Annotated in this window: 49 protein-coding genes and 1 pseudogene; 25 read left to right on the top strand and 25 right to left on the bottom strand. The window is 66.3% G+C overall.

Annotated elements, in window-relative coordinates:
* Positions 1–1461: pseudogene (locus tag VL752_RS12780) on the bottom strand (glycosyltransferase family 39 protein); the annotation flags it as partial.
* Between the two features lie 119 nt (positions 1462–1580).
* Here VL752_RS12780 and VL752_RS12785 point away from each other — a divergent pair.
* Genes VL752_RS12785 through cbiB form a run of 6 tightly spaced genes read left to right on the top strand, consistent with a single transcriptional unit; the run spans position 1581 to position 7834 of the window.
* Entirely contained in the window at positions 1581–2366 is a 786-nt protein-coding gene (locus VL752_RS12785) for a lysophospholipid acyltransferase family protein (RefSeq protein ID WP_325355794.1), read from the top strand.
* Positions 2363–3631: a 3-deoxy-D-manno-octulosonic acid transferase gene (locus tag VL752_RS12790; RefSeq protein WP_325355796.1), complete on the top strand. Its 1269-nt coding sequence runs from the start codon at positions 2363–2365 to the stop codon at positions 3629–3631. The genes VL752_RS12785 and VL752_RS12790 overlap by 4 nt, the downstream gene beginning before the upstream one ends.
* Before the next feature lie 4 nt (positions 3632–3635).
* A complete protein-coding gene (lpxK, locus tag VL752_RS12795) occupies positions 3636–4607 on the top strand; it encodes a tetraacyldisaccharide 4'-kinase (protein ID WP_325355798.1) in 972 nt (323 codons plus the stop codon).
* 43 nt (positions 4608–4650) lie between these two features.
* Positions 4651–5682: an HlyD family secretion protein gene (locus VL752_RS12800; RefSeq protein ID WP_325355801.1), complete on the top strand. Its 1032-nt coding sequence runs from the start codon at positions 4651–4653 to the stop codon at positions 5680–5682.
* 5 nt (positions 5683–5687) lie between these two features.
* Positions 5688–6827, top strand: a complete 1140-nt coding sequence (locus VL752_RS12805) for an FUSC family protein (RefSeq protein WP_325355803.1) — start codon at positions 5688–5690, stop codon at positions 6825–6827.
* An 11-nt stretch (positions 6828–6838) separates the two neighbouring features.
* A complete protein-coding gene (cbiB, locus tag VL752_RS12810; RefSeq protein ID WP_325355805.1) occupies positions 6839–7834 on the top strand; it encodes an adenosylcobinamide-phosphate synthase CbiB in 996 nt (331 codons plus the stop codon).
* Here cbiB and mbfA read toward each other — a convergent pair.
* Complete coding sequence (mbfA, locus tag VL752_RS12815) at positions 7818–8774, bottom strand: iron exporter MbfA (protein WP_325355807.1); 957 nt, start codon at positions 8772–8774, stop codon at positions 7818–7820. The genes cbiB and mbfA overlap by 17 nt on opposite strands.
* A gap of 229 nt (positions 8775–9003) precedes the next feature.
* Here mbfA and VL752_RS12820 point away from each other — a divergent pair, with 229 nt between their 5' ends.
* Complete coding sequence (locus VL752_RS12820; RefSeq protein WP_325355809.1) at positions 9004–9726, top strand: MgtC/SapB family protein; 723 nt, start codon at positions 9004–9006, stop codon at positions 9724–9726.
* 33 nt (positions 9727–9759) lie between these two features.
* Here the strand turns inward: VL752_RS12820 and purH are convergent, their stop codons facing one another.
* From purH to thpR, 4 genes are all read right to left on the bottom strand, one after another.
* Entirely contained in the window at positions 9760–11337 is a 1578-nt protein-coding gene (purH, locus tag VL752_RS12825) for a bifunctional phosphoribosylaminoimidazolecarboxamide formyltransferase/IMP cyclohydrolase (protein WP_325355811.1), read from the bottom strand.
* A 170-nt stretch (positions 11338–11507) separates the two neighbouring features.
* Positions 11508–12620, bottom strand: coding sequence for a glycosyltransferase family 4 protein (locus tag VL752_RS12830; RefSeq protein ID WP_325355891.1), 1113 nt, complete (start codon positions 12618–12620; stop codon positions 11508–11510).
* A gap of 65 nt (positions 12621–12685) precedes the next feature.
* The gene (locus tag VL752_RS12835; RefSeq protein WP_325355813.1) at positions 12686–14293 is read right to left on the bottom strand and encodes a heparinase II/III family protein; all 1608 of its coding nucleotides are present in this window, start codon (positions 14291–14293) and stop codon (positions 12686–12688) included.
* Between the two features lie 151 nt (positions 14294–14444).
* A complete protein-coding gene (thpR, locus tag VL752_RS12840; protein ID WP_325355815.1) occupies positions 14445–14978 on the bottom strand; it encodes an RNA 2',3'-cyclic phosphodiesterase in 534 nt (177 codons plus the stop codon).
* A gap of 183 nt (positions 14979–15161) precedes the next feature.
* Between thpR and VL752_RS12845 the strand changes: the two genes are divergently transcribed.
* On the top strand, positions 15162–15482 hold the full coding sequence (locus VL752_RS12845) for a hypothetical protein (RefSeq protein WP_325355817.1): 321 nt from the start codon (positions 15162–15164) through the stop codon (positions 15480–15482).
* 12 nt (positions 15483–15494) lie between these two features.
* On the opposite strand, the gene VL752_RS12850 is transcribed toward VL752_RS12845, so the two are convergent.
* The 8 genes from VL752_RS12850 to VL752_RS12885 form a co-directional block, all read right to left on the bottom strand.
* The gene (locus tag VL752_RS12850) at positions 15495–16412 is read right to left on the bottom strand and encodes a formate/nitrite transporter family protein (RefSeq protein ID WP_325355819.1); all 918 of its coding nucleotides are present in this window, start codon (positions 16410–16412) and stop codon (positions 15495–15497) included.
* An 89-nt stretch (positions 16413–16501) separates the two neighbouring features.
* Positions 16502–17491 (bottom strand): endolytic transglycosylase MltG, encoded by a 990-nt coding sequence (gene mltG, locus VL752_RS12855; protein WP_325355821.1) that lies wholly within the window; start codon positions 17489–17491, stop codon positions 16502–16504.
* Positions 17492–17501: 10 nt separating this feature from the next.
* Positions 17502–18788 carry a beta-ketoacyl-ACP synthase II gene (gene fabF, locus VL752_RS12860; protein ID WP_325355823.1) on the bottom strand — a complete coding sequence of 429 codons (1287 nt, stop codon included), beginning with the start codon at positions 18786–18788 and terminating at the stop codon, positions 17502–17504.
* 12 nt (positions 18789–18800) lie between these two features.
* Positions 18801–19040, bottom strand: coding sequence for an acyl carrier protein (locus tag VL752_RS12865; RefSeq protein WP_158804395.1), 240 nt, complete (start codon positions 19038–19040; stop codon positions 18801–18803).
* 232 nt (positions 19041–19272) lie between these two features.
* Positions 19273–20010 carry a 3-oxoacyl-[acyl-carrier-protein] reductase gene (fabG, locus tag VL752_RS12870; RefSeq protein ID WP_325355827.1) on the bottom strand — a complete coding sequence of 246 codons (738 nt, stop codon included), beginning with the start codon at positions 20008–20010 and terminating at the stop codon, positions 19273–19275.
* Positions 20011–20035: 25 nt separating this feature from the next.
* Positions 20036–20998, bottom strand: coding sequence for an ACP S-malonyltransferase (fabD, locus tag VL752_RS12875; protein ID WP_325355829.1), 963 nt, complete (start codon positions 20996–20998; stop codon positions 20036–20038).
* A 171-nt stretch (positions 20999–21169) separates the two neighbouring features.
* Positions 21170–21586 carry an EVE domain-containing protein gene (locus tag VL752_RS12880; RefSeq protein ID WP_325355831.1) on the bottom strand — a complete coding sequence of 139 codons (417 nt, stop codon included), beginning with the start codon at positions 21584–21586 and terminating at the stop codon, positions 21170–21172.
* 9 nt (positions 21587–21595) lie between these two features.
* Positions 21596–21889 carry a YciI family protein gene (locus VL752_RS12885; RefSeq protein ID WP_325355833.1) on the bottom strand — a complete coding sequence of 98 codons (294 nt, stop codon included), beginning with the start codon at positions 21887–21889 and terminating at the stop codon, positions 21596–21598.
* Between the two features lie 96 nt (positions 21890–21985).
* On the opposite strand from VL752_RS12885, the gene ccmC reads away from it, so the two are divergent.
* The 4 genes from ccmC to VL752_RS12905 are packed head-to-tail and all read left to right on the top strand — an operon-like array spanning position 21986 to position 23699.
* The gene (gene ccmC / locus VL752_RS12890) at positions 21986–22744 is read left to right on the top strand and encodes a heme ABC transporter permease CcmC (RefSeq protein WP_325355835.1); all 759 of its coding nucleotides are present in this window, start codon (positions 21986–21988) and stop codon (positions 22742–22744) included.
* Entirely contained in the window at positions 22741–22884 is a 144-nt protein-coding gene (ccmD, locus tag VL752_RS12895) for a heme exporter protein CcmD (RefSeq protein ID WP_325355837.1), read from the top strand. The genes ccmC and ccmD overlap by 4 nt, the downstream gene beginning before the upstream one ends.
* The gene (locus tag VL752_RS12900; protein ID WP_325355839.1) at positions 22881–23426 is read left to right on the top strand and encodes a DsbE family thiol:disulfide interchange protein; all 546 of its coding nucleotides are present in this window, start codon (positions 22881–22883) and stop codon (positions 23424–23426) included. The genes ccmD and VL752_RS12900 overlap by 4 nt, the downstream gene beginning before the upstream one ends.
* 51 nt (positions 23427–23477) lie before the next feature.
* A complete protein-coding gene (locus VL752_RS12905; RefSeq protein WP_325355841.1) occupies positions 23478–23699 on the top strand; it encodes a hypothetical protein in 222 nt (73 codons plus the stop codon).
* Positions 23700–23816: 117 nt separating this feature from the next.
* Here the strand turns inward: VL752_RS12905 and VL752_RS12910 are convergent, their stop codons facing one another.
* The 5 genes from VL752_RS12910 to dapF all read right to left on the bottom strand — a co-directional run bounded on the left by VL752_RS12910 (position 23817) and on the right by dapF (position 28344).
* Positions 23817–24332 (bottom strand): MarR family winged helix-turn-helix transcriptional regulator, encoded by a 516-nt coding sequence (locus tag VL752_RS12910; protein ID WP_325355843.1) that lies wholly within the window; start codon positions 24330–24332, stop codon positions 23817–23819.
* A 373-nt stretch (positions 24333–24705) separates the two neighbouring features.
* On the bottom strand, positions 24706–25260 hold the full coding sequence (locus VL752_RS12915; protein ID WP_325355845.1) for a septation protein A: 555 nt from the start codon (positions 25258–25260) through the stop codon (positions 24706–24708).
* Positions 25257–26273, bottom strand: coding sequence for a signal recognition particle-docking protein FtsY (gene ftsY, locus VL752_RS12920; protein WP_325355847.1), 1017 nt, complete (start codon positions 26271–26273; stop codon positions 25257–25259). The genes VL752_RS12915 and ftsY overlap by 4 nt, the downstream gene beginning before the upstream one ends.
* The gene (mtaB, locus tag VL752_RS12925; RefSeq protein ID WP_325355849.1) at positions 26270–27517 is read right to left on the bottom strand and encodes a tRNA (N(6)-L-threonylcarbamoyladenosine(37)-C(2))-methylthiotransferase MtaB; all 1248 of its coding nucleotides are present in this window, start codon (positions 27515–27517) and stop codon (positions 26270–26272) included. The genes ftsY and mtaB overlap by 4 nt, the downstream gene beginning before the upstream one ends.
* A complete protein-coding gene (gene dapF, locus VL752_RS12930; protein ID WP_325355851.1) occupies positions 27514–28344 on the bottom strand; it encodes a diaminopimelate epimerase in 831 nt (276 codons plus the stop codon). Before dapF ends, mtaB begins: the two co-directional genes overlap by 4 nt.
* 90 nt (positions 28345–28434) lie before the next feature.
* Here dapF and VL752_RS12935 point away from each other — a divergent pair, with 90 nt between their 5' ends.
* Positions 28435–30483 (top strand): prolyl oligopeptidase family serine peptidase, encoded by a 2049-nt coding sequence (locus VL752_RS12935; RefSeq protein ID WP_325355853.1) that lies wholly within the window; start codon positions 28435–28437, stop codon positions 30481–30483.
* A 112-nt stretch (positions 30484–30595) separates the two neighbouring features.
* Here the strand turns inward: VL752_RS12935 and VL752_RS12940 are convergent, their stop codons facing one another.
* From VL752_RS12940 to VL752_RS12950, 3 genes are all read right to left on the bottom strand, one after another.
* Entirely contained in the window at positions 30596–31258 is a 663-nt protein-coding gene (locus tag VL752_RS12940) for an MgtC/SapB family protein (RefSeq protein WP_325355855.1), read from the bottom strand.
* A 164-nt stretch (positions 31259–31422) separates the two neighbouring features.
* Complete coding sequence (locus VL752_RS12945; protein WP_325355856.1) at positions 31423–32163, bottom strand: GAF domain-containing protein; 741 nt, start codon at positions 32161–32163, stop codon at positions 31423–31425.
* Positions 32164–32363: 200 nt separating this feature from the next.
* Entirely contained in the window at positions 32364–33512 is a 1149-nt protein-coding gene (locus VL752_RS12950; RefSeq protein ID WP_325355858.1) for an SMP-30/gluconolactonase/LRE family protein, read from the bottom strand.
* A 449-nt stretch (positions 33513–33961) separates the two neighbouring features.
* On the opposite strand from VL752_RS12950, the gene ffh reads away from it, so the two are divergent.
* The 11 genes from ffh to VL752_RS13005 all read left to right on the top strand — a co-directional run bounded on the left by ffh (position 33962) and on the right by VL752_RS13005 (position 42865).
* Positions 33962–35335 (top strand): signal recognition particle protein, encoded by a 1374-nt coding sequence (ffh, locus tag VL752_RS12955; RefSeq protein WP_325355860.1) that lies wholly within the window; start codon positions 33962–33964, stop codon positions 35333–35335.
* 60 nt (positions 35336–35395) lie between these two features.
* Positions 35396–35752, top strand: coding sequence for a 30S ribosomal protein S16 (gene rpsP / locus VL752_RS12960; RefSeq protein ID WP_325355862.1), 357 nt, complete (start codon positions 35396–35398; stop codon positions 35750–35752).
* Between the two features lie 110 nt (positions 35753–35862).
* Positions 35863–36390: a ribosome maturation factor RimM gene (gene rimM, locus VL752_RS12965; RefSeq protein ID WP_325355864.1), complete on the top strand. Its 528-nt coding sequence runs from the start codon at positions 35863–35865 to the stop codon at positions 36388–36390.
* A complete protein-coding gene (gene trmD, locus VL752_RS12970; protein WP_325355866.1) occupies positions 36380–37084 on the top strand; it encodes a tRNA (guanosine(37)-N1)-methyltransferase TrmD in 705 nt (234 codons plus the stop codon). The genes rimM and trmD overlap by 11 nt, the downstream gene beginning before the upstream one ends.
* An 89-nt stretch (positions 37085–37173) precedes the next feature.
* The gene (gene rplS / locus VL752_RS12975; RefSeq protein WP_325355868.1) at positions 37174–37590 is read left to right on the top strand and encodes a 50S ribosomal protein L19; all 417 of its coding nucleotides are present in this window, start codon (positions 37174–37176) and stop codon (positions 37588–37590) included.
* A 190-nt stretch (positions 37591–37780) separates the two neighbouring features.
* Positions 37781–38083, top strand: coding sequence for an HU family DNA-binding protein (locus tag VL752_RS12980; RefSeq protein WP_325355870.1), 303 nt, complete (start codon positions 37781–37783; stop codon positions 38081–38083).
* 290 nt (positions 38084–38373) lie between these two features.
* Positions 38374–38643 carry a metal-sensitive transcriptional regulator gene (locus VL752_RS12985; protein WP_325355872.1) on the top strand — a complete coding sequence of 90 codons (270 nt, stop codon included), beginning with the start codon at positions 38374–38376 and terminating at the stop codon, positions 38641–38643.
* 8 nt (positions 38644–38651) lie between these two features.
* Positions 38652–39947 carry a hypothetical protein gene (locus tag VL752_RS12990; protein ID WP_325355874.1) on the top strand — a complete coding sequence of 432 codons (1296 nt, stop codon included), beginning with the start codon at positions 38652–38654 and terminating at the stop codon, positions 39945–39947.
* Positions 39948–40032: 85 nt separating this feature from the next.
* A complete protein-coding gene (gene mdh / locus VL752_RS12995) occupies positions 40033–40995 on the top strand; it encodes a malate dehydrogenase (protein WP_325355876.1) in 963 nt (320 codons plus the stop codon).
* Positions 40996–41036: 41 nt separating this feature from the next.
* A complete protein-coding gene (locus VL752_RS13000; protein ID WP_325355878.1) occupies positions 41037–41480 on the top strand; it encodes a DUF2141 domain-containing protein in 444 nt (147 codons plus the stop codon).
* A gap of 158 nt (positions 41481–41638) precedes the next feature.
* On the top strand, positions 41639–42865 hold the full coding sequence (locus VL752_RS13005) for an MFS transporter (protein ID WP_325355880.1): 1227 nt from the start codon (positions 41639–41641) through the stop codon (positions 42863–42865).
* 6 nt (positions 42866–42871) lie between these two features.
* On the opposite strand, the gene VL752_RS13010 is transcribed toward VL752_RS13005, so the two are convergent.
* The 3 genes from VL752_RS13010 to VL752_RS13020 all read right to left on the bottom strand — a co-directional run bounded on the left by VL752_RS13010 (position 42872) and on the right by VL752_RS13020 (position 45427).
* Positions 42872–43405 (bottom strand): hypothetical protein, encoded by a 534-nt coding sequence (locus tag VL752_RS13010; protein ID WP_325355882.1) that lies wholly within the window; start codon positions 43403–43405, stop codon positions 42872–42874.
* Between the two features lie 79 nt (positions 43406–43484).
* Positions 43485–44366, bottom strand: coding sequence for an OmpA family protein (locus VL752_RS13015; RefSeq protein WP_325355885.1), 882 nt, complete (start codon positions 44364–44366; stop codon positions 43485–43487).
* Between the two features lie 110 nt (positions 44367–44476).
* Positions 44477–45427, bottom strand: a complete 951-nt coding sequence (locus VL752_RS13020; protein ID WP_325355887.1) for a chromate resistance protein ChrB domain-containing protein — start codon at positions 45425–45427, stop codon at positions 44477–44479.
* Between the two features lie 81 nt (positions 45428–45508).
* Between VL752_RS13020 and VL752_RS13025 the strand changes: the two genes are divergently transcribed.
* Positions 45509–46804: a cytochrome c3 family protein gene (locus tag VL752_RS13025; RefSeq protein ID WP_325355889.1), complete on the top strand. Its 1296-nt coding sequence runs from the start codon at positions 45509–45511 to the stop codon at positions 46802–46804.
* Positions 46805–46880 lie beyond the last annotated feature (76 nt).

Genomic DNA, 46880 nt, shown 5'->3' on the forward strand with positions numbered 1-46880 from the left:
GCCTAGAAGCCGGGCAGAGCAGGCGTCAACGCATTTGCCCATGGCGGGCGCGAGCCTATCCAAAAGCGCTATCGTTGCGCGGCTGGCGCCGTCGACCGCGATGCGTGCGGCCGTGACGCAGGGCCAATGGCCAATCTCCGCCCGCAGAAGATCGGGCCGGGAGCCGGGCTCCACGAGCAGGATATGCAGGCCGGAAGGGGCAGCGGTGAGGAAGGCAGTCACGATGCCGACACCATCATTCCCGCGCGGCAGGAGCACGAGTCCGCGCTCTCCCACGGCGCGGAAGGCGGCGCGGGCGGCAGCCCGCTCGGGCTGCATGGTCTCGGGCCGGGTCAGGAGGCCGGTAATGGCCGCCGCCTGCACGAGGAGCAGCAGGGCAAGGAGCGGAGCAGGGCGTGGAAGGCTGCCGATGGCACCGGCCAACAGCAGGGCAAAGGGCGGCAGGGCGAAGGTGAGGTAGCGGATCTCAACCGGCAGGGAATGGGCGGCGAGCCCCATGAGGCAGAGGCCGAGCGGCGTGCTCAGCGCTGCCAGAACGAGAAGTGCCCGGGGGGAGCGGCGCCCGATCCGTCGCCAGCGCAGCAGCGGCAGAAGAAGAAGGACCGCGAGCAGCAGGCCCAAGCCGGCGCTCAGCGCCATCCGCCGCCATCCGCTGAAATACAGCGGAAGCCCGCCGAGGATGGCACCACCGGCGGCATGGCCGAGCGCGGCCAGGAAGCCGCCCCAGGTGAAGGGCGCAAACTGGCCGATGCGGCTCGCCCGTTGCGCCCAAAAAAACGAAAAATCGCCGAGAAGAAACGGCGCGAGTCCAAGGAGAAGCCGGGCCGCCTGTCGAGGAGCCCGCCCGCCGAGCCAAAGCAGGGCGGCGGCAGCCGGAAATCCCGCGAGATAGTTCGTGACGCTCGCGGCCCCGAGCAGAACTCCGGCGCCGATGGCGCTTCGGGGGGTGCCCGCGGCCGCGCGCAGGGTGACACAGAGACCCCAGAGGGACAGGCACTGCGCCAGTGCGAAGCCGCGGGCGACGATGCCAGTCTCCACGAAGCCGAAGCACCCCAGCGTGATGAGCAGCGCCGGGATTGCGGGGAGCGCGGCTGCGCGGGCAAGAGCCACGACCGCCGCAAGAGCGCCCAGGCTGAAACCGACCGAGAGCAGGCGGGTCACGAAGAGATCGGAGCCCCACAGGCGCCGCCACGCCCAGACGAACCAGAAATACAGCGGCGGGTGGACATCCGTGCGCCGGAGATTGCCGGCGATCGCCCAAGGCCCCGGTGCGGGCGCGAAGGCCGCCCGCATGTCGCCGGCGCGAAACGGCGCTGCCGGCCAGGCGGGCCGGGGCGCCGCGCCGGTCACGAACGCCGTGTAGCCCTCATCATATTCCGGGCCGCGCAGCCATGCCGCGAGCCCCAGCAGCACCGAGCCGAGAAGCAGGATCGCCAGGAGACGCGAGGGAAAGAAGCGCATGCCAGTCTTATCGACGAGCCCGTATCGTCAGTTCAATATCGAAATGAATAAGCCCTGGGCGCGGGCCGCACATCGGTGGTTTGATTGCCGAGCGGCGGGGGCCGTGCTACCGCGCGGCGATGGCAGACAGCCTCGCCCCCGATCCGACCAAGCCGAAGCGCCCGAAGCCGGAAAGGACGCGGACTTTCCGCACGCCGAAATGGTTCAAATGGCTGGTGCGGCATCCGCGACTGAAAGACGGATTCGCACGGCTGGTCGGTATCTATCTCGCCCTGGTTTATCGCACGACGCGCTGGGATTTCGTCGGTCTCGAGAACCTGGCGCCGACGACACACGAAAAGACGGCCGGACTCGTCTGCTTCTGGCACGAGCGCCTGCCGATGATGTCGATGCTGGCCATCGAGGCGCAAAGGCTCGGCGCCTCCATGCGGACCTATGTCCTCGTCAGCGGCCATAATGACGGGCGCTTCATCGGCCATGCCGTCGGCCGCTTCAATCTCGGCACGGTCATCGGCTCCTCCTCCAAGGGCGGGGCGGCCAGTCTGCGCAATATGCTGCTGCTGCTGCGGGAAGGCAGCAATATCGCGATCACGCCCGATGGCCCGCGCGGCCCGGCCAAGGTGGCGGCGGCCGGGGTCGTGCAACTGGCGGCGGCAACTGGCGCACCGATCTATGCGGCCTCCGCCCAATGCCGCTTCCATATGCGCATGCCGAGCTGGGACAGCATGATTCTGCCCTTTCCCATCCCCTTCAGCCGCGGCGTGATCGTGGTGGAACCGGCCTTCACCGTGCCGCGCGCCGATTGGGCCGCCCATATGCCCCGTGTGGTCGCAGCCCTGAACACGGCCAGTGAGAAGGCGGACCGGCTCTGCGGCATCACGCCGTCTCCCTCCGAGCCATCATGACCTTGCCGCTCGCCCTCTGGGCCGGTGCGACCCGTCTATCAGCCCCCATGCTGCGCCGCATGCTCCGCAAGCGGGTGGGGCGCGGCAAGGAGATCCCGACGCGCCTGGCCGAGCGCGAGGGTATCGAGACCCTGGCCCGGCCATCCGGCCGGCTCATTTGGCTGCATGCGGCGAGCCTGGGCGAGAGCATCTCCATCCTGCCGCTGCTGCCGGTGCTGGCGGCCGATGGGCATGTCCTGCTCACGACCGGGACCGTGACGTCGCAAAAACTCCTCGCATCCCGACTGCCGGAGATGGGGCTCGCCGACCGGGTGATCCACCGCTTTGTGCCGCTTGATGTGCCGGCCTGGGTGGCCCGTTTCCTCGACCATTGGCGGCCGGATGCGGCGGGTTTCGTGGAGAGCGAGATCTGGCCGAACCTCCTCGCCGCCGCGGCGCGCCGGCAGATTCCGCTCATGCTGCTCAATGCCCGGCTGTCGGCGCGCAGTCTCGCACGGTGGCAAAAAGCACCCCGGACGGCGCAGGAGGTGCTGGGCTGGTTCGACCTCATCCATCCGCAAAGCGAGGCTGATGGCGCGCGTTTCGCGCGGCTGACGAAAACGAGGGTGCTGCCCCCCGGCAATCTGAAGCTGGCGGCGCCGCCGCTGCCCGTCGATTCCCAGACGCTCTCCCATCTCTCGACGCTGATCGGCGGACCGGTCTGGGTCGCCGCCAGTCTGCATCGCGGCGAGGACGAGGTGATCATCGAGACCCATGCGCGTCTCTCGGCGGTCCATCCCGGCCTGCTCACCATCATCGCGCCGCGCCACCCGGAGCGGGGAGAAACGCTCGCCGCCCTGGCCGGGGGGGCGCCGCGTCGCGCGCTCGGCCAGCTGCCGCCCGACCGTGGCGGTATCTGGATCGCCGACACGGTAGGCGAACTCGGCCTCCTGTACCGTCTCGCGCCGCTCGCCTTCGTCGGCGGCAGCCTGGTGCCTCATGGCGGGCAGAATCCGGCAGAGCCCGCGCGCCTCGGCCGCGCCGTCGCCATCGGTCCGCATACCGCGAATTTCGCCGATACCGTGGCCCTGCTGGAAGCAGGCGGCGCGCTTGCCGTGGTCTCCAATGCTCAGGGCCTGGGAGATTGGCTGGACGCCCGATTGAAGGACCCTTGGGGCACCATGGCAATCGGGGCGAAGGGGGTGAAGCTATTGGAAGGCTATCGCGGTCTGCCAGCCGAGGTGGCTGGGCTGCTCGCCGCTTTGGCCCGGCCGGTTGAGAGCTGACTGCATGCGCGTGCCGCGCTTCTGGACGGAGGACGGTCTCGCGGCCGGGCTGCTCTCGCCGCTCGGCAGCATCACGGCGGCACTCACGGCGCGGCGGGTCTCCCGCCCAGGCTGGCAGGCGCCGGTGCCCGTCTTCTGCTGCGGCAATGCGACCGTGGGCGGTTCGGGTAAGACGACCCTGGCGCTCGATCTTCTTGCGCGTCTCCGAACTCTGGGCGCCGTGCCGCATGCGCTGCTGCGCGGCTATGGGGGGACGGAGCGGGGGCCGTTGCGTGTCGAACCTGGTCAGCATGATGCCGCGCGCGTGGGCGACGAGGCGTTGCTGCTTGCTGCTGCCGCGCCAACCTGGGTCGCGCGTGACCGGAGCGCGGGCGCGCGAGAGGCGATTGCGGCCGGTGCCACCGCCATCGTGATGGATGACGGGCTGCAGAATCCGGGTCTTCTCAAGGATTGCAGCCTGCTGGTGATCGATGGCGGTTTCGGCTTCGGCAATGGCCGCCTGCTGCCGGCGGGGCCGCTGCGCGAGCCGGTAGCCGCCGCCGCCGCGCGTGCCGCCGCGGCGGTGCTGATCGGGGAGGACCTCCATGGGGCGATCTCCGCCTTGCCGCCGGAGTTGCCCGTGCTGCGGGCCGATCTGGTGCAGGATTTGCGCGGCCTGGACCTCACATCCCGCTACTTCGCCTTTGCCGGCATCGGCCGGCCTGACAAGTTTTTCGATGGGCTGTATCGCGCTGGGGTGACGCTCGCCGGCACTCGCGCCTTCGCCGATCACCACCCCTATACGGACGCGGAGCGGGCCGCGCTGCACGCGGCGGCGGCCGCGCTGGGGGCCGGTCTTCTCACGACGCCTAAGGATCTGGCCCGACTGCCGGTGGCCGCGCGTGCCGGGATCGCCGCGGCGGGCGTGGCTCTCGCCTGGGCCGACGAAGCGGCGCTCGAGCGTCTTCTGCGAAGCACGTTGCAAGATCGCACCTAGCCCGGATATCCCCTGGTAAGACAAGAAACGAGATCGACCAGGGATGGATCAGACCAGCGAGGCGCCCAAGCTCGAGGTGATAGGTCCGCCCCCGGCGCGCGCGCCCTACCGGCGGCGGACTTTCACCTTCCTGGGCGTGATCGCGGTGCTCCTCGTGCTCTGGGAGGCGAGCGGTCTGGTCTTTGCCTACACGGATGATGCGATACTGACCTCGGACCTCGTCGCCATCGCACCGCAGGTCACGGGGCCGATCCAGACCGTCACTGTCTCCGACAATCAGACCGTCCAGCCCGGGGATCTGATTTTCACCATAGACCCGACGCCCTTTCGCCTCCTCCTTGACCAGGCGAACGATGCGCTGTCCGCCGCCCAGTCTCGCATCGCCGTCGACCAGACATCCTCGCAAAGCGCGCTCGCCCTGCAGCGCTCGGCCCAGGCGCGCGCCATCCAGGCCGAGGCGGATCTCGCCCGTGCTCGGAACCTCGCCGGCGCCGGTTTCGAGGCTCCGCAGGCCGAACAGGACGCGACAACGGCGGCCCAGCAGGCGGCCGATGCACTGTCTGCCGCGCAGGACGCAGTGCTGCGCGCCTCGCGCGTTCTGCGACTGGATCAGTTCGAGATCGCGGCAGCGACCTCCGCCCAGGCTTTGGCGCAGTGGCGACTCCACCGTACTCGGGTCTTGGCTCCCGTCGCCGGGCGGGTCGTGCATTTCACGCTGCTGCCGGGCGACAGCGCAAGCGCGGGGAAGCCCGTCGTCGCTCTGGTCGCGTCCGACGCCTGGTACGTGAACGCCAACTACAAGGAGAGCGTGATCCGCCATCTGAAGCCAGGGCGGATTGGCTGGGTATGGCTCGATACCCATCCCTTCCACCTCTATCGCGCGCGCATCGAAGGCATCGCCGGCGGCATTGACCGCAGCAAGACGCGCCTCGGCGGGCTGCTGCCCTATAGCGACCCGACGATCGACTGGATCCGACTGGAGGCGCGCTTCCCGGTGCGCTTTCAACTGCTCGACCTGCCGCCGGAGGCCGAGCGTTTCATGGGTTCGGACGCACGCACGATCGTGTTCTACTGACGGCAATGGCCCGGACGCTTGCCCGCATCCTGCGCTCCATCCACGACGGTCTTTGGATCGAGCTCGAGGATTTGGCGCGGAACCGCGAGGGAGGGCGCGAGCCGCTCAAGGCCGTGCTGTCGGTCCTGCTTGCGGTTGGCGTGGCAAGCGCGATGCATCTGCCGGACATCGTTTGGGCCGCGCTCAGCGGTTTCCTGGTCATGCGCAGCACGCTGGCGGAGGCCCTGCCGCGTGCGCTTCAACGCACGGCGGGCACCATCGCCGGGGCGCTGACGGGGCTTATCCTTGCGCGTTGGACAGCTCAGGATATCGGGCTGCTGATGGCTGCGCTCTTCGTCCTCATCTGGATCGCGGTCTATCAGGGCAGCGTGACCGCCACCCCTTATGCCTGGACCTTGTTCGGCGTGACGGCCGCGATCGTGCTCATCGCCGGCCTGGCCACGCCCGAGGGGACAGCGGAATTCGCCGCTGTCCGGGCCGGGGAGATTGCGATCGGCTCCGCCTCTGCCCTCGTCATTGCTGCCGTCTTCGAGGTGTTCGGCGCGCCGCCGGGAAAGGCGGCACCGGGCGGCGGCGCGGTGCCGGGCGCGGCACTCACCCTCCGCCGGTTCGGTGAGGAGGACTGGCTCGCCCAGCACTGGCCCCTGATCATCCATGCGGCGCAAACGGCGGTGGCCGTCAGTCTTCTGCCGCTCGTCTGGCGCTTTTTCGAGATCACGAACTATCTGCAGACCGCGATCACCGCCTTCATCGTCATGATCGTGCCACTGAACGTGATCGAATCCGGGAGCCGCTACGCCGTCTACGAGCGTATGGCGCATCGGCTGATTGGTTGCCTGCTGGGCGGCGCGCTGGCGCTGCTGGCCCTGCGACTCGCCGCCGATGATGGCCTGCTCTGGGCCCTTTGCCTCGCTGCCGGGGTGTGGACCGGCTTCCATGTCCAGTCCGGCCGCACCGGCCTCTCCTATCTGGGCACCCAATTCGCCTTCGCCTTTCTGGTCTCCTTCGTGCAGGGGCCGGGCCCGGCGACAAGCCTCGATCCCCCGCTGACACGCCTTCTCGGCGTCATGATCGGTGCGGCAATGGCAAGTCTTGTCATCCTCGCCTGGCCATCTGCTCCGCGCGACGCCGACGCCCGGGCCTGATAGAAGCCCGCATGATCGTGACCCCTGCCGCGGCCCTGCTGCTGACCCTCATCGCGCTTCTGGCGGAAGCCGCCTTCGGCTATCCGCCTTCTATCTACAGGGCGATCAGCCATCCTGTGGTCTGGATCGGCGGGTTGATCGGCTGGCTGGACCGCAGGCTCAATAAACCCGAGCTCTCCGACTTCCATCGCCGGCTGCGGGGCACGCTGGCGCTGCTCTTCCTCCTTGGCGTCGTCTTCCTGGCCGCCCTCTGCGCGGATTTCATCCTGCTCGTCGCCTGCGGGCGGTGGGTCGGGCTCGTCGTGCTCGCCATCGCGGCCTCTAGCCTCTTCGCGCAGCGCAGTCTGCATGCCCATGTCGTGGCGGTGGCCGATGGACTGGACCGAGACGGACTCAAAGGTGGCCGGGAAGCGGTTTCGCAAATCGTCGGGCGCAATCCGGCGCATCTCGACGAAGCGGGGGTGTGCCGCGCGGCGATCGAGAGCCTGGCGGAGAATTTCTCGGACGGGGTGGTGGCGCCGGCCTTCTGGGGCTGTCTTCTCGGCCTTGCCGGCATCGCGGGCTACAAGGCGGTGAACACGGCGGACAGCATGATCGGCCACCGAACGCCAAAACATGCAGCCTTTGGCTGGGCGGCGGCGCGATTCGACGATGTCATCAACCTGCCCGCATCACGCCTCGCCGCTTTCTTCGTCTTGGTGGCGGCGGCGCTGACGGGCGGGGACTGGCGGGCGGGCGGGCGCGCCGTGTGGCGGGATGCGGGCCACCACCGCTCTCCCAATGCCGGTTGGCCGGAGGCGGCGATGGCGGGTGCGCTCGGCCTGCGTCTCGCCGGACCGCGTGTTTATGGCGAGACCCTAGTCGCCGACGGTTGGATGGGAGACGGCCGCGCGGCGGTGACGGCGGGTGATCTCCGCCGTGCGCTGCGCCTCTACCGCGCTGCCTGTGCGGTGCAGATCGGGGTTGTCGCCATTCTCGCCGCAATCGGCATCAGCTGCTTCCGATGAGCACGCCGGTTGCGAAGACAAGCGCGCCGCCGAAAGCCACCTGAAGCGTTGCCGCCACCGGTGGCGTATCCATGTATTTCCATCGCACCCAGCTGATGACGGCGAGTTCGACGATCACGACACCGACTGCGATGGCGAGCGCCAGATGGAAATTCGGGATCAGGAAGGGCAGGGAATGGCCGAGCCCGCCCAGCGTCGTCATCACGCCGCACACGAGGCCGCGGATGATTGGGGAGCCACGGCCGGTGAGGCTGCCATTGTCTGACAGCGCCTCAGCGAAGGCCATGGAGATGCCGGCGCCGAGGGACGCCGAGATGCCGACGATGAAGGCCTGCCAGCTCGATCCGGTCGCAAAGGCCGAGGCGAAGAGTGGCGCGAGGGTGGAGACTGATCCGTCCATGAGGCCGGCAAGGCCCGGTTGGATGTAGCGCAGAACGAGGTTGCGCCGCGCCGCATCCGCTTCCGCCCCGCGCTCCTCGTCGGTGATCCTGGCGTCGATCAGCCGGTCGAGCTTGTGCTCGTGCCCCTTCTCAGCCATCGCGAGATCGCCGAGCAGTTTGCGGATCGAGGCGTCCTGGCTGCGGCTGGCGGCGCGGTTGTAGAAACTCTCGGTCTCCAGCTCCATGGATTGCATGAGCGCGCGCGCGGCTTCGACGCGCAGCGGCCGCAACTGCCAGATCGGCTTGCGGGTGAGGAAGCCACGGATGTCCTGCCGCCGGATGAGCGGAATATGGTCGCCGAATTTCTCCTGATAGAGCGACAAGAGTTCGCGACGATGCTCGTTCTCTTCTTCGGCCATCTCATTCAGGATGCCGGCGGTAGCGGGATAATCGTCGCGAAGCCCGTCCGCAAGGTCGAGATAGATGCGGCCGTCCTCCTCCTCATTGCCAATCGCAAGGGCGAGGATTTCGCGTTCATTCAGGTCTGAAAAATTTCGCATGATTCTATTTTGGCGGCTGGCATCGTAACGATCAAGTCGGCTTCGCAATGGCGCAAATCGCTCGCAATCGCATTATCGAGGAAATGACTGCAAGTTTTGCGACTAGTTCGCAAGGACGACGTGGTATGTGCCTTCGCGGTGCCGAGGCAGGCTCACCGCGAGGAACTGTCTTCATATCTTCTCGCATCCCCTCCTTGGTTTGCCCTGAGCTTTCCGGCTAGGGGCGAGGATGCTCATCTTTCAAACCTTCCATGGCGGCGACTTCCTCAACACCGTGATCGGGCTTGTCGTGGCCTTCGTGCTCGGCACGGCCATCGGCGCCGAGCGGCAGTGGAAACAGCGCAGTGCTGGTCTGCGCACCAATGTGCTGGTGGCGCTCGGGGCCTGCGAATTCGTCGATCTCGCCATGAATCTCGATGGCGGCCATGGCGGGGTGAAGGTGGTCTCCTACGTCGTCTCCGGCATCGGCTTTTTGGGCGCTGGCGTCATCATGAAGGATGGGCTCAACGTCCGCGGGCTGAACACCGCGGCGACGCTCTGGTGCTCGGCGGCGGTGGGTGCCTGCGCGGGGGCCAATCTCGCGGCCCAGGCGGCATTGCTGACGATCTTTGTCGTGGGCGCCAATACCTTGCTGCAGCCGCTGGTGAATCGCATCAATCGCGCGCCGCTGCTGGGCAGCGCGGTCGAGGCGATCTGCGAGGTGAGCGTGATGACGACGGTGGAAGCCGCGGGTGCGGCCCGGAAGGCGACCATGCATCTGCTGCAGGCCGCGCATTATCCGGTCAGCGACATCGAACTTGTCGACCGTGGCGATGGGCACACCGAGGTCGTGGCGACGCTGGTCATGACGGCGGTGGAGGGAGCGGACCTCGATGCCGTGGTGAAAAAGCTTGAGGCCATGCCCGGCGTTTCGAGCGCGAGTTGGAGCAGCAGTACGGAAGACTCGGATTGAGGGGTGGGAGCCTGGGTCCCCGCCCTCCTCGGCTCAATGCCGGAAGTGACGCATCCCGGTCATTACCATCGCGATGCCGGCCGCATCCGCCGCCGCGATCACCTCATTGTCCCGCATCGAGCCGCCGGGCTGGATGACGGCGGTAGCCCCCGCTGCCACGATGGTTTCAAGCCCATCCGCGAAGGGGAAGAATGCGTCGGACGCCGCGACGGAGCCCCGCGTCAACGGCTCGGCGAGACCGGCGGCCTTCGCAGCCTCACCCGATTTCCAGGCGGCGATGCGGGCGCTGTCCACCCGGCTCATCTGCCCGGCGCCGATGCCGACCGTCGCCCCCCCTTTGGCATAGATGATGGCGTTGGACTTCACGTGCTTGGCGACCCGGAAGGCAAAGAGGAGGTCCGTCAGTTCCTGGGCCGTCGGGGCGCGCTTGGTCACAACCTTCAGGTCAGAGGGCAACACGCGGCCGGAATCGCGATCCTGCACCAGGAAGCCTCCGGCAAGCGAGCGGAAGGCCGGCAGCTGGGCGGAGGCATCCGGCAGGCCTCCGGTCAGCAGAAGCCGGAGGTTCTTCTTCTCCGCCAGCACTTCCTCCGCCTCCGCCGTCGCCTCAGGAGCCACGATGACTTCGGTGAAGATGGCAGCGATGCGCTTCGCCGTATCCTCGTCCAGCACGCGATTGACGGCGACGATGCCGCCGAAGGCGCTCACCGGATCACAGGCAAGCGCCCGGTCCCAGGCCTCGGTCAGGCTGCCCGCCGTCGCGACGCCGCAAGGATTGGCGTGCTTGACGATAACGACCGTCGGTTCCTCGAACTCGGCGACGCATTCGAAGGCGGCGTCGGTATCGTTCAGATTGTTATAGGACAGTTCCTTGCCCTGGACCTGACGGGCGGTGGCGACCCCAGGGCGATCGTCCGTGACATAGAAGGCGGCGCGCTGATGTGGGTTCTCACCGTAGCGGAGAAGCTGGCGACGTTTTCCGCTGATCGCGAATCGCTCCGGGAAGGCTTCGCCGCGTTCTTCCGCGAACCAAGCGGCGATCGCTGCGTCATAGGCGGCAGTGCGCGCATAGGCGGCACCCGCAAGGCGCCGACGCTGAGCGATGTCCGTGCCGCCTTCGGCAAGCGCCGTCTCGACCTCGGCATATTGCGCGGGGTCGGTCAGGACCGCCACGAAGTCGTGGTTCTTGGCCGCGGCGCGGATCATGGCGGGGCCGCCGATGTCGATATTCTCGATCGTCGTCTCGGCATCCGCGCCACGGGCGACGGTTTCTTCGAAGGGATAGAGGTTGACGGCGACGAGGTCGATTGGCGCGATCTTGTGGTCTTCCATCGCCTGGAGATGCGCGGGCAGGTCGCGGCGGCCCAGGATGCCGCCATGGATCTGCGGCACCAGGGTCTTCACGCGTCCGTCCATAATCTCGGGGAAGCCGGTATAGTCGGAGACGTCCTTCACCGGGATGCCGGCCTCGCGCAGCGCGCGGGCTGTGCCGCCGGTCGAGAGGATTTCGGCACCGGTCTTCGCTAGCGCCTGGGCGAAGGGGATGAGCCCCGTCTTGTCAGACACGGAGATGAGGGCGCGGCGGACGGGGATGCGGGCGTCTGAGGTCATGGCTGGCTCTCCGGCCTTATCAATAGCTTAGAATGTGGTTCACGTGTCGTATAGAGGCGGAATAGCGTCTATATGACACGATCACACTCTGACGTGGGAGATAGGGCGGGGTCGCCCCCTGCGTCCAGACCAAGCGGGGCGTGGCTGGGCTCATTCTTGGAGATGGCTCGTTACGCTGCTGTCTTTTCCAGCAGATCGAGCGTCCGTCCGATGATTTTCCGCTCGTCGAATCGTTCGCGGGCGCGGGTCAGGGCTGTCGCTCCCATGCGGGCGCGCAGCGCCGGATCAACGACCAGCTTGCCCAAGGCTTCGGTCAGCGGCTCCATGCGCCGGGGTGGGACAAGAAAGCCCGTCTCCCCGTCGACGACCTGCTCGCGCGGGCCGCGGATATCGGTCGCAACCACCGGCAGGCCCGTCAGCATCGCTTCGATCACCGACATGGGGAGCCCTTCGAAATGGCTCGGCAGGGCGAAGACGTCGGCCGCGGCCAGGATATCGGCCGTGTCCTCCCGGTAGCCCAGGCGCCGGAGCCGGGGGCCGAGCACGGATCCGCGGAAGTAGCTTTCGAGATCCTCGCCATGATCGGAGGCGAGGCGCTCGCCCACGACCCACAGCTCGGCGTCGGCTATGCTTTCCATTGCCGCGAGCAGTTCCGGATGCCCCTTGTGGCGGACGAGGCGCGAGATGGTGACGACGACGACGCGATCTTCCGGCACGCCGAGGGCCGCCCGGATACGGGCACGCGCCGCAGGGTCTGGATGAAAGATCGTCGGGTCCCGGCCATTGCCGATGGCAATCGCCCGGCGGGAGACGAGCAGGCGGCGGGCATCGGCTGCTTCTTCGGCGGAGACCGTCAGATAGAGATCGGTGATCTTCCCTGCCGTCCACTCCATGGCGAAGGAGGCGGCGCGGCGGGGCCATGGGCTCGGCTGGTTGAACAGGAACCCGTGGCAGGTATAGGCGATGTGCGGCACGCCGGCCGCCTTCGCCGCCCAACGGCCCCAAAAGCCGGAAAGCGGCATATGGGCATGGACGAGGTCCGGCTTCTCCATCCGGATGAGGGAGACGAGGGCGGCAAAGCCCTGCAGCTGAGCGACGGGGGAAGCGCTGCGCTTCAGGGGCAGCGGCATGATGCGGAAGCCTTCGGCCCGGAGCGGCGCGAGAAGGGGGCCGTCCGGACAGGCGCCGACCATCTCATGACCTCTTGCCCGCCCCTCGCGGAGCAGGGGGGCGAGGAAATGGCGCATCGCGAAATCGGTATTCGTCAGTTCGAGGATCTTCAGGGGCCGATCGTGCCCCACCCGATCACGGGCCGGCCGATCGTGGCCCCGCTGATCGTAGCCCGAAGTCAGCCGACCTTGGTGATCGCCCATTTCACCTGCTGCGCGGAGGTTTCATCGCCGTTCAGCACGATCTGGTCGGTCCGCTTCGGCTCTGTGCCGCCCATGTAGATGCTCTCCTCGAGCGCCATGGCAGCTCCCTCCGCCCGGAAACGCCAACTTTGGCCGCTGGGCAGGCGCAGCAGCACCGCCTCACCGTCACTTTGCAGGCTGGCCTGCACGGAGGGATGGAGGTGGAAGCGTATCGCGAAGTGTTGCGGCGTCTCGGCCTCGACCGCATCCTCGCCGCGCATATCCTCGCCGCTCTCGGCCATGTAGAGCCGGCGCCGATGCAGTGCGCCCGCGCTCCGCAGCCAGCCATCATGGCTCGCCTCCAGCCAATGGGCACCGTTTGCCTCCTGGCGCTGCACCTCGACCTTCTCTACCCGGCGGGCGCCGAAACCTTCGGACTTCACTTCCGAGGAACTGGTATCGGCGACGACGAGCGTGGAGTGGGCGGCGGTGGCGCGTAGCGCATCGCGCCATTCGCTCATCGCCTCCGGTGCGGCACCACAATTGACGATCATGCGATCGCGGCCGACGGAAAACTCGAAGGACAGGGTGCCGGCATGGGCGAAGGCGTCGAGCCCCGCGGGCGGTGGCGCCCCCGTGTCCATCACCAGCACGCTGCGCCCGGCCTGGAGCCGGTGAAAACCGCCGTCGACGAGCTGGCTCGGCGCGCGGACCGGCCGGCCCGCCTGTGTCAGCACGAGATCGACAAGACTTGAGGTCTCTTCCTTGGTGCCGTTGAAGAGGGCGAGCCCGCCATCCCCGTGCCGCAGCATGCGCAAGCTGGTGGCAAGCTTCTCGATCGAGGGGCCGAGGGCGGGCGGCGGCGGCGCCTGGGCCGCCTGCAGCAGCGAGCGCACCTCGGTGAGGTCCTGGAGGGCGGCAAGGTGGTTCGCCGGACTGCGCTCGACATGGCTGCCGTCAGGCAGCACCTGGCGCGAGAGTTCGGCCGGCAGGAAGCGGAGCGCGCGGGCGAGAAAAGACCCCTGATCGGGCAAGGCGACCGCCGCGGCCACCAGACCCTTGAGCGCGGTAAGGGCGCGCGCCTGCCCCTCCTCGGCCGGGAGGGCCGCCGAGAGCGCCCGCGCATCGGCCACGAGACGGCCCATCAACTTTTGGCGAAATGCATCGTCTGCGCTCGCCGCGAAGAAATCGTAGTGGCCGAGCCAGGCTGCGATTCGCGCCCCCGCGACGTCGGGACGCGAGGCGATGCTATCCGCATGTGCGGTGGCGATCCATTCGGAGACGAGCGTGCGTGCGCGCTGGCGCGCGGCGTCGGTGCCGAGCGCGCGGAGATCGCGCAGCCAGGTGAAGGTATGCGCCGCAGCCCTGAGGGCGACCGGGCCGCGCGTATCGCCCCAGCTGCCCGGTTGCAGAGTCCGCACGGAGTTTCCAACCGTTAGCTCGCCTTTCAGCAAGCGGGCCCCGAGCGTGGGATCGCCGGGCCAGAGGTCGCGCACCGGCAAAGTGGGCGCGTCGGGGACCCGCGCGAGGCGTAGGCTGGGTAGCTTGGCGAGGCTCAACCGCGCACCGCGCAGCCAGCCCCCGCGTGGAGACTTACCGCTCATCAATCCATCCGGCGAAAGGCATGTTGCGTCCGGCCGGGAAGGGCGGAAGGCAATGATGCGTCGATGCTGAAGTCTCTGATAGACATGAAACCTTCTAGACAGCGCAGTGCCCGTTGCACAAGCGGGAGGAGACGCCACAGCGCCCGACCCGTCAGGAAAGGCTGTAGTCATTTTCGGGGGTATAGACGGATCCTTCTTTGCCCAGCTGCGAGCTGAAGAGGGTGAACCACTCGACCTCAAAGGGTTCGGCGCGGAAAAGGCTATGGCCCTGCAGAAAACGCGTGACCTTCTCATTGGCCGGTTGGTCGAGCCGCGCGAGCGTCACATGCGGGGTGAAGCGCCGCCGTTCGGGTTCGAGTCCTGCGCGCTGCAGCGCCGTCTCAACCTTGGACTGCAGGTGATCGAGCTGCGGGCAGCGTTCGATTCCTGCCCAGAGGCTGGTCACGCGCCCGCCCTTTTCGAAAAGCCCGACCCCCGAAAGGGTCAGCGGAAAGTTGCGCGCCTTGATGGCATGCAGCGCGAGGTCGATCTCCTCCGCCCGCCAGTTCGGCACCTCCCCAATGAAGCGGAGGGTGAGATGAAGATTCTCTGCCGGCATCCACCGGCAGCCCGGAATGCCGGTGGAGAGTTGCATCAACCGCTCGCGGAGCGGCCAGGGCAGATCGAGAGCGACAAATAGCCTCATCCGCTCGGGTGCCTCCAGCCTCGGTCAGTCACGACCGCCTGCAGCATTCTCCGTGGCCCGGCTCCGGTCAATATGCGGAGCGCGGGGAGGGCGCCCCGGTCCGGCCATCGTGATGCCCCACCGGCTGACAGAGCGGGGGCGCGACACCATCTGCGGGATAAAGCCCAGGTGGAGGACAGAACCATGAATGGCCTGCGAGCACGGATGGGATGGGGAGCCTGCGCTCTTTTGCTGACGGCCATGCCGATTGCCGCGGCCCGGGCCGAGGCCGGGGTGCTGACAACGCCGGAGTCGACCACGCCAGGTCCGCCCGGCCCAGCCGGCCCGAGTGACACCCAGCCGCCCGAAATCCAAGCCAAGCCTGCCGTCAATGGGGTCATCAAGCCCCCCGGCAATATCAGCCGCATGCCGGTGATCAAGCCGACGGTGCCATCCCGTATGCCGGTGATCCCACCGACAGGGGAGGCCTCTCCTTCAAACGGCACCAAGGTCTTGCCCAAATAGATAACGCCGGCTTTACGGCAAAGGCTTCCGCACCAGCCTGAGATGCTCGGCGACCGGTGCATGGTTCAGAAGTGCCGCGAGCAACGTGCCGCCGAGCGTGTTGCCGAGCAGGGTCGGGGCCAGGAACCGTCCGAAATAGTCGGCCACGCTCGCCTGCCCGGTGAAGACGGCGAAGGAGGACTCGACTGAGCCCGCGATGATGTGCGGGAAGCCGCAAAGCGAGATCGTGTAGGTCAGGATGATGATGATGAAGGGCTGGGCGGCGCCGGCGGCCGGCAGGAGCCAGACCATCAGACCGATGATCCAGCCCGCGGCGCCGGCCATGATCACAGTGTGCCAGAAGGGGCCGACGAAGGCATGGGCGGCGAGGAGATGCATGGCCTCTATTGTCGGCTTCGGCATCATGTCCGGGCGGGACAGGATGAAGCCAAAAATCCAGGTCGCCGCGAGATTGAAAAACAGGACGATCAGCCAGACCCGCATGGTACGAAGGTAGATCGCTCGCGTCCGCTGGGTCAGCGCGGGGATCAGCGCCGTCAGCGTGGTCTCCGTGAAGAGTTGCTGACGGCCGAGAATGACGATGAGGAAGCCGAGCGCATACCCGAAGGAGGTAACCATCGGGCGCCAAGGCGTATCCGGCAGCATCGCGGTCAGCGTCGACTGCGCGACGAAGGAGAAGCCGATCGAGAGGCCGGCGGCGAGACCCGACCAGGCGAGAGAACCACCCGAGCGCGCGAGTTCGTCCAGCCCCTGCTCGCGGACGATTTCGTGGATGACGATGGCGCCCGGTGGCGCGCGCTCGCCTGCCTGGCGTTGCTGCTCCTCGTCCAGATGAGGGGAACTGGATCCGGCTTCGGTATCGATCTCGTCGTCAAGCGCGCGATCACGCTCACTTTGAGCGGTGGGGCCGGTGGATTTCTGGTCTGTCACGCAGTCTGCCTCTCAGGAGGCCGGATAAGGCCCCAAACCTGGCCACTGCAAGGGTACGCCAGCCTCACGGATGCGGGAGCGCCGGCTCGTCACTTCACCCGGGCAGCGTCCAGTTTGCGGAGCTTTGCGACGTTCTTCATCTGCCCGGCATAGTCGTGGCTGAAGACGTGCCCGCCCTGGCCATCGGCGACGAAATATAGCGCGTCTGAATCGGCGGGATGCAGAACGGCGCGGATCGAGGCGATGCCGGGGGCGGCGATCGGACCCGGTGGCAAACCGGTGTTCAGATAGGTGTTGTAAGCCGAAGGTGTCAGCAGATCGGCATGATCGAGCGGGCGGTCCATCACGCCGCTGCCGTCCGACAGGCCGTAGATGACCGTGGGATCGGCCTGCAGCTTCATCCCCGCCGCAAGACGGTTCAGATAAACCGCAGCGACCATCGGCCGCTCCTCCGGCTTCGCGGTCTCCCGCTCCACGATGCTGGCCAGCGTGATGGCTTCTTCGGGCGAGGTGAGGGGCAGGTTCGGCGCGCGATCGGGCCAGAGCTTGCCCATGGCGGCGGCGAGCGCGTGCTCGGCCCGGGCAAGGAGCACGGGCCGCGGCGTGCCGTAGAGGTAGTCGTAGGTATTCGGCAGGATCGCCCCTTCGCGGGCAAGGGAGACGCGGCCCGTCATCGCGGGCGCGGCGTTGATCAAGGCCGCGATATCCTTGCCGGTGAGACCTTCGGGGATCGTCAGGTGATGCTCGACTTGCCGGCCGTGACGGAGTGTCTGGAAGACTTCGGTGAGGCTGATGCGCGCCGGGAAGGCAAATTCGCCCGCATGCAGGGGGCCCTGGCCGTCCGTCACATACTCGGCGATCCGGAAGGCGAGCACGCTGTCCACGATGCCGGCCTTGTGCAGGGCCTCGCCCACGTCATTCGTGGTGCCGTGCGGCACCACGAAGTCGGCGTTCTGGGAAAGGGGACCGGGTCCGCGCCAGACCTGATCGACATAGATCCGGCCCGCCCGGACCGCGGTCAGAAGCAGCACGAGGACGAAAAGCCATGCTGCGGAACGACCGAGAAGGCGACGCGACATCACGCGGCGGTCAGTCCACCGCGCGGAAGATCACGCTCGCATTGGTGCCGCCGAAGCCGAAGCTGTTGGACAGAGCGACCGTGATCGGCCGGTCCTGCGCGGTTTTGGCAACCCGGTCGATGACGCTCGGCCGGCTCGGCTCGTCCAGGTTGAGCGTCGGCGGTGCCACCCCGTCCCGCACCGCGAGGAGGGAGAAGACCGCTTCGATGGCGCCGGCGGCGCCGAGCAGATGCCCTGTCGCCGACTTGGTGGAGGACATGGCGAGCGTCTTCGCGTGGTCACCGAAGAAGCGTTCCACCGCTTGGAGTTCCAGATCATCGCCGAGTGGCGTGGAGGTGCCGTGCGCGTTGACATACTGGATTTCGGACGGATCGACCCCGCCATTGCGGAGGGCGGCCTTCATGGCGCGGTAGGCGCCGTCATGGCCTTCGGCCGGCGCGGTGATGTGATGTGCATCGCCCGAAAGGCCGTAACCGCCAACCTCGCCGTAGATCTTCGCACCGCGCTTCTTCGCATGCTCGTATTCCTCGAGCACGAGAACGCCCGCACCCTCGCCCATGACAAATCCGTCGCGGTCGCGGTCCCAGGGACGTGAGGCTTTGGCCGGTTCGTCGTTGAAGGCGGTGGAGAGGGCACGCGAGGCACAGAAACCGCCGATGCCGAGCGTGCAGACGGCCGCCTCGGCACCACCGGCGATCATTACGTCGGCATCGCCGAGCGAGATCAGCCGCGCCGCGTCGCCGATCGCATGCACGCCTGTCGCGCAGGCTGTAACGGCCGAATGGTTGGGTCCCTTAAAGCCATAACGGATCGAGACATGGCCCGAGACAAGGTTGATCAGGGCGGATGGAATGAAGAAGGGCGAAAGCCGCCGCACCTTCCCCTCATGCACCTGGACCGAAGCCTCGTAGATCGACTGGAGACCGCCGATGCCGGAACCGATCATGACGCCGGTCGAGCAGCGCTCCTCCTCGGTCTGGGGAACCCAGCCCGAATCCTCGACCGCCTCGATCGCCGCGACCATCCCGAGCTGGATGAAGCGATCCATCTTCTTGACGTCCTTGACCGGAATCCATTCGGAAAGGTCAAGCCCGCCATCGGCCTTCAGCCCAGCCGGCACCTCGCCCGCGACCTTCGCCGGCAACTCGCCGGTGTCGAAGGACTGGATGGCGCGGATGCCGGACTGACCCTCAATGAGTCGCTTCCAGACATTGTCGACACCGATCCCCAACGGGGAGACGATGCCCATGCCGGTAACGACGACCCGCCGCAGCTCTATGGTTCGTGAACGCGTCATTGACAGTCGGCCTCAGGCGGCCTTCTGCTTCTCAATGTAATCGATCGCATCCTTCACGGTGCTGATCTTTTCGGCGGCGTCTTCCGGGATTTCAACGCTGAAGGCTTCCTCGAAAGCCATCACCAGCTCGACCGTGTCGAGGCTGTCGGCGCCGAGATCGTCGATGAAGGACGCTTCCGGAGTCACCTTCGACTCCTCGACGCCCAAATGCTCCACCACGATCTTCTTCACCTTGTCGGCGACTTCGCTCATGGACCTCGATACTCCTGCGTGACGGCTAGTGGTTTTGATCTGAATAACGCCCAGACGACTGTTCCGCCAGGGCGCCCTAGTCCGCGCCGCCCCGAGGGTTATAGCCCGGATTGCGGCGCGCTTAGCATGGTTTTGCCTGACCCGCCAACTGCATCGCGCAGTTAAGTGACGACGGCAGCAGGTTGACAATGCGTTACGGGATGCGTCTCCCGCAATTCAAGGGGCGATGAGACTAAATCATCGCCATTCCGCCGTTAACGTGCAACGTGGCGCCAGTGACCCAGCCCGCTTCTTCGGAAGCGAGATAGACGACGGCGGCCGCGATATCCTCAGGCTTGCCTATGCGGCCGAGCGGAATGGAGCCGAGAAGCGCCGCCTTCTGCTCGTCTTTCAGCACATCCGTCATCGCTGTCTGGATGAAGCCCGGGGCGATGACATTGACGGTGACCCCACGACTGCCGACCTCCTGGGCCAGCGATTTCGACATGCCGATCATGCCCGCCTTGGCCGCCGAATAATTCGCCTGGCCGGCATTGCCGGTGACGCCGACGATGCTCGCTATGTTGATGATGCGTCCGGCACGCCGCTTCAGCATGCCGCGCAGCGTCGCGCGGATGAGGCGGAAGGGGGCGGAGAGGTCGACATCCAACACGCTCTGCCAGTCGGCGTCCTGCATGCGCAGCGCCAGCATATCGCGTGTGAAGCCGGCATTGTTCACGAGAATGGACAGCGGCCCAAGCGCCTCCTCCGCCGCCGTGACAAGCGCCTCGGCCGCGCCCGTTTCCCGCAAGTCGGCCGGGCAGACCGCCGCGCGCTCACCGAGTTCGGCCGCCAGTGCCTCCAGCGCCTCGCGCCTTGTGCCGGAGAGGGCGACCGCTGCGCCACGCGCATGCAGCGCGCGGGCAATGCCGCCGCCGATGCCGCCCGAGGCACCGGTGACGAGGGCGGTCTTGCCGGTTAGATCAAACACAGTCCCGTTCCTCCGGTCTCGTCGCTCAGAGCGACTTCAGAAAGGCTTCGATATCGGTCGGCGTGCCGATCGATATCGTGGTCGCATCCGGCAGGATGCGGCGGACGAGCCCCGAGAGCACCTTGCCCGCGCCGAGCTCGACGAACTGGTTGACGCCCATCTCGGCCATCGCGAGGACGCTTTCACGCCAGCGCACCATGCCCGTCACCTGTTCGACCAGCAGCTTGCGGAGTTCAGTGGGGTCCGAGGCTTTGGCGGCGGAAATGTTGGCCACCAGCGGCACGGTCGGTGCTTTGATGGTCGCGGTTGCCAAGGCTTCCGCCATGGCGTCGGCGGCGGGCGCCATCAGCGCGCAGTGGAAAGGGGCGGAGACCGGCAGCAGCATCGCGCGCTTGATGCCCCGCGCCTTGGCGATTTCGATCGCGCGCTCGACCGCGTCCCGGTGGCCGGAGATCACGACCTGGCCGCCGCCATTGTCATTGGCGGGCTGCACGATCCGCCTCAGTTCGGTTTCCGGGTCGATCGCGGCTTCGGCGCAGATCGACTGGGCCTGTTCGAGGTCGGTGCCGAGGAGGGCGGCCATGGCGCCTTCGCCCGGTGCCACCGCGCGCTGCATGGCGCTGCCGCGCAGACGCAGGAGTTGCGCTGTTTCGGCGATGGAAAGGCCGCCAGCGGCGGCCAGAGCGCTGTATTCGCCGAGCGAATGCCCTGCGACGAGTGCGGCCGCCTGCGGCAGGGCCAGGTTGCCGTCCTGCTCCAGCACGCGCAGTACGGCGAGCGAAACGGCCATCAGCGCGGGCTGCGTGTTCTCGGTCAGCGTCAGCTCTTCCGCCGGACCTTCGAACATCAACTTGGAGAGGCGCTGGCCCAGCGTATCGTCGACCTCTGCCAGCACGTCCCGGGCGGAGGTGAAGGCAGCTGCCAGATCCTGGGCCATGCCGACGAACTGGCTACCCTGGCCGGGAAAGATGAAGGCACGAACGACCATTGACTGTCCTTGAGGAAGCGGCCCGGGGGCCCGCGGAGATCAGCTTACGCCAGGATGATCAGCCTATTTGCGGCGCTGCAATGCGGCGGGGGGTTAGCCCCAGTGTAACCTGGAGTCAATCTTCGTGAGGTGGCAGCCTTGCCCGTGCGGCAGAAACCCGCCTCCGTTTTCTCACTTTTTCCAGCCGCCCAGGTGACAGATATGCGCCCAATGGTCGGCGCTGACGGGCACGACCGAAAGCCGGGACAGGCGAATCAGGCCGAAGCCCTCCAGCGCCGGATCCGCCTTCATCTGCGCAAGGGTCACGGGGGTCGGCATCGGGCCCACGGCCTCCATGTCGACCGCTGCCCAGTCCCCGCTCTCGGCGGTAGGGTCCGGGTAATGTTCCCGCGCGACCCGGACGACGCCCACGATCTCCCGCCCGATGTTGGAATGATAAAAGAAGACGAGATCGCCCTTCTTCATCGCTTTCAGGTTGTTGCGGGCGCCATAGTTGCGCACGCCCGTCCAGGGTTCCACGCGGTTAGCGACCTGCTGCTCCCAGCTGAAGGCGTCAGGTTCGCTCTTGACGAGCCAATAGGCGGTCATCGGTCCGCCTCAGCCCAGCCGTGCGCCGTCTTTGTAGACCGTCCGATAGGGGCGGATCGCCACGCTGTCGAAAAGCCCGGCTCGAGCATAGGGGTCGGCCGCGGCCAAGGCCTCGGCAGCGGCCTGATTCTCGGCCTCGATAATGAGAAGGCTGCCGATTGCCTGGCCAGCGTCGTTCAACATCGGGCCCGCGAGGTGCAGTTGGGAGACGAACCCATCGAGATAGGCAAGATGGGTGGGACGCGTCGCGGCGCGGAGGTCGGCGCTGCCGGACTTGTCCAGGGCATAGATCGCGAAGAGCATGGGTTTGCCGGATCCTGTCGTTTTGTAATGAGCTTGTCAGTCTAGACGAGGTGTATGCGCCTTCAAACTCGGCTTGCGCTTCGCTATGGAGACCAGGTGGAAGCACTCAGCACATCGCTGCCCGGCGCATCGCGGCCTGCCGGCCGCAATCTGCATCGCTTTGCCAATCCGGGGAGGTTCCTGCGACTATCGGGTCGGGTTCTGCCTTGGGTGGCGGCGGCTGGTTTCCTCATTACCCTCGCGGGACTCGCCTGGGGGTTGTGGTTCTCGCCGCCCGACTGGCAGCAGGGCAATGCCGTGCGGATCATGTATGTGCATGTGCCGGCAGCCTGGCTCGCGACGATGGGCTATGCGGCGCTCGGGGCCTGCGGCCTGTTGTCGATCGTCTGGCGGCATCCGCTGGCCGATCTGGCGGCTTTGGAGATCGGTCCCGTGGGCGCCGCCTTCACCGCGGTCTGCCTGATCTCGGGATCGCTCTGGGGCAAGCCGATGTGGGGCGCCTGGTGGGAATGGGACGGGCGCATGACCTCCACCCTGGTGCAGTTCTTCCTCTATCTCGGCTATTCGGCGCTGTGGGGCGCCATCGAGGACGAAACCAAGGCGGCGCGCATCTGCGCCGTGCTGGCGCTGGTGGGAGCGGTGAACATTCCCATCATCAAATTCTCGGTGGACTGGTGGGCGACGCTGCATCAGGGCGAAAGCATCATCTCGGGCAATCTGGCGGGCGTTTTCCTGACGCCGTTCCTGCTGATGATGCTGTTCTATATGCTGTTGTTCGTCTGCCTGTGGCTGGTGCGCATCCGCACCCTGATCGTGGAGCGGCGGGTACGCTCGCTGATGCAGGAGGCATCATGAATTTCGACATGAGCCCTTACGGCGAATTCATCTGGCCGGCCTATGGCCTGACTATTCTGGCGTTGGGCGGCCTGACGCTCTGGACCGTCCTGCAGTGGCGCGCCGCCAAGGCCCGGCTGGCTTCGCTGGAGAAGAAATGAAACGCCTGATCTACATCCTGCCGGCGGTCGGCTTCATCGTGCTGGCGGTGGTGCTCTATCGCAGCCTCTTCATGGCCCCCACCATCCTGCCCTCGGCGCTCATCAACAAGCCGGCGCCGCGCCTGACGCTGCCGGCGCTGGATGCTCAGACCCAGGGCTTCGGGCCCAAGGAACTGGCGGGCGGGCATGTCAGCGTCGTCAATGTTTTCGCGTCCTGGTGCATCCCATGCCATGTCGAGGCCCCGGTGCTGATGCAGCTTGCCGCGATGCGCGACAAGGACAGGTTCGAGATCTATGGCTTTGTGCAGCGCGACACGCCGGACAAGATTCGCGCCTTCCTGGCCCAGGCCGGCAATCCCTTCAGCCGCATCGGCAATGACGTCGATGGCCGGGCGGGGATCGAATGGGGCGTCTATGGCGCGCCGGAGACGTTCGTGGTCGATGGCAAGGGTGTCATCCGCTACAAATATACCGGCCCCCTGACGCCGGACGTGCTGAAGAACGAACTGCTGCCCGCGATCCACGCCGCTGCGGGCTCCTGAGCCGCCACCCCGTTTAAGCTTTCGCTAACCCTGTTTTGACAGTGTGCGGGGATGCAAATTTCTGCCGCCAATCTTCTTGCCGCGCAGCAGGCCGCCCAGGCGGCGCTGGCCGCCAAGCAGGCCACGCGCACGGCCCAGGCGGCCCCGGCATTTTCCCTGCCCGATTTCGAGGCCGCGCCGGTCAAGACGGCGGAGCCCGCCAGGCCAGCCACGGCGGCGGCGCAGCCCCAGCCGGGCGCGAAGTTGGGCCAGCACATCAATATCGTGGTGTGAGGTGCTTCTCTGCGCCTTTTTTGTCATGGCCCACTTCACGTGGGCCATCCAGGGCAACCAGCGATGCTCGATGATCCTTGGATGGCCCGGGCAAGCCGGGCCATGACATGATCGGAATTAAGATAACCGCCGCCTGCGGGTGGGCCGCGCCGCCGGCCGCTCATGCCCGTTGGCGGCCAGGGTTTCCGCCGCCTGGGCGATTTCACGCAGCGCCTTGACGAATTTCTGCCGGTCGGGCGCCGGCAAGGCTTCCAGCAACTGGCGCTCGGCCCGGTCGGCGGCGTTGCGGGCGCTGCGCAGCGCCTTGCGGCCGCTGGCGCTGATCGCCACGGCGTTGGCGCGCTGGTCTTCCTCGGTGCGCTCGCGGGTGAGCAGGCCCTTTTCCAACATGCGGCGCACCATCTCCGCCAGGGTGGAACGGTCGATGCCGGTGATCTCCACCAGCGCGGTCTGGCTGGCGCCGTCATTCTGCTCCAGCGCCGCCAGCAGCATGAATTGCTGCTTGGTGAGTTCGCGCGCGCCCGCCTCGCGCGCATAGAGGTCGCCGTAATATTGCTGGCAGCGGCGGATCAGGTGCGATGGCGCGTCCGACAGGTCGAACCCGCCTTGCGCCTTCCGCGATCCCTTGATCATGCAACCCCTGCCTGCTGCCGCGCGAAGCTGCGTCTCTTCCGGACGGCTTCTCAGGCGCCAATTCATTGTGAATACCCGCGCATGTTAAACTTGTTTTGCGCGCGCTTGTCCATGCGCAAATTCCATGGCGGAACACGATGCGTGTGCGGAGCAATGCGGGCGTGGCACAAGCGCATCGGAGGACGGCGTCTGTTCCGTGGCGGCACACCATGAATGGTAGGTTGCCTGCCGCGCCGCATAGCTGTTGCGGCGATGAGGGGAGAATGGGTTTTCTGTCTCAGAGCGCAAGCCGAAAAGTGCGAAGCGGTTTTCGGAGAAATTGCGCGACAAAACAAAAGACTAGAGCTGATCGCGCGGTCAGGCGCGATCAGCTCTAGTTTTTCTTTTCTTCGTCCTGGCCATGGCGCAACACCAGTGGCGTTTGCGCCAGCGCGAAGAGCAGGATCAGCGGCAGAATGACCCAGACCTTGAAGTCCACCCAGAGAGCGGTGGAAAGATTGCGCCACACCGCTTCGTTGAGCGCCGCCAGCGCGAGAAAGAAAACCGCCCAGCGCAGGGTCAGCTTGCGCCAGCCTATCTCATCCAGTTCAAAGGCTTGGGCGAAAACATATTTGAGGAACAGGCGGCCGCTGGCCAGCCCCCCCACCAGGATCACGGCGAAGAAGACATACAGCACCGTGACCTTCATTTTCAGGAAGGTCTCGTTCTGCAGATAAAGCGTCAGGCCGCCAAAGACCATCACCAACAGGGCGGTGAAGAGCGGCATGGGCGATAACTTGCGCTCGATCCACCAGCCCGCGACCAGCGCCACGGCGATGGCGGCCATGAAGGCGCCGGTGGCGGCGAAGAAGCCGCCCCATTTGAAGGCTGCAAAAAAAATGAGCAGCGGACCAAGGTCCAGCAACAGACGACGCAATTGGGGGTTCATGCCTCTTCTCCTGCAACATCTGGCCCGGGGGCATCCCCGGGCGCGCTTGGTCGCGCGCCCGTCCTCGGCTGCGCCTCGGACCCCGTAAGCGCGCGGGCGAATGCCCTGGGGTCAAAGGCCTGCAGGTCGTCTTCGCCTTCGCCCACGCCCAGATAGTGCACTGGCAGGCCAAAGCGCGCCGCCAGCGCCACCAGGATGCCGCCCCGGGCGGTGCCGTCCAGCTTGGTCATCACCAGGCCGGTGAGGGGAACCGACTGGCCGAAGACGTCCACCTGCGAAATGGCGTTCTGGCCGGTGGTGGCGTCCAGTACCAGCAGCACGGCATGGGGCGCGGCGGGATCGAGCTTCTTGACGACGCGGGCGATCTTCTCCAGTTCGGCCATCAGCCCGGCCTTGTTCTGCAGGCGGCCCGCCGTGTCGATCAAGAGCACGTCGCTGCCGTTCGCCCGCGCTTTCTCCAGCGCCTCGAAGGCCAGGCCGGCGGCGTCGCCGCCCTGTTTGCCGGAAACGAAGGCGGCGCCGGTGCGCCGGGCCCAGACGCCCAACTGTTCGATGGCGGCGGCGCGGAAGGTATCGCCTGCCGCCAGCGTCACTTTCGCCCCGCCCGAGATCAGCCGCTTGGCCATCTTGCCGATGGTGGTGGTCTTGCCCGCGCCGTTGACGCCGGCCACCAGCACCACGAAGGGCCGCTTGCTGTCGTCGGCCACCAGGGGTTTGGCCACCGGCGCCAGGATGCGGGCGATTTCTTCCGCCAGCAGGGTACGCAGTTCGTCGCCGGAAATATCGGTCTCGTAGCGGCCCTTGGCGATGGCGGTGGTGATCGCCCTGGCCTGGGCGCCGCCCAGATCGGCGCGGATCAACGCCTCTTCCAGCTCGGCCAGGGTGGCGGCGTCCAGCTTCTTGCGGGTGAAAAGCCCGACTAGGCTGTCGGAGAGGCCGCCTTTCTTGGCCAAGCCCAGCTTGAGGCGCTCGAAGAATGTGGGCGGGGGCGGCGGCTCGCCGAAGGTCCTCATGCCGCCTCCGCGGTCAGCGTGTCGCCGGCGACGCCGGTGAGGCGGACGCGCACGAACGTGCCGTGCGGCACGCCATCGAGCTTCGCGGGGGTGAAACAGGGCATGCGGCCGATGCCGCCGCGTTCCATCAGCAACTGCGTCTGGTGGCCCACCAGCGATTGCAGGTGGCGCGCCTTCGCGGCGGCCCCGGCGGCGCGCAGGCGGCTCGCCCGTTCCTTGATGACCGCGCCGGACACGGGCGGCATTTTCGCCGCCGGTGTGCCGGGGCGGGGGCTGAAGGGAAAGACATGCAGGAAGCTGAAGCCCGCCTCATCGACCAGGCGCAGCGTGTTCTCGAACATGGCGTCGCTCTCGGTGGGAAAGCCGGCGATCAGGTCGGCGCCGAAGACGGCATCGGGACGAAGGCTGCGCACCCGTGCGACGAAGGCCAGCGTGTCGGCGCGTGTGTGGCGGCGCTTCATGCGCTTGAGGATCAGATCGTCGCCCGACTGCGCCGATAGATGGAAATGCGGCATCAGCCTTTCTTCCTCGGCGATCAGGCGCAGCAAGGTCTCATCCGCCTCGATGGAATCGATCGACGATAGCCGCAGGCGTTTCAGCCCCGGCACCAGCGTCAGCAGCTTTTGCGCCAGCGTCCCCAGGGTCGGGTTCCCGGGCAGGTCGCCGCCATAAGAGGTGAGATCGACGCCGGTGAGCACGATCTCGGCGAAGCCCAGATCGGTCAGGCGGCGCGCTTCGCCGACCACCGCGCCCAGCCCGACGCTGCGCGAAGGGCCGCGGCCATACGGAATGACACAGAACGTGCAGCGATGGTCGCAGCCGGTCTGCACCGCCAGGAAAGCGCGGGTATGGCCTTCGAAGTGGTCGACGAATTGGGGCGCGGTTTCACGTACGGCCATGATGTCGTTGACGGCCAGGCGCGGCAGCGCACCCTGGCCGAAGACGGCATAGGTATCGGCTTGCAGCTTTTCGGCATTGCCGATCACGGCATCGACTTCCGCCATGGCGGCGTAGGTTTCCGGCTGAATCTGCGCTGCGCAGCCGGTGACCAGGATACGGGCGTCGGGCCGTTCGCGCCGGATGCGGCGGATGGCCTGGCGCGACTGGCGCACCGCTTCCGCCGTGACGGCGCAGGTATTGACCACCACGGCACCCTGCAACTGCACCTCGGCGGCGCGGGCCTTGATGGCCTCGCTCTCATAGGCGTTGAGGCGGCAGCCGAATGTCAGGACCTCAATGCTCATCCGAACTTCGTCAAATCCACCTGGCCGCGATAAACCAGGGTGCTGGGCCCGGTCATGATCACATGGCCGTCATTTTCCCGCCACGCGATCTGAAGCGAGCCGCCGTCCAGCACGATTTCGGCCTTGCGGCCGCTCTTGCCCAGGCGTGCCGCCGCCACCAATGCGGCGCAAGCGCCGGTGCCGCAAGCCAGCGTGATGCCGATGCCGCGCTCCCATACCCGCATGCGCAGCCGGTTTTCGCTTATCACGCTGACGAATTCGACATTGGTGCGGGCGGGAAACAGCGTGTGGGTCTCGATCTTCGGCCCCAGCACCGCCACCGGGGCCTTTTCGGCGTCGGGCACGAAGAGGATGCAATGGGGATTGCCCATGGAGGCAGCGCTGACCGCCAGCGCCTGGCCGTCCAGCGGCAGCATGAAGCTGCGTGTGTCCTGCGCCTCGGCCAGGGGAATCTCGTTCCATTCCAGCCGGGCCGGGCCCATGTCGGCTTCCACCAGGCCCTTGCCGGCGTCGCGGCAGGCGAGCAGACCGGCGCGGCTGGCAAGGCGCACACTGGTGAGGCCGCGTTCGTCCATCAGCAGCCGCGCGACGCAGCGTGTGGCGTTGCCGCAGGATTCGATCTCGCCGCCATCGGCGTTGATGAAACGCAGAGACGCGTCGGCCTCGGCGCTGCCGGGGCCGATAATCACCACCGTGTCGCAGCCGATGCCGAAGCGGCGGTCGGCCAGACCACGGGCCTGTGCCGGCGTCAGCGCGAGGGCAGCGTCGCGGGCATCGAAAACGACGAAATCGTTGCCCAGGCCGTGCATTTTCAGGAAGGCGGTCATGGGCGGGTATATAGCCTCGCGGGCGACCCTTTGCCATGGACTTTCGGACGGAAAATTCCCAGCATATCCGGCATCTGAAGGGGAACAGTCATGCGCGTCATCATGTGCTTTGCCCTGATGCTGCTGGGAATTGCGGGAGCTGCTGCCGTGCCGTCCGAAAACAATGCGAAAGACCCCTATGCCTGGCTGGAAGACGTGCATGGCGCCAAACCGCTGGCCTGGGTGGCGGCGCAGAACAAGTTGTCGCTGGGCAAGCTGAAGGCCGATCCGCGTTACGACGCCAATTACAGAAGCGTGCTTGCGGTGCTGGATGCGCCCGACCGCATTGCCTATGCCGCTTTGGATCACGGCTTCGCCTACAATTTCTGGCAGGATGCGCGGAACCCGAAAGGCGTGTGGCGGCGTACCAGCATCGCCGATTATCGGAACAAATCCCCGAAATGGGATGTGCTGCTGGACCTGGACGCCCTGGCCAAGAGGGAAAAGGAGAACTGGGTCTGGAAGGGGGCCGAAGTCTCGCCCAGCCAAGGCCGCGCCCTGGTGATGCTGTCGCGCGGCGGCGGCGATGCCGTGGTGGTGCGCGAATTCGATCTCGAGAGCCGCAAGTGGGCGGCGGATGGCTTTTCGTTGCCGGAAGCCAAGACCGACATCACCTGGCTGGACGACGACACCGTGCTGTTCGCCACGGCGAAGGACGGCGCCACCACCTCGGGCTATGGCCGCATCGTGCGGCAATGGAAGCGCGGCACGCCCATCGCCCGCGCCGCGACGCTGTATGAAGGCCGCGCCGAGGATGTCGGGACCTCGCCCGTGGTCTTCCACACGCGCCAGGGCGCGGTGGCGCTGGCGATGCGCTCGGTCAGCTTCTTCCAGACCGAATATTTCCGGCTGGAAAACGGCAAGGCGCGCAAGCTGCCGCTGCCGCTGTCCGCCGATCTCAAGGCGGTGTTCGACGGCGCGTATGTCGCCACCCTGCGCGAGGATTTCGGCGGCTTCAAGAAAGGTTCACTGGTCGCGTTCCGGGAAGGTGCGCCCAATCAGTTGATCCTCGATCCCGGCCCGCGCGCCAGCATCGAAAGCGCCAGCGCCGGCCGCGACACGCTTTACGTCACGGTGACGAAGAACGTCATCGGGGCGGTGCATGCCTTCACCGCCAAAGATGGCGGATGGCCGGACAAGGTGTTGCCATTGCCCGGCAATGGTTCGGCGGAAATCGTCGCGACCAACGATTACGGGCCGGAAGCGCTGTTCGGCTTCGAGAATTATCTGACGCCTTCGACGCTGTATTTCGACGGCGGCAACGACCAGCCCAAGCCGATCAAGGCGCTGCCGCCACGCTTCGATGCCACCGGCATGGTGACGCAGCAGTTCGAGGCGATCAGCAAGGACGGCACCAAAATTCCCTATTTCGTGACCCGGCCCAAGGTCCTGCACGGCCCCGCGCCCACCATTCTGTATGGCTATGGCGGCTTCGAGGTTTCGCTGACGCCGTCCTATTCCGCCAATGCCGGGCGGCTGTGGGTGGGCAAGGGCGGCATCTATGTCGTGGCCAATATCCGGGGCGGTGGCGAGTTCGGACCCGCCTGGCATGAAGCGGCGGAAAAGCTGCATCGCCAGCGTGCCTTCGACGATTTCGCGGCGGTGGCGGACGACCTCATCAAGCGCAAGCTGACCACGCCGAAACAACTCGGCATCATGGGCGGCTCCAATGGCGGCCTGCTGGTCTCCACGGTGATGACGCAGATACCCGAGAAACTTGGCGCGGTGGTCTGCCAGGTGCCGCTGATCGACATGCTCGCCTACACCCATATCGGCGCGGGCGCTTCCTGGATCGGCGAATATGGCGATCCCGCCAACCCGAAGGAGCGAGCCGCCATCCTCGCCTATTCGCCGTACCAGAATGTGAAGAAAAACGTGAAATACCCGCCGGTCTTCTTCGTCACCGCCACCAGCGACGACCGGGTCACGCCGGTCCATGCCCGCAAGATGGCGGCCAAGATGGAGGCGCAAGGCCATGAGGTTCTATTCTACGAGAACACCGATGGCGGCCATGCCGCCGCCGCCGACCACCGCCAGGCGGCCGAGATGTGGGCGCTTTCTTACGTCTATCTGGCGCAGAAGCTGGGGTTGCGCGATTAGAGCCCGTCGCGACCTGTTTTAAGACTTGTCATCCCGGAAGTCGCAAAGCGGCTATCGACATTTATCGCTTTCCTCTCCCTCAAGGGGAGAGGAGAAAGTCTGTCGATTGAATCTAACGCACCTCTAACACGCCAGGCAGCGCCGCCAGCCGGGCCGTCATCTTCGCGGCCTGCTGCGGTGGTGTCCGCACCAGGGTGAGGCGGATTTCCTGGCGGCCATCCTCGCCCACGGTGGCGATGTAGCGGCTGATGCGGCGGGCCTGGTAGCCCAGTGCCTCACTGACCATGTCCAGCGACAGCGTGCCCGGCTCGGCGCGGATCACCATCTCATGTGTGTGGGTGCGCCGTTGCAGCCATTCCTCCAGCGGCTTGATGCCTGCCAGGATCACCAGGATGATGACGGTGGCGACCAGCGCGGCGACATAAAGCCCGCCGCCCACCGCCAGGCCGATTGCCGCCACCGTCCAGAGGCTGGCGGCGGTGGTCAGGCCCTTGATCACATCGCCGCGCAGCAGGATCGCGCCCGCCCCCAGGAAGCCGATGCCCGAGACCACCTGGGCGGCGACGCGGCTGGGATCGAGGATGATGTGATAGCCGCCAACGACGTCTGCGAAGCCGAAGGCCGAGACGACCGTGAAAAGGCAGGCGCCGACACAGACCAGCATGTGGGTGCGCAGTCCCGCGGTCCAGGCCAGGCGCTCGCGCTCCGCCCCGATCAGGCTGCCCAGTCCCGCCGCCAGCAACAGCCGCAGCGCCAGGTCCCAGTCGCTCAACATCACCGGCAGTCAACAGCAGGACGGTGCGTCCCGCAAGCGGCGGGTCAGGGCTCGGTCACCACTCGGAAATGCGAGACGATGGCCCCCGGCCGCTCGCTTGCGCTCGCGGCGTTCGGCGCTCAAATCGGTTCACCGGGCCGATTTGCCGGCTCCGCCGTCGCGCCTCACCCCATGGCGTCGCTGATCTGGCGCGAGAGTCTTTCGGTGGCGTTCTCCATCTCGGCCACGATCATCTGGGCGCGCTCGTCGAGCGGCGTCTTGGTCAGCAGCCGCGTCCCCGCCGTCATCGCCATCAGCGTGTTGCGCATGTCATGGCCAAGGCCGGCGCGGAAGGCCTGCTTGAGAGCATCATTCTCCTGCTCCATCGCCTTGAGACGGGCGTGGCTGTCCAGTTCATGGGCGATCAGCCTGGCAAAAAGGTCGAACATGCCCAGCACGCTGGGATTGTTCAGCGTGTTGGGATGCGGGTCGATGGCACAGAGGGTGCCGAAGAAGCGGCCGTCCGTCATCACGATGGGCACGGAGATGTAGCTCTGGAAGCCGTATTTGAGCGGCGTCGGATGCAGGCAGAAATCCGGGCTCTGCGCGACATCGTCGATGGCGACGGCGTGATGATGCTCGCGGATCTCGTTGCAGATGGTGGTGCCGACCTCCAGTTCGTCGCCCGAGGCCAGGCCGAATGCGATGTCGTCCTTGCTGGCCAGGCATATCCAGCGGCTGTCGGTGACGCGGGCGACGGCGGCGAAGCGCAGGCCCGTGGTGCGGCAGACCACTTCCAGGATGGTGGGGATCGCCGCAATGGCGGCGATGGCGTCCAGATCGTCTTGGAAATCGTGCGGCACGGCGGAGCTTTCGGGAAAAGAAAAAGGCCCGGCCAAACTACGCCCGGCCGGGCCTCTTGTCATGGTCGCTTCCGTACCAAAGCCTGTCCGCATTTAGGGCGTTTTCGCGAACGCATTTGAGACGCGAGCCCGGCAGCGTTAGCCGCCGGGCGTTTCTCCGCTTCCGACAGCTTCCTTCCCCCGCGAGCGGAGCGACGAGCGGGGGAAGGTGTCCGCCGGCAGGGCGCGAAGCGCCCGCGAGGCGGACGGATGGGGGTATTAAATCAGAACGGCCCCGCGCCCTGGATGTTGAGGCGCAGCAGATAGATCGACTGGCTGGCGGTCATGAACAGCCAGTCGCGTTTGGGCCCGGCGAAAGTCAGGTTGGCGCAGACTTCCGGCAGGCGGATGCGGCCCAGAAGCTTGCCGTGCGGATTCCACACCGTGACGCCGGAATAGCCCAGCGGCGCGTTGGAAGGCGACCAGACATTGCCCGCCCGGTCCACCCGCATGCCGTCGCTGCCGCAGCGCACACCGTCCACCACGCAATCGGTGAAGGTGCGGATATTCGAGAGCTTGTTGTTGCCCACCACGTCGGCGACGGCGATCTCGCCGCCCCAGAGGAAATAGAGCAGTTTCCAGTCGGGCGAGAAGGCCAGGCCGTTGGGCACCTTGCCGGTGGCGACGACGTCGAGGCGGCCGGACGGGTCCCAGCGATAGATCTGGGTCGGCAGCACCTGCTTGGTGGGGCCGAAAATGCCGACGCCGGTGTTGCCGGGCCTGGGATCGCGCAGGCCGCCGGGGTTGAACGGCCCGGCGCCCAGGTCGGGATGGCCTTCCGACAATTGCCCGCCATAGAGCGGATCGGTGAACCAGATGCCGCCATCGGGATGCACGGCAATGTCGTTGGGCGAGTTCAGCGCCTTGCCCTGGTAATTGTCGGCGATGATGGTCATCGAGCCGTCATGCTCGTAGCGCACGACGCGGCGCGGATCGTCCTGGCAGGAAATCTGGCGGCCCTGAAAGTCGAAGGCATTGCCGTTGGAGTTGAAGCTCTCCTTGCGGTAGGGCGTGACCTGGCCGGTCTCCCAGATATAGCGGTACTGCACCGAGCCCTTGACGTCGCTGAAGACGGCGAAATTCCCCTGTTCGCACCAGGCCGGGCCTTCGGCCCATTGAAAGCCTGTGGCGACGCGGTGGATGGCGGTGAGGCCGACATTGAGATCGCCGAAGGCCGGATCGACGGTGATGATGTCGGGGTCGGGGAACATCACCGGCGGCGCCTCGGGGCCCCATTGGCGTGGCGGATTGGAGATCACGCTGGGCTGGCTGTAGCGCGGCGGCGTCTGGGCCAAGGCGGCGGCGCCAGACAATGTGGGCGCCAGCGCGGCGGCGCCGGCCAGCATGGTGCGGCGTGACAGGTGATCGGTCATGGGTCCCCCAAGGTTTGTTTGTAATGTCAGAGCATTGGAGGGGTAGGGGAGCCTGTCAACCTTACGGCCCTTCGCTTGGGCTCAGGGCGTTCGTCGCTCAAAATGGTCCCCCGGACCATTTTGTTGCCTCCGGCAACCCCTCCTCACCTGTCAATGCGCGAAAATTTGACTTTTAGAGCCGATGGGGCTTTAAACCCGCACATTCCGGACCAGCCACGAGGCTTTCCGGTCCCCCGCCCGGCGCGGGGGATCGCCCCCAGGCAGCGCGTTGCGCCCCCTGGGGCGAAACCACTTGGTTTCGCCACGGAAAGGGGTGCAACCATTTAAGGAGTGCGCCCCCTGGGGCGAAGAGCGTTGGCCGTAGGCCACGAAATGGTCCAGTGGACCATTTCGAGCGATGAGCGCCGCGAGCTTAGGCGAGCGGCGGGGTGACGTTTGGAGATTTGAGTTTGTTTGAATCGCTGCAATCCCGCCTCGGCGGCGTTTTCGACAAGCTTCGCGGGCGCGGCGCGCTCACCGAGGCCGATGTCGATGCCGCGCTGGGCGAAGTGCGCGCCGCCCTGACCGAGGCGGACGTGGCGCTGCCGGTGGTGAAGGATTTCATCGAAAAGGTGCGTCCGCGCGCCATCGGCGAGAACGTCATCCGCTCGGTTTCGCCCGGCCAGCAGGTCATCAAGATCGTCCATGACGTGCTGGTCGAGACGCTGGGCGAGAAGAACGAAGTGCTCGCCATCGGATCGCCGCCCGCGCCCATCCTGATGGTGGGCCTGCAGGGCTCGGGCAAGACCACGACCTCCGCCAAGCTGGCGCTGATGCTGCAGAGCCGCGAGAAGAAGCGCGTGCTGATGGCCTCGCTCGACACCACGCGCCCGGCGGCCATGGAGCAGCTCAAGGTGCTGGGCGAGCAGGCGGGCGTCGCCACCTTGCCGATCATGCCGGGCCAGGGCCCGCTGGACATCGCCAAGCGCGCGATGGCGAGCGCGAAGGTCGGCGGCTATGACGCCCTGATCCTCGACACCGCCGGCCGCCAGCATGTCGACGAGCAGTTGATGGCCGAAGTGGCGGCGGTCAAGGCGCTGGTCTCGCCGCACGAGACCTTGCTGGTGGCCGACAGCCTGACCGGCCAGGACGCCGTCAATATCGCCAAGTCGTTCAACGAACGCGTCGGCGTTTCGGGCATCATCCTCACCCGCGTCGATGGCGATGGCCGCGGCGGCGCGGCGCTGTCGATGCGCTCCGTCACCGGCGCGCCGATCAAGTTCCTGGGCGCCGGCGAAAAGCTCGACGCGCTGGAGCCGTTCTTCCCCGACCGCGTCGCGGGTCGCATCCTCGACATGGGCGACGTGGTCAGCCTGGTCGAACGCGCCGCCGAAACCATCGACAAGGCGCAAGCCGAGAAGATGGCCGCCAAGATGAAGAAGGGCACGTTCGACATGAACGACCTTCAGACTCAATTGAACCAGATGAAGAAGCTGGGCGGCATGAAAGGCGTGCTGGGCATGCTGCCGGGCGTGGGCAAGATCAAGGATCAGCTCGACGCCGCCGGCATCGACGACAAGGTGATTACCCGTCAGGACGCCATCATCAAGTCGATGACGAAGGCCGAGCGCGGCGATCCCGACCTCATCAACGGCTCGCGCAGGAAGCGCATCGCAGCCGGCGCCGGCGTCGAGGTCAGCGAGGTCAACAAGCTTCTGAAGATGCACCGGCAGATGTCGGACATGATGAAGAAAATGGGCAAGGGCGGCCGCATGCCGCAAATGCCCGGTGGCATGGGTGGAATGTTCGGCGGCGGCATGCCGCCGGGGATTCCGCGTCGATAGTAACAACAAGGAAGTTGGATTCCCGCATGCGCGGGAATGACAGTTGAGAAAGGAAGTACAATGGCCTTACGTATTCGTCTTGCCCGCGGCGGCACCAAGAAGCGTCCGCACTACAATATCGTGATCTCCGACTCGCGTAGCCCACGCGATGGCCGCTTCATCGAGAAGATCGGGTTCTACAATCCGCTGCTGCCGTCGGATCACGCCGACCGCATCAAGCTGGACCTGGACAAGGCCAAGGCCTGGGTCGCCAAGGGCGCCGTCGCCACCGACCGCGTCAACAAGTGGCTGGCCGATGCCGGCATCACCAAGAAGCGCGTCCACAACAACCCCAACAAGGCCCAGCCGAGGAAGAAGGCGCAGGAACGCGCCGCCGCCGCCGCCAAGGCCGCGGAAGACGCCGCCGCTCCGGCTTAATCATCTTTCTCTCCATGGGCGGCCTTGAGCCGCCCATCCAGAGCCGCGAGCGCCATTGTTTGTTGCTCTGGATGGCCGGGTCGAGCCCGGCCATGGTGAGTGGAGGGAGAATGACGAAAGACATTCTTCTGGCCGCCGTGATCGGCGCGCAGGGGCTGAAGGGCGCGGTGAAGGTGAAGACTTTCACCGCCGACCCCGACGCGCTCGGCGCCTATGGCGTGCTGCATGACGCATCCGGCAAGACCTATGAGATCACCGCCTTTCGCACGGCAAAACCGGGCGAGGCGGTGATTGCGTTCAAGGGCATCGCCGACCGCGATGCCGCCGAGGCGCTGAAAGGCACCGAGCTGTTCGTGAGGCGGGCCGCGCTGCCCGAAACCGGCGAAGACGAATTCTACCATGCCGACCTGATCGGGCTGGAAGCCTTCGACGCGCACGGCCGCCTGGTCGGCAGGATCGCCGCCATCCACAATTTCGGCGCCGGCGATGTCATCGCCATCCATCGCGCCGATGGCGACGAGGTGCTGCTGGCCTTCAGCCGCGAAACGGTGCCGGAGATCGACATCAAGGGCGGGCGCGTGCGCATCGCGGTGCCCGAAGAAGACGAAGCGGACGGGCCGCATCCCAATGTCGCGTGACTGGTCCGCCACCGTCCTCACGCTGTTCCCGGAGATGTTCCCCGGCCCGCTGGGCATCTCGCTCCCGGGCAAGGCGCTGGAGAAAAATCTCTGGTCGCTGGAGGTGCGCGACATCCGCGAGCATGGCCTGGGCAAGCACCGCACCGTCGATGACAGCCCTGCCGGCGGTGGCCCGGGCATGGTGATGCGGGCCGATGTCGCCGCCGCCGCCATCGACGCGGTGCCGCGTGACGGGCGCCCCCTGATCTATCTGTCACCGCGCGGCGCCCCCCTGACCCAGGCGCGGGTCAGGCAACTGTCTGGGGGGCAGGGGGTCGTCCTGCTCTGTGGCCGCTTCGAGGGGCTGGATGAGCGGGTGATCGGGGCCCGCGGAATTGAGGAAGTCTCCATCGGCGATTTCGTGCTGGCGGGGGGCGAGATCGCCGCCATGGCCCTGATCGAGGCCGCCGTCCGGCTGATCCCCGGTGTCCTGGGCACCCATGCCTCCACCCAGGAAGAGAGCTTCAGTTCCGGGCTGCTGGAATACCCCCAGTTCACCCGCCCCCAGGATTTCGAGGGGCGGGCCATCCCTGAGGTGCTAAATAACGGAAATCACAAGGAAATATCACGCTGGCGGCTGGCCGAGGCCGAACGGCTGACGCGGGCGCGGCGTCCCGACCTCTGGACGGCTTACGAAAAGCCCCGAAAGCCCTAGGAAAGAGGGGCGCTTTCCGCTAATAGGCCCGGCTCGATGTGCTGAACAAGCACATCAAACTAATTCCGAATTGACCGAAAGATACGCCCATGAACCTGCTGCAGACCCTCGAAGCCGAGCAGATGGCCACCCTTCAGACCCAGAAGAAGGCCATGCCCGATTTCCGCCCCGGCGACACCCTCAAGGTGAACGTCAAGGTGGTGGACGTCTCCTTCGACGAGAAGACCAAGCAGAACAAGACCCGCGAACGCATCCAGGCTTTCGAAGGCGTCTGCATCGCCCGCCAGGGTTCGGGCCTGAACGAGGCTTTCACCGTGCGCAAGCTTTCCTATGGCGAGGGCGTGGAGCGCGTCTTCCCGATCCACTCGCCGCTGGTCGATTCCGTTGCCGTGGTCCGCAAGGGCAAGGTGCGCCGCGCCAAGCTCTATTACCTGCGCGGCCGCACCGGCAAGGCGGCCCGCATCGCCGAGCGTACCGACAGCGCCGGTCCCGAAGCCGCCGCTTAAGTCCTGTTTTTCCGCGCCCCGGCGGCGCGGGGCGGCCGGAAAAGCCCAAAAATCGGGCTTTTCCCGTATTTCCCCCGGAACATGCAAAGAAAGCCCGATTTTTCGGGCTTTTTTTGTTTTGTCATCTCCGTACATGCCGGAAATGCCGTAAAATCGGGCTTATCGTTGATTCGTTAAGAGGGACCATCCCATGGCAACCAAAGCCGCCGCAAAGACTGAAACCGTCTCCACCCGCCAGCTCGCCGGCCAGATCGCCGAGAAGCACGAGTTCTCCCAGAAGGCCGCCAACGCCATCCTGGAAGACCTGATCACCAACATCACCAAGCATCTGAAGAAGGGCGCCCGCATCCGTCTCAACGGCCTGGGCATCCTGCAGGTCCGCAAGCGCGCCGCCCGCATGGGCCGCAATCCCGCCACCGGCGAAGCCATCAAGATCAAGGCGTCCAAGAAGGTCGCGTTCCGCGCCTCCAAGGAGTTGAAGGAGTCGATCTGACGATCGGTCCTTTTCCAGAAATGAAGAAAGGCCGGAGGTTCGCCTCCGGCCTTTTCTTTTGGGTTGATGAACCCCTCCGCCCTTCGCTGGCCCGCGGCGCGGAAACGCGCCGCATTATCAGCTTAAGATGGCGCCGCTATGCGGCTGGCCAGCTACGGGCCCCTCCCCTTCCTACGTGCTTCGCACGCGAAGGGGAGGCGGGCCATTGCCTTAGCGAATGGTCGCCCGGCGGAATGCCGGGCTCGTGTCCGATTGACGGACTATGCCTATACCCCGTATAGGTATATGGTATGAAAGCCGATCCCAAGCTGCTGCAGCGTCTCTCCCGCATCCAGGGTCAGGTGGGCGGCATTGCCCGCATGGTGGAAGAGGGGCGTTACTGCATCGACATCCTGACCCAGATCCAGGCGGTGAAAGCGGCGCTGCGCAAGGCGGAGGAGGAAATCCTCAAGAGCCATTCCGACCATTGCGTCGCCCATGCCATCCGCAGCGGCGACGAGAAGGATGCGCGCAAGAAATTCGCCGAACTGGTCGAGTTGTTCGGCAAGACGGCCCGCTGAGTGACGCGATGAAGAAATTGCTCGCCTGCCTGCTGCTGTCCGCCACGCCTGCCTTCGCGCAAGACATGGACCACATGAACATGCCCGGCATGAACATGCCCGGCATGGATATGAGCGGCCATGACATGGCGGCGATGGACATGCGCCATGGCATGCACGGTCTCTTTGGCACGTATGGCATGTCGCGCGAGGCTTCGGGCACAAGCTGGCAGCCCGAGGCGCCGCCGCATGACGCCATCCACCTGCCGGACACCGGCGACTGGATGGTGATGCTGCACGCAAAAATGCTGGGCGTGGCCGACAGCCAGAGCGGCCCGCGCGGCGACAGCATGGTGTTTTCTTCCGGCATGCTGATGGCCATGGCCAGCACCGACACCGCCAGCGGCGGCACGCTGGGCCTCAAAGCCATGCTCAGCCTCGATCCCCTGATGGGGCAGCGCGGCTATCCCTTGCTGCTGGCCAGCGGCGAAACCGCCGATGGCGTGACGCATCTGGTGGACCGCCAGCATCCGCACGATCTCTTCATGGAACTGGCCGCCAGCTACAGCCAGCCGCTCTCCACCGACGACAGCGTCTTCGTCTATGGCGGTTATCCCGGCGAGCCGGCGCTGGGCCCGTCCGCCTACATGCACCGCGTCTCGGCCGTGGACAATCCGACGACGCCGCTCAGCCATCACTGGCTGGATTCCACGCACATCGCTTTCGGCGTGGTGACGGCGGGCTTCGTCCATGACGCCTGGAAGGTCGAAGTCTCGCAATTCACCGGCCGCGAGCCCGACCAGTTCCGCTTTGATTTCGACAAGGCGACATTCGATTCCACCGCGGCGCGGCTGTCATGGAATCCCGACCCCAACTGGTCGCTGCAGGTCTCGGCGGGCTGGCTGAAAAGCCCCGAAGTGCTGGAGCCGCTGCTGAACGAGCGCCGCCTCACCGCCAGCGCCACCTGGTTCGACAAATTCGATTTCGGCACGCTGGCCGCCACGCTGGCGCTGGGCAACAAGCATCTTTCCGACGGCACCGACGAAAGCGCGGTGTTGCTGGAAGCTGAATACAAGCCGGACGATGCCTGGACCCTGTTCGCCCGCGCCGAGACCTTCGGCAGCGACGAACTGGTGCCCGAGCCGGGGGTGCGCCAGGCCGGGGAAGTCAGCGCCGGACTGATCCATGACTGGCGGCTGGCCGACCATCTCAAGGCGGGCCTGGGCGGGCTTTACGCCTTCCATTTCGCGCCCCGCTCCACCGCCGCGCCCTATGGCGGCGGGCCGCACGGGGCCATGGCATTCGTCCGGCTGGTGGTGGAATAGCCGCTCTCAATCGGCGCCATTTGCCGTCTTGCCCCATGGGACGTCAGGGTCTAGTTAGCAGCCGCACAATTTTGGAGAATGACCCATGGCGCGCAAGAAAATTGCTCTGATCGGCGGCGGACAGATTGGCGGCACCCTGGCCCATCTGGTGGCCCTGAAAGAGCTGGGCGACGTGGTGATTTTCGACATCGCCGAGGGCCTGCCGCAGGGCAAGGCGCTCGATCTCGCCCAGTCCGGCCCGGTGGACGGCTTCAACGCCAAGCTCAAGGGCACCAACGCCTATGCCGACATCGCCGGCGCCGATGTGGTGATCGTCACCGCCGGCGTGCCGCGCAAGCCGGGCATGAGCCGCGACGATCTTTTGGGCATCAACCTGAAAGTCATGGCCTCGGTGGGCGAGGGCATCAAGGCCAACGCCCCGAACGCCTTCGTGGTCTGCATCACCAATCCGCTCGACGCCATGGTCTGGGCGCTGCAGAAGTTCAGCGGCATTCCCCACAACAAGATCGTCGGCATGGCCGGTGTGCTGGACAGCGCCCGCTTCCGTCACTTCCTGGCCGAAGAGATGAACGTCTCGGTGGAAGACGTCAGCGCCTTCGTGCTGGGCGGCCATGGCGACAGCATGGTGCCGATGCCGCGCTTCTCCACCGTGGCGGGCATCTCGCTGCCGGAACTGGTGAAGATGGGCTGGATCAAACAGGAGCGCCTGGACGAGATCGTCAAGCGCACCGCGAACGGCGGCGCCGAGATCGTCGGCCTGCTCAAGACCGGCTCGGCCTATTACGCCCCGGCGACCAGCGCCATCCAGATGGCCGAGAGCTATCTCAAGGACCAGAAGCGCGTGCTGCCCTGCGCCGTCCATGTCGATGGCGCCTATGGCATTTCCGATCTCTATGTCGGCCTGCCCTGCGTCATCGGCGAGAAGGGCGTGGAGCGCATCGTCGAACTGGAACTCACCGAACCTGAGAAGGCGGCGCTGAACAAGTCGGCTGACGCGGTGAAGGGCCTGATCGCCGCCTGCAAGACTCTGGAACCGAAATTGACTTGATCGGAAGCGCCGGTCCTGCGTTGTTTGCCGTGATGGACCGGATGCGGACACTTCTTCTTGCGGCAGCGCTGCTCACCGTGGCGCTGCCGCAATGCGTTTGGGCGCAATCCGGCCGTGCCCGCCTCACCATCCATGTCCGGGGTGTGCTGGCCAAAGGCGGGCTGGTGCGGCTGGGGCTTTATGACCGCGCTTCCTACGAAAAGGATGGCGAGCCGGTGGCCTTCGCCGACGTACCGGCGAAGGCGGGCGAAACCGTCATCACGCTGGCACCCGTGGCACCCGGCGTCTATGCCATCGAGACCTATCAGGACGTCAATGCCAACGACAAGATGGATCAGACGCTGATCGGCCTGCCGGAGGAGCCTTACGGCTTTTCCCGCGACGCCCGCCCGTTTCTCTCGCGGCCCGGCTTCGACGCGGTGAAGATCACACTGGCGCCGGGCGAGAACAGCCAGACGATCCATCTGCAGAACGCGGGGAAGTAGAAGTTGTCACCCCCCTCTGTCCGCCTCGCGGCGCCCCTGCGCGCGAAGCGCGCAAGAAAGAGGGGCGCCTGCCGGCGGACATCTCCCCCCGCTTGGCGCTTCGCGCCGCAGGGGGAGAAAGCCTGTGCTTCCTGCCAAAGACACGCTATGCAGAACCCGTGAGCGAACCCCCGTCACTTTACCGCGACCGCGACGTCCACTGGTTCGTGGCCTCGCGTTTCTTCTCCACCGCCGCCATGCAGATTCAGTCGGTCGCCATCGGCTGGCAGCTTTACGACATGGTGCATACGCCCCTGGCCCTGGGCCTGGTGGGGCTGTGCCAGTTCCTGCCCATGTTTCTGCTGACGCTGCCGGCGGGCGACATCACCGACCGTCACGACCAGCGCCGCGTCTATACCTGGGCGGCGCGGGTGCTGTCGCTGTGCAGCCTGGTCTTCGCCGTGATGAGCCTGATCCCGGTGCGCGTCGCCTGGCCCTTCTATGCCGTGCTGGTGCTGTTCGGCGCCGGGCGCGGCTTTTCCGGTCCCTCAGGCTCCTCGCTGCTGCCGTTCCTGGTGCCGCCGGAAAAACTGCCCAAGGCCATCGCCTATTCTTCCTCGGCCTTCACCGGGGCGGTGATCGCCGGTCCCGCGCTGGGCGGTTTCCTCTATGCCCTGGGCCACCCCGCCATCGTCTATGGCCTTTGCTTCCTGCTGTTCCAGGCGGCGGCGCTGATCGTCGGCCATCTGGGCGGGCGGCGCTTCGCGCCCGAGCAGTCGCTGGCGTCCCGCTATGAGCGCGTCGCCGAGGGCGTGCGCTTCGTCAAGGCGCGCTCGGTGATCCTGGGCGCCATCAGCCTGGACCTGTTCGCCGTGCTGCTGGGCGGGGCGACGGCGCTGCTGCCGGTCTATGCCCGCGACATCCTGCAAGTGGGGCCGATGGGGCTGGGCGTCCTGCGTGCCGCGCCCGCGGCGGGCGCCTTCCTGATGGCCTTCACGCTGGGCCGCTGGCCGCTCAAGCGCCATGTCGGAGGCCTCATGTTCGCGGTGGTGGCGGCTTTCGGTCTCGCCACCATCGGCTTCGGCCTTTCCACCTGGTTTCCCTTGTCGCTGTTCTGCCTGTTCCTGCTGGGCGCCACCGACATGGTGAGCGTGAATATCCGCAGCACCCTGATCCAGCTGGCGACGCCGGATTTCATGCGCGGACGGGTATCGGCGGTCTCGATGCTGTTCATCGGTGCCTCGAACGAGTTGGGAGAGTTTGAATCCGGCACCACCGCCGCCTGGTTCGGCACCGTGCCGGCCGTGGTGGTGGGCGGCATCGGCACGCTGGTGGTGGTGGCGACGTGGATGAAGCTGTTCCCGGCGTTACGTCGGGTTGACAAGTTCAACGACGTCCACGCCTGACAGGCATCAATAGTTGTAAGTCAGCCGCAGCACCGCGCCGTCCGGCGAGGTGTCCAGCGAGGAATAGATCCGGTACTTGCTGAAGCGCGGCGTGAAGATGGCGGAATAGCCGATTGCCAGGACCGTGCTGGCGGCGGTGTCGTACCAGTGGTGCTTCTTCGCTTCGACGCGGCTGTAGCTGACAAAGCTGCTGGCCGCGAAGGCGGGCAGGCCATACTGCCAGCCATAGCGGGCCCACAGGAAGCTCGATCCGGACGAAGCCAGCGCGCTGGTGTCGGACGGAAAGGACTGGAAGTCGCTGCCGTCCGGGCGCCTTTCCTTGACGATCTGCTTGAGGGCATAGGCCGTGCCCACCGTGGCGATGGTGGTGAGGCCGAGGTCGATCACCCCGTTCCAGTCGTGCTTGTAGGCCGCAATGCCCGCGGCGGTGAGCGGCAGCGCGATGGCGACAGCGGTGCCGGCGGTTTCGGTCGTGTCGGCATAAACCGGCGAGGCGGTCAGCAGCAGCGCCGCGGCCGGGCAAATCCATAATGTTTTCATGGCGTCAGCCTAAAGGGTCGGACCGGCGCCGCAAAGACGGCAAAGCGCGGCTTGGCAATTTGTATGGTGAGAAAATCCGTCAGCTGCGGATATAGACATCGACGCGGTCGGTGGGCCCCGTATCGTCGACGCCGCCCTGGGCATGTACGTCGATGCGCGCCGAATTGACGCCGGCATCGATCAGCACTTGGCGGATGGCCAGCGCCCGCTTGAGCGACAGGCGCCGCGCGTCGGAGCCTTTGTCACCTTTGTTGCCGCCATAAGCCATCAGTTCGACCCGCGACTGTGTCCGGCTCATGCCGTTGTTGAGCTGGCCCGCCAGCAGGCGGATGGAATCCAGGGCGCTGTCGGCCGGGGCGGCGGCGTCGTGGGCGAAAAGGATCACGCCCTGCTTGGCCAGCCCTTCGGTGCCGGGGGCGGAAGACGCAGGCGGAGGCGCCGCCGAGGCGGTCTGTGCCCCCACCGGCGGCGTGGTGGGAATCGTGGACAGCGAGCCGAACAGGCTGGCGGCGCCCGGGCCCCCGACATAAGGGCTGGTGGCGGTGGCGGGCGGCGCGCTCGGGGCCGGCTTGGGCTGGCGGGCCGGCTGGGGCTTGGGCGCGGCGCTGGCGACCTTGGGAACGGGGGCAGGGCGCGGCCGCTCTTCGGCTTTCCGGGGCGCCGGGCGCGGGCTGGCGGCGACAGGGGCGCTGGGGGCGACGCTGGCGGTGCGGCTGTGCCGGGCCGGCATGTGCAGATGGATCGGGCCGGGGGTTTCGCCCGGCTGACGCAGGTTGGGAACCACCCGCATATATTCCCCGCCGGGATAGAGCAGCACCTCGCGGCCCGGCGGAATGGGATGGACCTGAACCTCCAGGCCGGTATCCACCGCCAGGGCCGGGCCGAAAAGGCCGGACAGGGCAAGGCCGGATAGGGCAAGGCAAAGGACGGCCAGCGCGGCGGAGGAGGGGGAACGCATCATCTTGCCCGGATTCGACAAGCAGTCTTAGCGCAGCGGGCGGCCCGGCTCAATTCCAAGGCCTTGGGCAATTTACCAAAAAAGGCAGCCGAGGCCCCGGCGGGATGCCGGGTTCAGGCCGCCTTTCCCGCGCCAAGTTCCTCATAAAGCCCGTCGAACAGCACTCCGCCGCGTCCGATCCGGCCGCTGTCGCCCGGCTGGGTGCGGCAGATATCGTCTATCGCCTCCGCGACCGCCGCGCTTTCGGGACGGCCGAACTTTCCGTCCCGGATGTCGAGGTCGTGGATGATTTCGCCAATGGCGTGCAGCGCCGCGTCGGACGGTCCAAGCCGTTCCAGCAGCACCTCGAAGGAACATTTGTCGCCTTCGTGGGTGAATTCCGCGTCCGCCATATCGAAGCGCAACTCGCCGGGCAGCGGGCGGTAGCGCTTGCCGGCCGTGAATTTGAACACCGCTTCGGGATCGATGAAGCGGCCGATGAGCCAGGCACAGGCGATGCGATCGACATGGATGTTGCGCCGCGTCACCCAGGTGCGGCGGCGCACCGCTTTGCGCTCGGATGGCGCGCCCGGCGGCGTGCCGGTGACGATGGGATCGTGCTCCAGGCGGGAGAGCAGCGCTTCCACCGCCTGGCGGCCCGAAGCCTGGAAGAAATCCAGCGCCCGGATATGCGCCAGGCGCTGGCCCAGCCGCTCCAGCCTGGCGCGGATATCGTCGCCCCGGGAGGGTTTGCGCTTTCCTGTCTGGGCCAGGACGCGCAACTGCTTCTCCAGCGCCGCATAGTCGGCGTTGCGGGCCTTGTTGAAGAGGGCGCGGATTTCGCCGTCAGCCAGGCCTTCAACGAAATGTGCCGATGCCAGCACGGCCTGACCGCGGCCATGCTCGATGTCCCGCCGGATTTTGCCGAAGGCTTCGCGGCTTTCCGGCGTGGCGGGAAGCACATAGGCGCAATTGCGCACCATCACCGCGCCCGCGTCCCGCAGCAGGCGCCAGATCTTCACCCGCAGGTAAGGCGGGCGTGAGGGCAGTTGATGAAACAGCAGCAGCCAGGGCGCGTCGCTCATGATACGAGCATATCATCGATTTGACCGCCGCGAAGCCGCGGATCAAAAGCAGTGTGCCTGCCTTGCGCGCGAGGGTTCACAATGCTGCCGGCCCTGTCTGGAAGTCACAGGTTTGTCGCGGCCCTGGGCATCGCGATCTTCCTGTTGGCATGCGCGGGCGCGGCGCATGCCGTGTTCATGCCGGGCATGGCGGGCGATCCCATCGCCCAGAGCCAGGCCAAGGCGGTGCTGGCGGCGCATTATGTCGGCAGCCAGGCCTGCCAATCCTGCCACCGGGATGAATATGCCCGCTGGTCGAAAACCGCCATGGCGAACATCGTGCAGGACCCGAAGCTGCGGCCCAGCGCCATCATTCCCGATCTCGCCCATGCCGATCCGATGGTGAAATTCACCAAGGACGATGTCGCCTTCACCTATGGCAGCATCTGGAAGCAGCGGTATTTCCACAAGGTCGGTGACGATTATTTCGTCTTTCCGGTGCAGTGGGACGTCATCAACAAGAAGTGGCTGCCGTATCACGTTCCGGACAAGGGCGGCGACTGGTGGGCGCCCTTCTATCCCGATCCGGCGGGAGACAATATGGGCCGCCCCACCGGGCCGCTCTGCGACGGCTGCCACTCGGTCAACTACAATATCGAGACCAAGCAGCCCAGCGAATGGAATGTCGGCTGCGAGATGTGCCATGGCGCGGGCAGCACCCATGTCGCCCACCCGACGCGCGACAATATCCTCAACCCGGCGCGCCAGGACTATGTCCATGCCAGCGACACCTGCATTCAGTGCCACAGCCAGGGCCAGCCGCTGAAGAATCCCATTAACGGCAAATATTACGATTGGGCGGTCGGCTATCATGCCGGCCTCAATCTCAAGGATTTCTGGAAGCTGGAAGAACACAAGCTCGGCGAAACCAACTTCTTCCATTTCGCCGACGGCACCGCCCACAAGAATCGCATGCAGGGCAACGATTTCGTGCAGAGCGTGATGTACACGCGCGGCGTCACCTGCTTCTCGTGTCACGACCCGCACGGCAGCAGCAACCAGGCGATGCTCCGCAAGCCCATCGCGGAAATCTGCAATTCCTGTCATGTGCCGGGCGGCGCGAACGGGCCGCAGGAAACCAGTATCGAGGCGCACACCCATCATCCCGCGGGCAGCGTCGCCAGCCAATGCGTCTCCTGCCACATGCCCAAGATCGAAGCGGAGATTCCCGGCGTGAACGTGGCGGCGCACACCTTCCACTTCATCACGCCCGGCGACACCGAGCGGTTGAAAATTCCCAACGCCTGTAATGGCTGCCACAAGGACAAGGATACCGGCTGGGCCAAGGCGCAACTGGCATCGTGGAACACCCGTTCGCCCTGGCGGGTGGCGCAATAACAATCGTTGGAGCTGGATATGACGCTTGAGATCGATCGCAGGAAGCTGATTGGCGCCGTTGCCATGGCCGGGACGG

Source organism: Acidisoma sp. (genome assembly GCF_035492295.1).
Lineage (GTDB): Bacteria > Pseudomonadota > Alphaproteobacteria > Acetobacterales > Acetobacteraceae > Acidisoma.

Bases quoted from the DNA above. Each gene is read 5' to 3' on its own strand.
- VL752_RS12785 (WP_325355794.1), top strand. From the start codon at position 1,581: ATGGCAGACAGCCTCGCCCCCGATCCGACCAAGCCGAAGCGCCCGAAG.
- VL752_RS12790 (WP_325355796.1), top strand. From the start codon at position 2,363: ATGACCTTGCCGCTCGCCCTCTGGGCCGGTGCGACCCGTCTATCAGCC.
- lpxK (WP_325355798.1), top strand. From the start codon at position 3,636: ATGCGCGTGCCGCGCTTCTGGACGGAGGACGGTCTCGCGGCCGGGCTG.
- VL752_RS12800 (WP_325355801.1), top strand. From the start codon at position 4,651: ATGGATCAGACCAGCGAGGCGCCCAAGCTCGAGGTGATAGGTCCGCCC.
- VL752_RS12805 (WP_325355803.1), top strand. From the start codon at position 5,688: ATGGCCCGGACGCTTGCCCGCATCCTGCGCTCCATCCACGACGGTCTT.
- cbiB (WP_325355805.1), top strand. From the start codon at position 6,839: ATGATCGTGACCCCTGCCGCGGCCCTGCTGCTGACCCTCATCGCGCTT.
- mbfA (WP_325355807.1), bottom strand. From the start codon at position 8,774: ATGCGAAATTTTTCAGACCTGAATGAACGCGAAATCCTCGCCCTTGCG.
- VL752_RS12820 (WP_325355809.1), top strand. From the start codon at position 9,004: ATGCTCATCTTTCAAACCTTCCATGGCGGCGACTTCCTCAACACCGTG.
- purH (WP_325355811.1), bottom strand. From the start codon at position 11,337: ATGACCTCAGACGCCCGCATCCCCGTCCGCCGCGCCCTCATCTCCGTG.
- VL752_RS12835 (WP_325355813.1), bottom strand. From the start codon at position 14,293: ATGAGCGGTAAGTCTCCACGCGGGGGCTGGCTGCGCGGTGCGCGGTTG.
- thpR (WP_325355815.1), bottom strand. From the start codon at position 14,978: ATGAGGCTATTTGTCGCTCTCGATCTGCCCTGGCCGCTCCGCGAGCGG.
- VL752_RS12845 (WP_325355817.1), top strand. From the start codon at position 15,162: ATGAATGGCCTGCGAGCACGGATGGGATGGGGAGCCTGCGCTCTTTTG.
- mltG (WP_325355821.1), bottom strand. From the start codon at position 17,491: ATGTCGCGTCGCCTTCTCGGTCGTTCCGCAGCATGGCTTTTCGTCCTC.
- fabF (WP_325355823.1), bottom strand. From the start codon at position 18,788: ATGACGCGTTCACGAACCATAGAGCTGCGGCGGGTCGTCGTTACCGGC.
- VL752_RS12865 (WP_158804395.1), bottom strand. From the start codon at position 19,040: ATGAGCGAAGTCGCCGACAAGGTGAAGAAGATCGTGGTGGAGCATTTG.
- fabD (WP_325355829.1), bottom strand. From the start codon at position 20,998: ATGGTCGTTCGTGCCTTCATCTTTCCCGGCCAGGGTAGCCAGTTCGTC.
- VL752_RS12880 (WP_325355831.1), bottom strand. From the start codon at position 21,586: ATGACCGCCTATTGGCTCGTCAAGAGCGAACCTGACGCCTTCAGCTGG.
- VL752_RS12885 (WP_325355833.1), bottom strand. From the start codon at position 21,889: ATGCTCTTCGCGATCTATGCCCTGGACAAGTCCGGCAGCGCCGACCTC.
- ccmD (WP_325355837.1), top strand. From the start codon at position 22,741: ATGAATTTCGACATGAGCCCTTACGGCGAATTCATCTGGCCGGCCTAT.
- VL752_RS12900 (WP_325355839.1), top strand. From the start codon at position 22,881: ATGAAACGCCTGATCTACATCCTGCCGGCGGTCGGCTTCATCGTGCTG.
- VL752_RS12905 (WP_325355841.1), top strand. From the start codon at position 23,478: ATGCAAATTTCTGCCGCCAATCTTCTTGCCGCGCAGCAGGCCGCCCAG.
- VL752_RS12910 (WP_325355843.1), bottom strand. From the start codon at position 24,332: ATGATCAAGGGATCGCGGAAGGCGCAAGGCGGGTTCGACCTGTCGGAC.
- VL752_RS12915 (WP_325355845.1), bottom strand. From the start codon at position 25,260: ATGAACCCCCAATTGCGTCGTCTGTTGCTGGACCTTGGTCCGCTGCTC.
- ftsY (WP_325355847.1), bottom strand. From the start codon at position 26,273: ATGAGGACCTTCGGCGAGCCGCCGCCCCCGCCCACATTCTTCGAGCGC.
- mtaB (WP_325355849.1), bottom strand. From the start codon at position 27,517: ATGAGCATTGAGGTCCTGACATTCGGCTGCCGCCTCAACGCCTATGAG.
- dapF (WP_325355851.1), bottom strand. From the start codon at position 28,344: ATGACCGCCTTCCTGAAAATGCACGGCCTGGGCAACGATTTCGTCGTT.
- VL752_RS12935 (WP_325355853.1), top strand. From the start codon at position 28,435: ATGCGCGTCATCATGTGCTTTGCCCTGATGCTGCTGGGAATTGCGGGA.
- VL752_RS12940 (WP_325355855.1), bottom strand. From the start codon at position 31,258: ATGTTGAGCGACTGGGACCTGGCGCTGCGGCTGTTGCTGGCGGCGGGA.
- VL752_RS12945 (WP_325355856.1), bottom strand. From the start codon at position 32,163: ATGACAAGAGGCCCGGCCGGGCGTAGTTTGGCCGGGCCTTTTTCTTTT.
- VL752_RS12950 (WP_325355858.1), bottom strand. From the start codon at position 33,512: ATGACCGATCACCTGTCACGCCGCACCATGCTGGCCGGCGCCGCCGCG.
- rpsP (WP_325355862.1), top strand. From the start codon at position 35,396: ATGGCCTTACGTATTCGTCTTGCCCGCGGCGGCACCAAGAAGCGTCCG.
- rimM (WP_325355864.1), top strand. From the start codon at position 35,863: ATGACGAAAGACATTCTTCTGGCCGCCGTGATCGGCGCGCAGGGGCTG.
- trmD (WP_325355866.1), top strand. From the start codon at position 36,380: ATGTCGCGTGACTGGTCCGCCACCGTCCTCACGCTGTTCCCGGAGATG.
- rplS (WP_325355868.1), top strand. From the start codon at position 37,174: ATGAACCTGCTGCAGACCCTCGAAGCCGAGCAGATGGCCACCCTTCAG.
- VL752_RS12980 (WP_325355870.1), top strand. From the start codon at position 37,781: ATGGCAACCAAAGCCGCCGCAAAGACTGAAACCGTCTCCACCCGCCAG.
- VL752_RS12985 (WP_325355872.1), top strand. From the start codon at position 38,374: ATGAAAGCCGATCCCAAGCTGCTGCAGCGTCTCTCCCGCATCCAGGGT.
- VL752_RS12990 (WP_325355874.1), top strand. From the start codon at position 38,652: ATGAAGAAATTGCTCGCCTGCCTGCTGCTGTCCGCCACGCCTGCCTTC.
- mdh (WP_325355876.1), top strand. From the start codon at position 40,033: ATGGCGCGCAAGAAAATTGCTCTGATCGGCGGCGGACAGATTGGCGGC.
- VL752_RS13000 (WP_325355878.1), top strand. From the start codon at position 41,037: ATGCGGACACTTCTTCTTGCGGCAGCGCTGCTCACCGTGGCGCTGCCG.
- VL752_RS13010 (WP_325355882.1), bottom strand. From the start codon at position 43,405: ATGAAAACATTATGGATTTGCCCGGCCGCGGCGCTGCTGCTGACCGCC.
- VL752_RS13015 (WP_325355885.1), bottom strand. From the start codon at position 44,366: ATGATGCGTTCCCCCTCCTCCGCCGCGCTGGCCGTCCTTTGCCTTGCC.
- VL752_RS13020 (WP_325355887.1), bottom strand. From the start codon at position 45,427: ATGAGCGACGCGCCCTGGCTGCTGCTGTTTCATCAACTGCCCTCACGC.
- VL752_RS13025 (WP_325355889.1), top strand. From the start codon at position 45,509: ATGCTGCCGGCCCTGTCTGGAAGTCACAGGTTTGTCGCGGCCCTGGGC.